This window comes from Ktedonobacter racemifer DSM 44963, assembly GCF_000178855.1.
In the GTDB taxonomy this organism is placed as follows: Bacteria; Chloroflexota; Ktedonobacteria; order Ktedonobacterales; family Ktedonobacteraceae; genus Ktedonobacter; species Ktedonobacter racemifer.
The window spans coordinates 978,785-1,036,455 of sequence record NZ_ADVG01000005.1; the positions used below are offsets into that span (position 1 = coordinate 978,785).

Below are 57,671 nucleotides of genomic sequence, written 5' to 3' on the forward strand. Positions count from 1 at the left end.
CTGGGGCTCCGGCTTCAGTCTTGGGAGGCATGTCCTCATCAAAACTGAGGGTGAGCCACCAGACACCCTTGCGCTTTTGCAGGGTCGTGGAGGTATTGATCGTTTTGCCTCCCATCGCTTTTTTGTGATAAGAGGCGAGTTTGACCGGCACCCGGAGAGGGTTGCCCTTGTCCAGCGTACTTATTCTGAGCCAGTAGTCGAAGGTGGACTCTTCGGATTTTTCGATGACCACCACGTTGGCGTTGGCCTGCATGACAGGCACACGCAGCACAGGCACATCCCATTCCTGCCATTCGGGTTCTTTTCGTTTGAAGGAGGAGCGCTTGCCTTCCGCTTCCGCTTTCGCACGGGCAGCGGCGTAATCAGCCACCTCGTCCAGATAGGCCTGGTAGGCATTGGTGCGGTTGGTTCGCCACGATTTGGCAATGCCTGCCGCCTGTTGCATGGCGACGCGATGCAAGCGCTCAGACAGTTCCGTCTCGAAGATGGGATCAGTATATTTGTCTGGGCTCTCCTCTCGGGTGCCAAACAGCGTGGTGTACTGCTGACACAGCGGCAGATAGACGGCCATCAGCGCATCGAGGGCCGCCAGCTTCCCCGGATTGGCTTCAAGCAGCCGAATATGCGTCACCGCACGGGTCAGCGTGTGCTTTGTCTTCTTCTTCCGCTTTCTTTTGCGCTTCTGCTTCTCTTCAGCTGTGGCTTTGGCCTCTCTCTTGCTCATCAGAAACCGTGATCTCTCCTTTCCGCACCAGAGCCGCGATGATCACCGTGCCACCGCGTTTGGGTTCCGTCTGCAAGAGCACCCGTCGTGGTCAGCTTTTCGCTCATCCCCCATTCTCCTTCAAGGCCGCCAGAACTTGCTCCGTTTTATGTTTGGCTCGCCTGCGCCCATAGAGGCGAGCGGCAAACGAGGTGATAATCGCCACAAAGTCGCCCATCAAGTCATCTTGGGCCGTGTCGGCCGTGTTGACAACCACCAGCTCTCGTCCTTGCATGGCAAGGAGGGTCTGGATGTAGGTGACGCCGAAGCGGCTCGCGCGATCCTTATGTTCCACGACGATGCGGTGAATCCGGGGATTGGAAAGTAATGCCAAGAACTTGGGACGCTGGTCGTTAATGCCGCTGCCACATTCTTTCACCACCGAGGCCACCGACCAGCCTTGAGCGTTACACCAGGTGATGAGCCGCTCGGCCTGGGTGTCGAGATTCTTTTTGTTCTCACTTGATGACACGCGCGCATAGACGGCCACCTGCTGGTCAGCAGGATCATTCATCATTGCTTTTTCGACAGGCTCTTCGATAATCACCGTGCCCGTTGGCAGTTGATAGCCTTTGATCTGCCCCCGTTTAAAGAGCCGGTAAGCCGTATTGTAATGGATTCCAAGCTTCTTGGCATAGCTCGACAACTTCATAGATCTAGTATAGTCGATGCGCTCACAGATTGCAAGAGATGGTAACATTTTGTAGCAATTGGTGGCAAAAGAAGAAAGCTTTTCTCGATACCCCTATTAGGCCCGCCGGAGGAATTCACAACGCTAAGCCCACAAAAAGCCCGAGAGTAAGGGATATCCACAACGCTAAGCCTCTCGTCAGCCGCGTTAGAACAGTGGAGGCGTCGTTCGCAAGGGGCGCAACTGCCCATTCCGCTTTTTAGGAGCTTGCAAGTCCAGGTGATGGAGAGATCCAGCATGGCCTTGCCATTTTTCATCACAATCTCGGCAAAGTCGTTGGTGTCCCACCCGTCCAATACGTTCCGCAAGGTTGCCTGGTAGCGTTCTTCCAAGGCGTCAAGATAGGCATTGGCATCCTGGTGCTCTGATAAGGTTCAATACCAGCAACATTGGCCCTCTTTTCTCTTCTGGTTTGAGAAATTCCTCTTCCATACCAGAAAGATGGCGCGAAAAAAAATAAGTGGATAGATCGCATCGTTTGCTTGCTTGTGTGGTATACTCCTGGGTGTTGGGGAACTCATCCTCAATCCCCAACCCTAGAGGAAGGATGCGATGCCCAAATCACCGCGATATGTGCTCATCTGGTCACATGAGCAAGAGCAGTATGGACTCCAGACACCAGAACAACCTGTTCAGTGGTTTCACCCGGGAGACGAAGCCGCATTCGCGCGCTGGTTGGAAGCGCACACGTCTTTTGCCTTTGTGGGACAAGCTGGACGGCTCTCGGTGCTCAAAGAAGCCCGGCCTCGTGGAAGCGGCTATTGGTACGCCTATCAAAAACAGGGCCGACAGACCCGGAAACGCTATCTGGGCCGCTCAAACCAGGTGACGTTCGCCCGCTTAGAGCAGGAAGCGCAGATCTTGACGAACCAGCCTGAGCTTTCCTCTTTTGCTCCTGAGCCTGGCACGCCGCCATCCGAGGCGCAGGGCATGCTGCTTTCCAGTAAACTCTCTCCTCCTCGCTTGCCGCACGCTCTCGTGGAACGCACTCGCTTGCTTGCAGATCTAGCTGCCATGGGCTCTTACCCGTTCACCCTTGTCTCGGCTGCTGCTGGTAGTGGCAAGACAACGCTGCTCGCGACATGGGTAGCATTCCAGAAGGCGCAGGCAAACAGCGGAAGGGCACAAGGAGCCGACCAGGCAGTGGCCTGGCTCTCCCTTGAGGAACTGGACGATGATCAGATCCGCTTCTGGGACCTGGTCATCGCCGCTCTGCGCGAGGCCTGTCCGACGCTGGGAAAGACAGCTCTTGCGCTGCTGCACTCACCCCAGCCGCTTCCATTCTCAACCATGGTGACGGCATTCCTGCATGATCTTGAGCGAGTCACTCAGGACATCATCTTGATTCTGGATGATTACCATGTCATCTCTGATCAGGCTATCTGTGATTCCCTGCTCTTTCTCCTCGATCATGCACCTGCTTCTCTGCACCTGGTTCTGGGCAGCCGCACCGACCCAGATCTTCCTCTCGCCCGGTTCCGCGTGCGTGGGCAGGTGCTGGAGATCCGCGATCAGGATTTGCGCTTTACTGATGTCGAGGCCGCCCACTTTCTGCGCGAGGCAATGGGCTTGCCCCTTTCAGAAGATGAGGTGGCCAGGCTCTCCCTGCGCACGGAGGGCTGGATCGCCGGGCTGCAACTGGCAGCGCTCTCCCTGCGCAAGCGATCCGATTCCGCTGCTTTTGTGAAGGATTTCACAGGCACCCACCGCTATCTGCTGGACTATGTTCAGCAAGATATTCTCGCACCATTGCCTCAGTCCCTCCAGGACTTTTTGCTTCAGACATCGATCGTCTCTCGCATGAATGCGGCCCTCTGCCAGGCCATCACCACCGGGACAAATACATCTGAGAGCCAGGAGATGTTGCAAACCCTGGAACGGGCCAACCTCTTTCTCGTGCCGCTGGATGAGCATCGTCAGTGGTATCGCTACCATGATCTCTTTCGCGAGGCGCTGCTGGCGCGTTTGCATGCCAGTTCTCCACACCTGGTGCCGCCGTTGCATAGGCGCGCGGCCAGCTTTTATGAGGCTCAAGGTGAGTGGCGCGAGGCCATTACGCACGCGCTGGCTGCGGGTGACTCCTCCCTTGCCGCTTCCTTGATGGAAAAGGCATCGAGACCGTTCTGGTTTCGCGGGGAAGTCAGGACGATCCACACCTGGGTCTTCTCTTTGCCCGATGCCGATCTGAGTGCGCACTTGCCCCTGGCACTAGATGCCGCCCTGCGTTTCTTCGACGCGATGAACCTGAGCAATGAAACGCTCTATCTTGCCGTAGCTGCTCAGATAGAGCACACCTTTACCCGTGTGGAGGGGCTCCTGGAAGCAGCATCGCACTGGAAGTTCACCGAAGCTGAGCTGGCGCTGACCAGGCAACGTGTGCGCCTGTTACATACCTTGATCGAACTCAGGGAAATGCTCGCGCGCGATGATGCTGAACGCCTGCGCGATCTTATTCTGGAGCTTGAAGCACTGCCAGAAGATGAAGGGGCGAGCTGGAATATGATCCCGCTCTATCTCATCTTCTGGCTGACCACCGTGTATCAAGGATATGGTGTGGCTTTGATACCTAAACTCCGCATGGTAAAGCAACAGTTACTACAGGCAGGAGACATCCTGATGGCCACGCGCGTCTTGAGCTGGTTGTCCTTTGTCTCTTCTGCTTATGCTACCCAATTGCATCAGGGACAGCACGACGCGCTGTACGCCCTGGCCCTGGCGGAACAGATCGGCGCGCATACGCCCTGGGAAGGATATCTCTCGTATTGCCTGTTTGGAATCTGTTATGCCTGGAATAAGCTGGATGAAGCATCTCACTGGCTCCAGCAACTGCGACATTTTGCGCGAGATTGGCAACATCTGCAACTCCTGGTTGAAGGCGAGACCCTCGCGGTGCAACTTGGACTGGCACGAGGAGATGTTGTGGCCGCTCATGAGGCGTTGCACCGGCTTGAAGGGTTGCTTGAACAAGAAACGTTTGCCCATCATGCCCCCTGGGTAACGGTGTTGCGCGTCAAAATATGGCTGGCCGAGGGAAAGCTGGGCGAGGCATCAGCGTGGGCAGCGCACACCACCTTTTCCCCTGAGTCCTGGAGCCCCTTGCGCCGCTGGGAATTCCTGATACTGGTGCGGGTCTTGCTGGCCCAACAGCAGTACCAACAGGCGGTCGAGATGCTCGCACGCTTCAGCCAGTACCTTGACCAGGAAGGTTCGATTGACACCGTCCTCGAATTTCGCGCGCTCTCTGTCGTGGCTCTGCATCATGCAGGAAAGCTGGAACAGGCGGCACGTGTCGCGGCACACCTGTTCGCGATCACGGAGCCCCAGGGCCATCTGCGTGTCTATCTGGACGAAGGGATACTTATGCATCAGGCGCTCTCCGCGTTGCAGGCTTCCGCACATCCGGGGAAGGATGAAGCTCCCGCAGAGGATGAACCCGGTAGCGCAACGGTTGTCATTTCGCGCACTTACGTGTTACGCTTGCTTGCCGTTTTCGAGCAAGAGGCACTGCCAAGAAAGGGGGCTTCTCATCCCTCTTTGCCCCAGGCAACGCCTGTGTTGCCTGTGCCTGGACGTGTGGCTTCCGCCTCACCTGCGCCAGTCGAGCCGCTGACCAGGCGTGAACTGGAAGTCTTGCGCCTGCTGGCCGAAGGCGCTTCCAACCAACAGATTGCTGCGGTGCTGGTGATCCAACTTTCCACCGTGAAGAAACATGTCGGCAGCCTCCTCGCGAAGCTGGGAGCAGAAAGCCGCACCCAGGCGCTTGTCAAGGCACGTGCCTTCTCCCTGCTGTAAGCGTGTTCCTCCCCAACACCCACCTTCTTTCCCAAGAAAATGCTACCCCAGGGTAGACTTTTGGTGACTGCTTGTGCCTCATCTCTGCGCTATCCTTGTGTATGTGGAGATCATGCAAGGAGAAAAAACTGATGAACTACCAGATTCGGATTAAAGGACATCTCGATCTCTCCTGGCAAGACTGGTTGGCGGGACTTCAGATCGTGCATGAGCCATCTGGAACCACGCTGCTTTCCGGTCCCTTGCCTGATCAGGCAGCGCTCTTTGGCGTACTGCTCAAGATCCATCGCCTTGGGCTCACCCTGCTCTCACTTGAAGCACGAAATGGAGCCGCTGCGCACGAGACAGGGGGTGATCTCTGACAGAAGCAAAAAGGATGCAGAAGCGTTTCTGGTTGCGTGAGCACGGGCCACGAATGGTCCTCCCGCATACGCACGGAAAGCCGGTCACATTTCTGCGCGATGGTTCGTCAGAAGAGTGACGAGCGAAAACACCACTAGAGTCTAGTTCAAAGAGCCGACTGCGGTGCAGTCGAGAAGGACACACAACACGCTGTTTTACCACAGATGAAAGGGTAGATTATAACAATGGCTAATGAAAAAATTCTGATGTTGCAGATGGCAGTCACCGATATGGCGAAGGCCAAAGCCTTCTACGCGGAGCAATTGGGCTTTAAAGTCACCAAAGACTACGGGAAGGGCGATCGGCACTGGGTCTCGCTTGAGCTCCCAGGAGGAGGTCCCTCGCTGACGCTTTCGACCATGCATGTAAACATGAAACCGGGTACGATGAATCTCTATCTCTCGACTTCAGATATTGAAGCGGCGCACGAGCAGCTCAAAGCAAAGGGCGTCGAAGTCAACGATGTTCAGGATAACCTGTATGGCCCGGGTTCTGGCGTCAAGTGGTTTGACCTCAATGATCCCGATGGCAACCGGTGGCTGATGGTTCAGTCCTAGTCGCCACAGCTCAGTCTTCTGGCGATCATCATTCCTATGATCGCTGTGACCAACCGCTTCAACCGTCAACGCTCCCACCAGACAGGGAGCAGGTCAGAACGAATCAGACGACTGGAGACGGGCACATCGGCGCGAAGCTGGATCATTCGAGGCGTCGCGCCGATTGTCTTACATCTTGCTCAACTTACTCTGAGTTGAGCAGAAAAATCAGGAGAATGTATGAAACAGTCCTGGCAAGATTTTGCGCTCACTGAACCAGAACTCCCTGCCTTTGGGGAGGCTCGCTTAAAAAGTGGTCCAGCATATCTGGCCACCGTTCGTGCTGACGGAATGCCCCGAGTTCATCCTGTGACGCCAATTATAGGCGAGGGGCATCTTTTCTTGTTTATGGAGCCAACCTCTCCGAAAGGGCATGATGTACAGCGTGGTTCTGGCTATGCGTTGCATTGTGGGGTAAGCAGCAATGATGGTGGTGAAGGAGAGTTTAGGCTGGCAGGGCATGCTCTTTTCACTGATAATCCGGCTATGCGGGAGCTTGCTGCTACATATGGGTATCAGCCGCAGAATCCTTATATTTTATTTGAGTTGACTGTAGAAAGCGCGTTTTCAACGATATACTCCGATACTGGTGAGCCGATACGGAAAAGATGGAAGGGCTAGAAACGTCGTGGTCGAGATACGAGCAAAAAGAGAAGAAGTTTTGCCAATCCTTCTGTGTTATACTGCTCCTTGGTACAGCCAGGAGCGGAGACGCGAAGGGCCTGAACAAAGGCGTTCCGACAACGGAAGAAAGGCGAAAGCCTGGTGAAAAGATCCGGAGGGAACAGAGATCAGCATGGTTCAAGAATATATCGAGATTCGTGGCGCTCGCGAGAACAATTTGAAGGATGTCGAGCTTCGGCTGCCCAAGCGCAAAATTACCATTTTTACCGGCGTGTCTGGTTCGGGGAAGTCATCGGTGGTCTTTGATACCATTGCCAACGAAGCACAGCGGCTGTTATTTGAGAATTTTAGCATGTTCATTCGCAACTTCCTGCCGCACTACCCTCAACCAGACGCCGATGCGATTGAGAACCTGAGCATGGCGGTGATTGTTGATCAGAAACGTCTGGGTGGGGGATCGCAATCGACGGTGGGCACGGTTACTGACATCGCGTCTGTGTTGCGCCTACTCTTTTCGCGGATCGGCCAACCCTACGTGGGCTCTGCCAATGCGTTTTCCTTCAACGATCCCCAGGGCATGTGCCTGGAGTGTAATGGGCTTGGCCGCAAGGTCGGCATTACCTCGCAAGATCTGATTGATACAACAAAATCACTGAACGAGGGCGCTGTCATCGCCCCAGGACTGGCCGGCTGGGAAAGCGAGCTTTACGCGAATTCTGGCTACTTCGACAACGACAAGAAGATAGCCGATTATACACCAGAGGAACTGGACCTGCTTCTCTACAGCGAACCGCGTAAACATACAGGTCTGGCGTACAACACCTATGAGGGCCTGGCATACAAGTTCAATCGCAAGTTCGTTGCGCGGGACATTCAGACGCTCTCGCCTCGCATCCGGCAAAAGGTCGAGCCTTTATTGAAGCTCGGCCCCTGTCCGCTCTGCCGGGGTACACGGCTCAACCAGGCCGCCTTAAACTGTAAGGTCAAGGGGTACACTATTGCCGACATGGCAGCGATGGAAGTTGATGAGCTTTTAGAGGTAGTCAAGGGTATCACAGAACCGGCGGCGGCGCCAATCGTTCGCACGTTGACCGAACGGCTGCAACATCTGGTGGAGATTGGCCTGGAGTATCTCAGCCTGGAGCGCGCCACCGATACGCTGTCCGGGGGTGAGTCACAGCGCGTGAAGATAGTCAAGCATCTCAACGGGAGCCTCGTGGATGTCATGTATATCTTTGACGAGCCGAGCGTCGGACTGCACCCGCGGGATGTTCATCGCCTGAACGAACTCCTGGTGCAATTGCGCGATAAAGGTAATACAGTCATTGTAGTGGAGCATGATCCCGATGTCATAAAAGTCGCGGATTATCTTGTCGATATGGGGCCGTATGCTGGGAGCGAGGGCGGCCAGGTCGTGTATGAAGGCAACTACGCAGGCCTGCTTGCTGCCGACACGCTGACCGGCAACCATTTGCTGCGTACCAGGCCGCTCAAGGACACCTTCCGCCATGCGACCGGCAGCCTGCCGATTGTCCGCGCCACCGTCAACAATCTGAAAAACGTCAGTGTGGATATTCCCACCGGCGTCCTGACGGTCATCACCGGCGTGGCCGGCTCGGGCAAGAGTTCGCTGATCAATGAAGCCTTCCTGAGCCAGCACCGCGAGGCGGTGGTGATTGACCAGGCGTCCCTGAGCACCTCCAGCCGTTCTAATCCCGCGACCTATACTGGCATCATGGACGATGTGCGCAAGGCCTTTGCTGTGGCCAACAATGCCGATGCTGGTCTGTTCAGTTTTAACTCAAAGGGCGCCTGTCCCAACTGCCAGGGTCTCGGTGTAACCTACACCGACCTCGGCTTTCTTGAGGGTGTCAAGCTTCCCTGCGAAGTATGCGGTGGGAGACGCTTTAAGGACGAGGTGCTGGTCTACACCTTAAACGGAAAATCCATCGCTGACGTGCTGGGTATGACCATTCACCAGGCGCTGGAGTTTTTTACCATCAAAGAAGTGCTGCCCAAACTCCAGGCACTGAGCGACGTGGGCCTGGACTACCTGACCCTCGGCCAGCCCCTGAGCACCCTCTCAGGCGGCGAGTGCCAGCGTATCAAACTGGCCAGCGAACTCCATAAACGGGGTAGCATCTATATCATGGACGAGCCGACCACCGGTCTGCACCTCTCAGATATCGGTCGCCTGCTCACCATCATGAATCGGCTGGTCGATGGCGGCAATACCGTGATTGTGATCGAGCACCACCTGGATATCATTCGCAACGCCGACTGGATCATCGACATGGGACCAGAGGGTGGCAACAAGGGAGGCACAGTCATCTTCGAGGGCACACCCCGCGACCTGCTCGGCGCGACGCACTCGCTGACGAGCCAGTATCTGTAACAGATCTGGTTAGCCGATCTGGTCAGGGCGGAGGCGTAGAAGTAGAGCTGCTGCTGGTAGAAACCCGAACAGTGAAGCAAACATGGTTGAGTGGCTTTGATCTGCTCGTCCGCACCAAGGAGATCCGTCTGCTCACGAGCTTATCAGTGCTCTTCTTTTTCTCGTATGGTCCTCTCGAAGCAGCCCTGCCTCTCTACAGCGACAAGATCCTGCATGCTGGAGTCCAAGGATACGGCTTGCTCTGGACGGGCTTTGGGGTAGGAGCACTGATCGGCGCGTTGTTCACCAGTTTCGTTGCTGCCCGGTTCCGGCCAGGGTTGAGCCAACCGCTGATCGCTCTCCTGTGGGGAGGCTTCCTTTGCCCGCTGATGATCTTCCATTCGTTGCCCCTGGCGCTCCTGTGTCTCGCTCTGGGAGCGTGCTCCTGGGCTCCGTATGTGCTGATAGAAGCCTCACTGTTGCAGCGACTCATTCCGCCGACCATGCGAGGACAGATCTTCGGTGCGCGTCTTGCTCTGACGACTGCGGCGACACCACTGGGAACATTGATGGGCGGGCTCCTTCTCCAATACCTTTCACCTGCACTGGTGATTGGTCTTTCTGGCATCGCATGTATGCTGGCGGGGACAAGAGCGGAGCGCTCAGCTTTCTGACAGGAAGAGGCGATATCCCGGCGCTGGAGAAGGCACCCAAACCCCTCCTTGGCTAATAAATAAAGAAACGGAACAGAAAAGATGTCAAGTCAAAGAGATGCCCTTGCAGGAGATCGCTCCGATGAGGCTATTGGGTACAAAGCGGGGTTATGGTCCAATTTGGTATAGACTCATCTGGCTTGCAAGGCAGATTTAAGGGGATAAGTATTTTAAAACCCGTGACTATGCGATATACTGAAGGGCATTTAAAAACCCATGCTTGACCCCTTTACCGCTTGCCTACTTAAGCTCAGGCCGCTCCAAAATTGGTAGTGACTCTATTTAGGAGTGGTGTAGAGAGAAGTAGTCAAGAACGCGATCCAGGACCAGGGATGGTCGGTGAGTCCCAAGGCCATGGCAGGAGTGCGTGGCTGATAGCGTCGCGACTGCGCAGGCATTGGGAGACGTAATACGCGATGAGGGCGTATCCAATTGTGTTCAAAAAGCTGCAGGTGGACCAGGGCATCCCAGGTAGCGTCCCGTTTGGCAAAGGCATGGGTCTTGCGGGTGAGGGCATTGAGCCGATCGCGGAGCATGCCGTTGACCCGCTCAATATGGACGGTTCCGGGTTGGGTGATCACCTCGCCCAAGGCGGCACGGATCTCAACGGAGAGCAGTTTCCCATGCTCATCACGATGCTTGATGGTCTGCGTCAAACGCACGTATGGGGGCATCACCAGTGGGGGACGTCCGCGCTGCCCGGCGCGCAGCGGCTGGCGATAGGCTCGTTTGAGAATCGCGGCATAGCCCCGCCAGCCATCGCTGCACCAGTTCAACGGATGGCCCTGCGTGCGTGCTACGGTGAGGGTGACCGCTCGCTCGACGAGATCGTCGCCGATGCGTCCTGTGGCACAGGCGGCGATGAAGCGGCTGGGGCGATCTTGGACGAGGCATCCCCAGCGTTCACCGGCATCAGCTTCGTCGGGGGCTCCGTTTTTTTGCGCACGAAAGACCAAAACTCGTCGATTTCGACCGTTGAGAGGTGCAGATCCTGTGTGAAGATATTCGTCAAGGCCTCCGCATGCTCGCCTGCTCGCCGCAGCCATTGGCCAATCGTCTCGTACTTGTGGCCTGTAATCTCTTCCGCCGCCCGCAGACTTCCTCGGCGCATCACGACCAGGAGCGCTTGAGCCACCTCGGCTACTGGCGTATGCAGACCATACATCGGTGTGCCTTCCGTTTCGCCAAAGAAGCGGCCGCATCCACGACACTGATAGCGCTGTCGTCCTTTGCTACTGCCATTGCGAATGACGTGTGGCTGCGCACACGCAGGATTGGGGCATGCTGTATAGCTTTCCGTCATCGTGGCTCTGATTGCCTTTTGGTGATCAAGTAGCGCAGAGACAAGAAGCGATTGGAGAAAAGCCAGAGAGCTTTCCTCCAGCCTTCCAAGAGCGTGTCAGCCCACATGCTTCATCCAACGATGGTTCTGGAGATGGAGCGGAGACACGAGCCCGATAAGGAGGAAACTCGCCTCATCTGGGTCTTGAAAGCTGACTCACGCAACGTGTAAAACGCGGAGGCGAAGCAGATCGATGTTGGCTCGCCCGTACATTTGCCGTTTGAGCAGCTTGAGACGGGTAATCTGCCCTTCGACCTGCCCTGTACTCCAGGGCTCTGTCAGAGCCGCGAGAGCGGCGTCCGACTCGCTCTCCAAACCAAGAGCGAAACGGCGCATTTCGTCGACAGGACAAGCTTTTGCCTGGGTGAGCCAGGGAAGGAAGGCGTCACGCTCACGTTTTTTGATCATCTGAAGAAAGGCTTGTCCCAAGGCGGAGCAGTTTTCCAGGGACGGGGCAAGGCGAAATAACGTCTGCTGATAGGCGGCATCTGCTTCTGAAAGCTCTTCCGGATCACGCAGGAGGAGCCACATCGTTTGCCGAGGAGTGCGCGTGGTGGGCATCGCACGAACTGCTGGGACAAAGGAAACAGACGTGGGACTTGAAACCATTCCTGCGGGAAGCGGCCAGGTATGAAGGAATTTCCAGAGGCTGTTGTAGCTGCCGGTGAAGCCTTGCTGCTGGATCTCCTGCCACAGCCTTTTGATCATGACCTCTCCTTGTTCCCACCGTTGCTGCAGATAGGCGCGATAGGGCTCGAGGTGAGAGGGGAAGGGGCTATGACGCCGATCCACAAACTCCGGCATCCGCAGATATTTGCGCACCGTTTGCCGCTGGATCTGCAGACGGGACGCGATCTCTCGATGGGAGATCCCCGAAGCCGCCAGTTCATGCACCTGTTGGTACATCGTGAGTTGCCAGGCGCGCTGCGGGCTGGGAGATGGCGCTTTCCGCCTCGGTGGTTTGCGTTGTCTGTCCCTGGTCCGGGCGAGCGAAGCCGGAGCGGTCGGCTGATCCTGGTTCTCCCCTTGGCTCTCCTGGCCCGCCTGCCGGAGCACATCGATCTGCCGCGCCAGGGCCTTTTGCAGAACCTCTTCGAGATTTTTACACAAATGCCACCGGTCGAGCACCTGTTTGGCGTTCGGAGCTCCTTTCGTGGCTCCCTTGAGATAACTGACCCCGCGATCACGACTAATGATTTCCACTCCCGGATGATCACCGAGCCAGGAGGCAAAGACCTCCTCATCGCTTCCCAGAAGCACATCCACTGGCTGATGCCGCTCCAGGTCAACCAGCAAGGTTCCAGTCTGGCGGGCGCGAAACGACCAATCATCGACGCCCAAAACCCGAGGTGTGGGAACGGTGGCGCTTTCCTCCCGACGCAAGACCGCGAGGAGCGTGGTGGCACAGACCGGCATCGCATGCGCGCGGCATTGCCTGGCCCCGGCCCGTCCCCCCAACGCCCATCCAATTGCGCGCAAGGCGTCGCGGAGTCGAGAGGTTCGACGAGCAGAAGGCTCCATCAATTCTGGGAGCCGCTCGGTGAAGATTTTTCGCAGGCAATCGGGATTCTGGCAGAAAAAGCGATGGACGCGCACCTGGAGTTGCACGCGGAATGGCCCCCAAGGCAGATCCTGGAGAGTTCGCTGGTACGTACTATGAACACGCCTGGCTCCTTGCCCACAGACAGGACAATGCACGACGCTTTGTGTTGAGACGACCACGAGCGTCAGTTCCTCCGACGTCAGCCGCACTTGCTGGAGTTTCAGTTTCTCCGGTGCCGAGATCAAAGGCTTCAGTAACTGTTCAATCTGATCCTTGGCACTCAAAATCAAGACAGGTTTCATGCCTCCATTTTCGCATCCCTGGTCTTGTTGCGCTTTTCATCAAAAGGCAATCAGAGCCACGATGACGGAAAGCTATACACATGCTGGCAGAGATGGGGTTGCTGTCATGGTCAGTCCTCCTGACCTCTATTTTACCACTTCTCTCAAGAGTCACTACCTACTTTTTCATAGTATATCTTGCATGGATTATATTCGCAAGCAGATGTTTTCTTTAATGTCTGTATTTTCTCGTCTCTCTCGCTTTATCACACTACTTACAACATACACCTTTATTAATCTACTTGTTTTTCCCCACGCTTTTATAAACCTCATTACGAGCATCTTACAGTATCCACATACTGAGATCCTCTTTACATTTATGGATGAAGAAATAAACCACTTTCTCTCCCACCCTGAGAAAAATATACAGCAACATTTTGATGCATTCTTTGGCTCAGAAAGCTTGCAAGATATATGTTCTCGAATAATCATACATACCAGCTTTCTCAACTCTACCAGACGCAATTGCGAATGGTCGCAAAGATGACATATACGCATGCCTTTTGCCTAAAGAATGAGCGTAACATAACTGATTATTTCCTGATTTTCAGCGCAACAAATGGAATACACTCAACTCATCGCTCACCTTTGTAACCCGTGAGTAAGCCGGAACTTTCCTCCGCGATCTTGCTCTCCATGTCTTCAGAGAAGGAGAGCAAGACGGTACAACTGCTGATAGCACACAAAGCATTGGCATACATTTCATATTATTGCACAACACTAAACGCTATCGATTCGTTCGTATTGCTCAGGAAAGATGGTGCTAACCCATATTCTGAGAGAGTGGGAACTCCTGGCCATTCTGGCTGATCATCATAGATGTTTCGCCGAGTAAAAGAGTATAGTCTTCAACCTGTGGCTCGCCCAGGTGATGATAGGCCTGGAGGCAGGCCTGGATGTTACCTACCAATGGTTCGCTCTGCCCATAGATGGTGAGTTGATCTTTGTGGATGTGGATGATAGTTTCTTGCTGCGGCTGAGAGAGGAGGTAGAGAGAAACATTTCCCTCCTGCTGGTCAGGTTGGCGGTAATACCTCTTCGTCAGTGTGGGACAGAAACTTTGCAAGAGGATGGCAAACCTACTTGACCGCTCCAGGAGGGCTTCCAGGTCCCCATCAAGCTTGAGTACTTGCTTTGGCAGGGTTGATAACTGCTTCCAGCTAAATTTAGGAAAGGGGTCAACGCTATTAGGACCAGTGAGCCGCATATAGCTGGCATGAAGAGGGAGCAGGGACCCAATGCCAACCTCTCCAATCTTCTCAATGCGCACAAAGATACTTGCCAGGGGAAGGAGCACATTCGCGATCAAGATTCCTCCTTCTCGAAGTTGCTGAAGCCAGGAAGGAGGAATGGCCGTAACGCCGCAAGTCGCTAACAACCGATCATAAGGCGCATGCTCAGCATATCCCTGATACCCATCCGCAGTAAGTGCTTGCACATTAGAGATGCCTGTCTGGGTGAGTCGATCTGTTGCGCGCTGTACCAGGTCTTCAGCAATATCCACGCTGACCACCACCCCTCTCTGCTCGACCATATGCGCCATGAGGGCGGCATTGTAGCCTGTCCCGGAACCGATTTCCAGAACCCGCTGCCCAGGAGCAAGCGCAAGCGCTTCCAGTTGTGCTGCCATGATCGAGGGCTGCGAGCTGGAGCTACTCGGCATCTTGCGGGTGTCGAGTCTCGTCACCAGGGGATGGTCTTGATAGACCTCTTCGAGCGTAGGATTGAGAATCGTCTCCCAGACCAGTTCATTGCCACATTGCCGATAATACTGGTCGACAAAGGCTTCGCGAGGAATAGCCAGGAACGCGTCGCGCACGATAGGCGTGAGACGATGGCCAAGCGCAGCCTCAATGTTTGTCACCAGGTGTTCACGATGCTGAATGGATGTTTGCTGGCTCATAGGTGGCATGTTTTTCCTTCTTTCCTTGCGTCAATAATCGTGCCAGGTGGGCGTGAAGTGGAATACCTGTTGGTTCCTCCAACCAGGCAAACTGGCCTGAAGGGTTTAACTCCAGGAAATAGTATTCCCCTTGATGATCTCGTGCCAGGTCAATCGCGGAAAAGTGCAGTCCATAGAACGCGTTGAGCGCGAGCAGTTGCTGCTCAATTTCCGCAGGTAGCTGATGCAGACGATAGGTCAGACGGCTGTAATCGACGCGGAAATCAACATGGGTCTCCTCAGAATGCGCGTGGATCTCGGTGGCAAATACCTGCTCTCCCATGATGACCACGCGAATATCATACTGCTTATCTATGTACTCCTGAAAGAAATGCGTAGTGGTCGAAACGCGTTCGGCTTGCTCGATGATCTCTGGAGGCACAAGGCTGGTATGGGTTGAAAGGGGAATCCGGCCTCCGAGTAGTAATGGAACGAAAAACAACGCTAAGGAATTTGCTCTGCCTTTGAGAGAGGTATGGCGAGTAGACCCAGGATACAAGATACAGCACCTATTCAGATCCTCTGTGCTGAAGAAGCAAGTGCAGAGGATCTGAATAGGTGCTCTAAAAGTTGAACTCATAAGGCTCATTAATAGGGGTTCCGACATAATTTCCCCGATAGATTCCGCTAAGGGCGAGCTAGCTGTAAAAAAGTCCTGATGGGTTCCGCTAAGCTTGAGGTCCTGGCGCTTTCCTGCTTCCCTTCACATAGCTGAAAAACGTTGAGCGAGAGACCCCGAGAAGAGAGCAGATCTCAGCGACGGACGTGGAGACGAGGCGGAGCATGCCTCTCGGTTGATCTTCGCGGTTCAAAACACCAGGGAGCAGGTTTCTGCTCCTCCCAGTGGGAACGCATCTCCAACAGCGTGCGATGAGCACTGTCGAAATCATACCCCGGGGAATCGGGGAGCATTTCATCGCTCATTGCATATCCGCAGAAGCCTCCCTGCTCGCCCCTCTCCGATGTGGACAGCCAAAGCAGGAGCGGGTTTCAGGTACTCACTTAGCCGCGATGCTCACACAGGGCGAAGGACGCACGAGAGAGAACCTCCTCGGACTGGAGCTTGACATGAAGTTCAAACCCAAACAGCAGTTGGTTGCGCCAGTTCGTCAGTCACCCAGAACCGAGAGGTCGGGCTGGCGGAGATGTGCGGGATCGGAAATCGCGTTGATCTGGGTGATCCTGCCGTGCGTGATCGTGAACGTGGCGACGAGGAGGAGCTGTCCACGCGGGGCTACAACAAGTCCTACCGAGCCGTTTATCACAACCAGCCGTGCTCCCTGCGTACTTCCCGCGAACTGTCTGGCAACAGAGGCTGCACCACTGGCCTCTTTTAACGCGCCCGCAGGCAGGGTTGTGGGCTGCTCATGTCGGAACACCACATCCGGGTCAAGTAGCATGAGCAGCGTCTCAAAGTCACCGCCCTAATCTTGTTACGCAACTCTTGGGCATTTGGGAATTTCCCGCTCTGGTTCCATCATTTTTTTAGGGAAAGCACCTTCTCAGCGTCGCCAGATCGGGTCGCCTGGCCGGGTCAATAACCAGGCATGCCTCTATCAGGCGAATCGCTTCCGGCTCCAGGATACTCCCTGCCAGTTGCAGTTCCGGCGCAAGCTGATCAGGCCAGGGTTTTCGTCTCTCAACTAGCTTGTCATCGCTTTTTTTGAAAGGTAGCTCCCCGGTCAGCAGTTCCCAGGCAATAATCCCCCAGGAATAAATATCGCTTCGTACATCTCCTTTGAAGCTGGCTGGCGCTCCTGGCGTGCTCTGCCCTTTATCGACATATTCTAATAACTCTGGCGAGGCATACTCATCCCACATTTTATCGCGCTCTTTTCCCTTTTTAAGATGATTGAGCCTGGTCTCTCTTCCTGGTATTTTTGTACAATCAAAATTAAATAATTGCGCGATCAGCTCCGATTCACTGTATTGCACAAAAATGCTATCTGGGCGCAGATCTCGGTAAGCGCTCTTCTTAAAGCCCGGCTGCTGCGTAAGATATTGCAATGCGTTGAGCAGCCCTCCCAGGATGTGGAAACGCGCGGCCAGATCAAAAGGAATACGTTTCAATTCCTCCTCTGGAGTTTGGCGATGCGGCTCTCCTGTGAGAAGTTCGCTCAAAAAAGCCCCCGACCTGCGCGCCAGGATGACATAGAGGCTGTCATCTGTTGATTTGAATGTACGGTACTCGACAATATGCTTGTGTTGGGCAAAACGAGTCAAGACATCAGCGTGGCGTAAGACCAGTTGTTCTCGTTTGGCGCGCTGGTCTTGTGAAGCCAGCACCTGTCCATATTCTTTGATCCAGACTGGATCTTTGAACACTTCTCCCTCGCCCAGATAGATTTTACAGTCGAGAAAGGAATCGGTGTGATGTTCTCCAAGGAGAAGATACCCTTCGATGCTGTGCTGACGAGGTTTGGCCGCCGCTTTCACTTCTGAGAGAAGTACCTCGGCTACCTTTGCTTGTTGCATCGCGTTCAGATGCACCTTATTCGTGGGAGTAGCCGCGCGGAAGGCAGCGATCAGTTGCGGCAACTGCTCAATGCGGCAGGCGCCCGCTGCTCCTTCAGGCTGTGGTCGCTGCGGATCTCCCCCGGCAAATGAGATCTGGGGCCGCGTATCAAGATCTATACTCGTAAATACAAGTGCGGCGTAAATAGGCGGAGCAACGGGTAGCCAGCGCCTTTCTTTTTTCAGACGGCCCCCTAATTCCTTTGCTGCGTACCGATAGTTTGGCAGCGCATTGTGCTCTTCTTTCCATACACCATCGACGAACCGTCTCACCTTGCTATTGCTCCCCTCAACCTCTATGCGCTGCCCGCGCCAATTTTTAAAGTCAAGCAAGAAGATGGCATCTGGTAGCAGCAGTATGGCATCGATCTCGCGATCCATGGTCTGTTTGCCGATAAACGTAGCCGGGAGGATATATCCATTCTCTCGGGAGAGGAGGCGTTGGAGCTCCCTGATAGCCTGCTCTTCAGTCCTTTTTATATACTTCGAGCCAGCAGTCAGCTTTAGTTGTATCATCCGAAGAGCATCCTTCCTGTTTTTGCTTTCGCGAAAGCAGCCTTGGCCGCCTTCCCTCTTCCTAAGGCCTGTAACGCTTTGCCCTTACCTTGATAAAAATCTGCGATGTTGGGGTCAAGGTGAATGGCTCGCTCAAACTCGATCAGCGCTTTCTCGTAGCGTTTGAGGAAAAGCAGAATCTTGCCTTTCATAAAATAGGCGGGAGCAAAGCCAGGATCAAAGTGAATGTGCTGCTCAAAGGCTTTGAGTGCTTCCCTATGACGCCCCAGCTCATGGAGGAGCAAGCCGTAAGAACTATAGTCTGAATAATAAGGATTCAGGCGAATGGCCTGCTCAAGCACTTCAAGCGCTGCTTTCTTGAGGCTAAGTCCAACCAGAACCCGACTTTTCACCTCATAGGCCTCTGCATGATTGGGATCAAGACCAATGGCCTGCTCAATCACTTCGAGCGCCTCATTATATTGCTTACGCTTGAACAAGTCTTTCCCCCGCGCAACAAGTTTTTCAATACGATCGGGATCAGGATGCATGGCCTCCTCTTGCCGCTTGAGCGCTTCCAGGACTTTATCTGGTACCATCTCTATCTGGCTGGCAAGGGGAATGCCGCGCCTCCGCTCTGGTTGCGTTCCACTGCTCCTGGCAGATTGTATCCCCTCTTCCAGAAGAAGCGCACGGATATCCTCAGGATCAAGGCGAAGAGCCTGCTCGACCGCTGCCAGTGCTTCCTCATAGCGCCCGAGCGTATAGAGAAACTGGCCCTGATCAAGACGTAAGGCTATAGTGTCGGGATTAAGGTGAAGAGTCTGCTCGGCCACCACCAGTGCTTCCTCATAGTGCTCCAGGGAATAGAGAATCTGGCCTTGAGCAAGATGTGAGGCTATATTGTCGGGATCAAGGCGAAGAGCCTGCTCGACCGCCACCAATGCTTCCTCATAGCGCTCAAGGGCATACAGAGCCCCTCCTTGCGACAGATAGAGATCTGCAGAGCCAAGACCAAGCTGCAGCATCTGCTCGTAGACGTCTAACGCTTCCTCGTCCCTCTCAAGCATCCTCAAAACAGCGCCCAGATTGTGGTATATACGGGCATCAGGGGGATCAAGCTGCACACCGTCTTGAAACGTCGCCAGCGCTTCCTCATAGCGCTCCAGTTCAAGCAGAAGGAGACCTTTGTTGAGATAGGCTTCAGCAATCGTAGGATCAAGGCGCAGAGCCTCTTCAAACTCTGCCAGTGCTTCCTCATAACACTTCAGTTCAAACAATATCCTGCCTTTATTCTGGTGCGCAATTGCGTAGCGGGGATGAAGGAGAATAGCCAGTTGAAATTCTGTCAGCGCCTCCTTATAGCGCTTGAGGAAAAAGAGGGCAGTGCCTCTATCATTATGGTGGTAAGCGTTCGTGGGATCAAGGCGAATGGCTTCATCGAGCACAGCTAGTATTTCCTCACACCGTTTTCCTTCTTCCAGCGCTTCACCTTGAGCAACGAACGCACCTACTTGAGCGGGAACGGTCTTCTGCTCAAGCTCCGCCGGCGCTTCTTTACCGGGACTGAGGACAAGCTCTATCTTCTTTTTTAACGCGTACGCGCGCGAATCATTAGGATTAAGACGAATAGCCTGCTCAACCGCTTCGAGCGCTTCCTCTGGACGATTGAGCGACACCAAAACTTCTCCTCGCGCAACGTAAGCGAACGCGTCGTCGGGTCGAAGACGCATGTATTGTTCTATTGCGTTCAGTGCTTCCCCATAGCGTTTAAGGGTAATGAGCATACCACCTTGACTAAAATATGCATCGGCATTCTTCGGATCAAGGTGAATAGCCTGCTCAAGCGCAGCTACTGCTTCCTCAAGGCGGCCGAGCCTTTGCAGAGGCCCGGCTTGCGCAAGATAGACCTGAGTCAGGCCAGGATCAAGACATAGAGCCTGTTCCAACGCATCCGCTGCTTCTTCAAACCGATCAAGCATGTAGAGAAGAGACCCTTGCTTAACATACATCTCAGCACGATTGGGATCACGAGCCAGGACCTGTTCATACATTGCCAGAGCCTCTGCATAGCGACCAAGTTCAGACAAGATATCGCCTCGCTGAGCATAGGCATCCACAGGCTCTGGATCAAGCTGGATACTCTGCTCAAAGACAACCAGCGCCTCTTCATAGCGCTTGAGGGCCATGAGCATGTTGCCCTTATGGTAATATTTACGGGCATCGTAGGGATCAAGCCAGAGAGCCTGTTCGAACATCGCCAGCGCTTCCTCTGGACGATCGAGGGCGATCAATGTCTTCCCTTTGTTAAAGTAAGCCTCTGGGCTCTCTGGATCAAGGCGAATATGCTCTTCAAATGCGGCCACCGCTTCCTCGTAGCGACCGAGCTGGAACAGCACACTGCCCTTGTTGCTATATATCCGGGCGCCATTGGGATCAAGACGTATCACCTCTTCATATGTTGCCAGCGCCTCTTCGTATTTTCCCAGCTCGTTGAGGGAGTTCGCCCGATTCGTCAGGGTGTGGAATCTGGGAATTGCCCGATGGCTTTTCTCAGTACGAGGGTAGGGACGGCCTAACTGGTGCTGATAAATTGCTTTCAGCTCATTTGCGACTTGCAGCATGCTGGCCGGACGATCTTCTGGTCGGGGCTGGAAACATTGTCTGAGTACCTGCTCGATTTCAGGTGGCATCAAGGGAATGATCCCCTCCTGGGGCTTGTACTTGTCCAGCGCATCCAATGCCATTATTCCAGTCCTCCAAGTCACGTCCCCGACAAACATCTCTAAGACCGATACGGCCCAGCTCCAGATGTCTGTCCTGCGACCCAGCGCCTCCTCTTCATACTGCTCCGGGGAGCAATAGAGTATCGAGTAACCTCCTGAAGTGACCGGGATGCTATGCTCCGCGCTCCTGTCCGTGCGCTTGCCAGCCAGCGCTCGTGCTCTGGAGAGCCCAAAGTCAGTCACTTTGGCAATGCCATCCCCTGTCATCATCACGTTGGCTGGCTTGATATCCTGGTGGACCAATCCCTGCTCATGAGCGGCGTGGATGCCCCAGGCCATCATAATGGCGACATCAAGTATTCGTGTCAGAGCATCCGTCTGCCCGCCCTTGTAGAGTTTACGCCGCTGAATCCACTCCTTGAGACTGCCTCCCTCAACATATTCGGCAAAGATACGCGGGATGTGACCGAGTGTGAGGATATACAAACAGAGAACAATGTTGGGATGTGGCTCCAGATGAACCCATGTTTCAGCCTCGCGTACAACGTTCTCTATGGCTTCCTCACTGGAGAACATATCTGACATGGGGCTCTTTACCGCTAGATCAACGTTTCTCAAACGATCATGTACTTTATACACGACCCCCATACCTCCCTTACCCAACAGCCTGGTCACTTCGTACTCCTGAAGGATAAGATCACCGATCTGCCATGTTTCGGGCACGTTATCGAAGGGGGTCTTTCTATTCCAGGTAACGTGTACCCCCTCCTGGGGCAGGTCCTCTGATTGGTCTCTCTGACTCATAGGCAACCTCTCATGACTGATACAGCCTGCTTGGTTCACTTTAGCATATGAAATCCATTATTTCAATATATTCGCCGTATTCCCTTGAAAATCCCTCTTCGGACATCAAAAATGAGGGAAGATTTCGGCACGTTACCACCATCCTACGCATTTTCATGCCAAGCAACGCGTACAAAGTGTTGAGTTTCGCTCTGTGGAAAAACTTATAGTGGATGACATCGACTCGCGCCGATTTACAGCGACATCATCCCAGGCTCCCAGGAAGGGCACAGGCCCCCACTTTCGAGGCATTTAGGTAACAAATGCTTTAGATTTGAAAGTTGAACTCTGACGATTGGTTACTTTGTACCATATAACTGCTGTTATATCCTACATTTACGCTTGTGGCACGAAATGCTATGTTGTCAGTTTACTCTATAGGCCGATTCGTACCACTCATCGTTGTTACGTTAGCGCGGCCATGCGAGCACAATTTTGCTAATTATATGGTACGCCGTACTTTTTCGTCAATGAAGGCTAGAGGAGACAATCAAGGCTAGAAGCCGCTTCAAGCGTATGAGCGACCAAGATATGGAGCCCCAATTTGGCCAGGAATGAGGTCAAGGTACAGTTATTCTCTCTCTGCATTCACCACATACTTATAAAAGGTGTCTTTGCTCTTAAATCCCGTCAATTTCATAATATCAGGCACGGTCATCTCTTTTTTCGCATACAACTCTTTGGCACGCTGCACTTTCTTTGGGTCCATGCTCTGGATTGCCTTTGGCCTGCCTCCAATGCGCCCTCGCGCACGAGCTGCTTCCAAGCCCGCCTGTGTCCTTTGTCGGATGATATCCCGTTCCATTTCTGCTAGTGCCCCGAAGAGATGGAAGGTGAACTTCCCTCCTGGTGTGGAAGTATCGATGCTTTCTGTGAGGCTCAAGAAATTGATCCTGCGTGCCTGCAAGTCCATGACCGTTTCAATAAGATGCTTGAGCGATCTGCCGAGGCGGTCAAGTCGCCAGACCACAATCGTGTCCCCGGGACGGGCAAACTTCACCATCTCTAAAAATTGAGGTCTCTCATCTTTTGCTCCACTCATCACATCGCGGAAGGTTTTTTCACACTGTGCGCTGGCTAAAGCGTCTTCTTGCAAGTCCGTCGTTTGTTCTCCTTTTGATATGCGCATATATCCTATTTTCATCAGTCCTCCTTCATTCTCTCTGATTGTGGTTATCGTACGAGAACTCATCATGAAATGCAAGTATTTTGACGTTGATTTCCGGAATGGTTTTACCGACGGTTCTTGAAGGCGAAAAGAAGGAAATCTGTGGTGATCTGTGGGAGGAGGTGAAGCGTACGGAAAATGAACGTTTTCCGTACGCTTCACCTCCTCCCTTTGGGCCATTGCCCTTCCAGAAAAGACGAGCGCTGGTTGAGCAGACATTGGTCCTGTTTGTGTGCGTTTGCTTGTGATGCTCTCTCCTACTCAGCTATTTTAAACACACGTATCTACAGCCTGCGCCCGTAAAGCATAGGAGAGGAGGCATGAGCGATGCCTGTTGAGTATTTAACCGAGGAACAAGAGCAGCGCTATGGTCGCTATGTTGGTGAACCATCCCCCGAGCAACTCGCCCGCTATTTTCATCTGGACGATGAAGATCGTGCCCTCATTGCCCAACGTCGTGGAGAGCATAACCGCTTGGGGTTCGCGCTCCAGATCGGCACGCGAGATTTCTTGGAACGTTTCTCGGTGATCCAGTCAATATTCCCATCCGGGTGATTACCTACATGGCTTCCCAACTGAGTATTGCTGATGCGCAATGTGTCGTTCGTTACGCCGAACGGGTCCAGACCCAGCAGGATCACGCTCAAGAAATCCGGCTATACTCTGGCTATACAGAGTTTTCGGACCCCCGTGGAGGATTTGCCTTGATGCGTTTCCTCTATGCACGCATCTGGATCGGGACTGAGCGACCCAGTGTTCTCTTTGACTTGGCAACCGCATGGTTACTGGAGAAAAAAGTGCTCTTGCCAGGCGTAACGACGCTCACCCGTCTCATCTCTACTATCCGCGAACGGGTTGCAGAGCGCTTATGGCAACAGCTTAGTGCAACCGTCTCGCCTGAACAACGCACAGATCTAGAGGGATTACTTGCCCGTGCTGGTGTGTCCCGCGTCACCAATCTCGAACGGCTGCGCCGTGCGCCTTCTCGTGCCAGTGCCCCTGTTCTGGTTGCCGCGCTTGCTCGTCTTACAGAAGCACGTCAGTTGGACGTCGGGCAAGAGGATCTGGTGAATATCCCAGCGTCTCGCATCAAAGCCCTGGCACAATACGCCGTGACCACCAATGCTCAGAGCATTGCCAGGCTGACCGAGCAGCGTCGTACCGCCACATTGGTTTCCTTTGCTCGCCACCTGGTGGTCACGGCACAAGATGATTCCCTGGATGTTTTCGATATGCTCATTCGAGATCTGCTCGCACGCTCTACCAGCTCTGGGAAGAAAGAACGCCTACGGACACTTCGCGATCTCGATGCTGCCGCATTAGCGCTTGCAGAGATGAGCGAGAAAGTCATCACTCCAGAGTGGACGGATATCCAGGTACGAACGTTTCTCACCGAAAAACAGACCAAGATCACAGAAGCAGTCGAGACCATTTATGCTCTGGCCCGTCCTGCCGATGACAACTACTATCAGGAAATTGTCGCCCGGTATTCCTCGGTCCGTCGCTTTTTTCCAGCACTTCTGCGTACGATCTCCTTTACCAGTAACGAGGCAGGCAAACCGGTTCTCAGTGCACTCACCTTTCTTAAAGACCTGGAAGAGCGTAAACAGCCGTCCATGCAGGGCGCTCCAATGGAGGTCGTGCCAGCTTCTTGGAAACGCCATGTTGCGCCAACAGGTCAGCCTATTGATCGTCGCTACTACACCTTATGCGTCCTGGAGCGGCTCCATGAGGCTCTTCGACGCCACGATGTCTTCGTAGATGAGAGCATACGTTGGGGTGATCCACGTGCGAAACTCCTCACGGGAGATGCCTGGGAACGGGTTCGACCGACCATCTGTCAGTCATTAGGAAGATCAGTGACTCCGGAGAAAGAGCTAGACGAGTTAGCTGAACGGTTAGATACAGCATATCGCAACACTGCTGCCCGATTTCCTCAAGAAGGCGTGCGCATCGAGAAGGTCAAAAACCGAACAGGACAGGAACATGATACGCTCGTCCTCACGGGATTGGACAAAGTAGAGGAGCCAGAGAGTTTGCAACAGTTGCGTCCCCGTGTCGCTCGTCGCTTACCAACGGTTGATTTGCCTGAACTGCTGCTGGAAATGCAAGAGCGCACGGGCTTTGGGCCAGAATTTACCCATATCAGTGAAGGCCGCTCTCGTCTCGACGACTTGGCAACAAGTATTTGTGCTATCCTCATTGCAGAAGCCTGTAATGTGGGCTTGACTCCCATGATCCGCAAAGGTGTTCCGGCCCTTGAGCGTGATCGGTTGCTCTACGTGCAACAAAATTACATTCGACCCGATACCCTCTCGCGTGCCAACGCCCGGTTGGTGGATTATCAAGCCTCGATTCCTCTCGCACAGGTCTGGGGTGGTGGAGAAGTCGCTAGTGCGGATGGATTGCGTTTTACCGTTCCGCTGCGAACCTTGAATGCCGGCCCCAACCCAAAATACTTTGGCACAGGGCGCGGGATCACGCTGGTGAACTACACGAGCGATCAGTTTAGTGGCTTTAAAAATATTGTTGTGACGGGGACGATGCGCGATTCATTCGTGGTTCTGGAAGGATTGCTGAATCAAGAAACCGGACTTCGGCCCAAGGAACTCATGACCGATACGGCATCGTACTCCGACGTCATTTTTGGTTTATTCCACCTGCTTGGGTATCAATTCAGTCCTCGCCTCGCTGATGTTGGCGAATCGCGCTTCTGGCGCATGGACACTTCGGCGGACTACGGTGTTCTCAATGGATTGGCACGGCAGACGATCAATCGAGACTTGATCACCCAAAACTGGGATGATCTGTTACGCGTGGCCGGTTCTCTCAAGCTCCAAAAGGTCAATGTGACCGAACTCTTGCGAGCATTGCAAGGAGGCGGACGCCCTTCCACCTTAGCTAGAGCCATTGGGGAACTGGGACGCATTGCTAAAACACTTTACTTGCTCTCCTATATTGATGACCCGGCCTACAGACGACGCATCTTGATCCAGTTGAATAAAGGCGAAAGCCGCCATAGTCTGGCACGAGCAACCTATTTCGGGCAAAAAGGGGAGGTCCGACAACGCTACCGAGAAGGACAGGAAGAGCAATTGGGTGCGCTCGGGCTGGTCGTGAATGCCATCGTCCTCTGGAATACGTTGTACATGAATCGAGCCTTGGAAGATATGCGAAGTCGAGGCATGACCATCGAGCCCGCGGATGTTGAACGCCTCTCTCCACTTGGCTATGAGCATATCAACCTGCTCGGACGCTATACCTTTTCTCTCTCCGATGAGATCCGCCAGGGAGCGTTTCATCCCTTACGGGAATTGGAAGAAACGGAACCAGAGCAAGAGGGGATGGACGAGAGCGCTCAAAATGTGGTCCGCGCATAGCCTTCTGTTCCTCATATTCTGTCCCTTCTTGGCCGACATAACCCTGAGAGGGCACTCCGCTCTTCGGATCTTTTCTTCACAATGATGCTTCCAAATTTGCCCTTCCATGAAGAAAGAGATGGGATATCCCTCAATGGGAGGGCAAATTCCTTAGCGTTGTTTTTCGTTCCATTACTACTCGGAGGCCAATCCCAGCACTGTCTTCATAGGCTGGATATCCCATCAGCTTATAGATAATATGCTCCTGGTGCTCTTTATAGAAAGATTGCAGATCCTCTGGCACATTGGTCACCAGGGAATGAGGGACTGAGAGGCCAAGGGCACGCGCCACTTCAAGCTGACGAATCTTATAGGAGGAGGCGCTCACAGCATCGGGATGATTGACCCATAAGGCTGGGAGCGCACGCAGGGTTCCCCATACGCCAGCCTTCCCTTCCCGCTCAATAAAGGTCTTCTCCAGAGCAAGCAGATCTGTGCGCTCCTTTGGCACCTCGATAGGAGAGGGGCGGCGATTCCACACGCTGGTAATCTCACCGAGGCAGAGGATAGTGCCATCGGGAAAGCGAAGCGTACTGCTCTGCAACGCTCCAGGGGTAATCGTTACCTGCACCTGGGCCAGAATATCACATGGATCGAAGCGGTACCACGGGTGACCGAGCCGATCAAGCTCGGCCACCACGCGCCGCACATGGGAATCACCATCTCGTGAGAGAATGAGAATCATGTGCCTGCCTTTCTTATGCTAGTCATCGTCGTAGACGGGATCAAGCTTGCTTGTGCCGTCGTTGGAGGTCTCCTCATTGGAGTTGGTCGAATTTTTGTCGCTGACAGCACCGTTTGCCAGAGGAGTAATTCCCACAAACTGCATGCCCAGAGAACTCCGTCGCTGCGCGCGAATGGTGGCGACATCAGAAGAATGATACTCTTTCCCCGAGGGGACAAGAATCGTTACTGGGTTCATCGTCGAAAGGTCCTTTCTTTTCGAATAAGTCAACATGTCGGGATGGGGCGCAACCATTGGAGGCCCTATGCTGGAACAGCCGCACTCTCAGCATCAGGCAGATTCCAGATAGCTGGGCTAGGCGCTTCACCGAAGAAGCGGTGATAGGCGAGCCAGAAGCGTGCTTGCGTTGGTGCTGAGAGATAAATTGCTTTCTCGGGCGGCTTGGGTGGTTGTGGCGGAGGAACAGGAAGCGGGTTTGTATCTGGACCCGTTTCACATTCATAAGCCGTGGTGCAAACTGGCACATGGTCAATAAAGCGCCCAAGATACTCCTGACAGAAGAGGCTATACAGCCGGGTGTGCAACACATGAGCGTGCCACAATTTGTCCACGGCAACGCTATGCATCCCCAATCGCTGCTCTGCCGCGAGGAGCGCCAGGAAACGTTGGTATTCAGGCAGGATAGCTTGCGCCTCTTCTTCCGAGAGACCATATTCCTTGACAGCAACAGCGACAATGTCACTCCAATACGGCCACGCCTCGATCTGGCTCAAGATGGCTGGCTTACGGGTACAAGGGACAGGGACATGGGAACTAGTGGTCATGGGTTGATTCCTCCTTGTGGGAAGCTAATAACACACGATCAAGAAGGGACTGTATATGTTCAGGCTCCCAACTCGGCAGGCCGAGCACAGGAAACGGAACATCGTGGATTGAGAGTTCATCCAGGGGTGTGCCAAAGGCGACAAGCGTCAAGCGGGAAGGGTATTCGTCAAGAACAGGCCACTTTTCAAGAGCGCGGGGCCAGGCGCTTATGAGCTTGCTTGCATTGTCATCAATGAGCACAACAGGTTCATTGGTGGCTTTTGTATTGGAGTACGATGCCATGTATTTGACATAAAAATTTTTGCACGAGACAATTTCTAGCCCCAGAGGGAAATCATGTTGCGCTAGCCAGGCGCGAGTGGTGTCCTGCATCTCAAAGCCACGCGAGGTGTAGTATGCAACCTTTCCATACCGCATGAGCGTCTGTACACCAGCAGCAGCGCCAGGAAGAGGGTGGAGCAGGGCCAGAACCTCTAGCGCTTCTTTCGCTTGCATAAAGGCAGCTTGAAAACGCTCTTCATTTTCAGGTGAAGCAAAGCGGTAGGCTTCAACCTCAGGGAGCTTGCAGAACGCCCAATAACTCTCTACTGCCATCAGGACCTCTTGTGAAATGGAGAGATTGAGTAACGTATTGATAAAGATGGCATACGCGTTTTGATCTATAGCAATGGTTCGATCAATATCGAGCGCAAATAACATAAATATGTACCTCATACTTTTATCTGTGTGAAGAAGAGGCTTACCAGCTCGCTCAACATCTTGAGCGCTGCAGTAATTGTCGCCAACTCGCCCTCGTTCAGCTCAATGAGTTCATTCCCGATGGCCATTCCCGGACGAATCAATCGCCCAATTCTTCGTCGTATATTCAGTATATGCGTGAAGTGCTGTTTCTCCTGTCCGTCATCGGCACTGGACGAAGAAGGTACGTCTGGTAACTTATCAGGATGTTGTCGAGAGAGACCAATTCATAAGGGGCGAGTGACACGCTTGGTGTCTTCCTATCCTGCCCGGCTTGCTCACATGTTTCAGTCATGTCCTTCCTCGTTGTGTGTTGTGACGATACGTTGTAAGGGGGCCATGCAAGGGACGTTCTGGTTTCTCACCTTGCGCAGTTCCACGCTGTTCTTGTTGACAATGAGCACTTTGCGCTCACCATCGAGCGTCAAGGCTAGTTCATAGAGCGCCGGGACTGCCTTCGTCGCGGGAATGGCCTTCAGGAGTTCTACAGGCACGATTTCAGCCGACGACAGGAAGAGCGTTTTCCCATCAATGGTATGAAAGGTCATTGAACGATGAAACGCGAGCTGATATTTTCCTGGTTGACGCTGCATCATGACCCTCCTGCCTCTCAGCTCATCATCTTTTGGCCATAAGCGAGATAAAAATGGAAGTACGTATGATGGTTTTCCCATTCCCGAGGAAGCGCCTTCAGCATTGTCTCGAACTCCTGCTCGGAGAGCTTGAGTGTGGAACAATAGAACGATTTGAGATTGGCAAAAATCGCGTGCAAGTCCTTTGCCAGAAGCTCACCGCCGCGACCAGCCCAGGCCCCAAGAGGGACTTTAATGGTGTAATCTTTGATATCCTGGAGACCAGCTTGGCCAAGCAGTTCAGGCAGTTTTGTCATCAGAGATGCGTCAAAGCCGGTTCGCCGTTCCGCTTTGTGCCACCACTCCATGTACTTTTTTGTCGCAGGCCCCATATTCTCGAAGGTGTCAGCCGCATCAATCAGTTCGACATACCCACCTGGATGTGTGACACGTGTCAGCTCACTCACAACAAAAGGCCAGATGCGAGCAGGGAGAGCTGCAACCATCAAACGCTGATGGGTGAAATCGAAATCATTGTCGGAGAACGGAAGACCTTTGAGCACATCACCCTGGATAAACAGGCAATTGGACGGTATTTCAAGAACATGTGAAAGCGGCGTTTGGGCTTCAATATCGAAGCCGACGACCTGAGCGCCGGGAAATGTCTGCGCCATTTCGCGCCCCCAGATGCCGGTGCCTGAACCAACATCTAAAATGCGTTTGGGATATTCGAGTGGCGCGGCATAATTACTATTGTTGAGCATGGTTTTCAGAAAGTAGTGCTGGAAAGTTAATCTATCGTATTCGGGCATATCTTTGGGAAACAGATATGGCACATCGACGCGGAAGCGCCTCTCTCCAATGATGGTCGCTGTTGGCGTTGTATTGAGAGGAGGAGCCTCAAAGGCGGGAATGGTTCCACGCTGTTTCCGTTTCAAAAGAGAGAAGAGGGGCATGATGGATTCCTTTCCTGATGTGCTTCCATTTTTGAACGTTGGACGTGGACGCGACGATCATAGAAGCGTTCGCACCCGTCCCAGTATGCAAGGCGAGCACAATGTTTGACAGCTTCTTGCATTTGCTCTCTGGTAGGATGCGTTATCTTGTGAAACTCAAGATATGCATTGACATAGAGCAGGAAGGTAGAATGCTCCATCCAGAGAAACCACCCCTCCACTCCGCCTTCCCACCGATCACGTGCCTGGTTATAGACCAACATGTGTCCTTGTTGGAGATTGGCCTCTTGAAGCGAAGGCATCACTTCTGTTGTGAGAGTAGAAATCTGCCTATGTGCTACCATGCTTTCTCCTCTACAACTGGTCTAATGCCTGCGCGACAAGTTGGATAGCCTCATCTTCGCCGACGATCTGTTGCAATTCCTGGTGTAGTATCCCTATCCGCTCTGTTTGAGTCGTGCGCATACGATGCTGTGCAACCATAGCGTATCTATGTAAGCCGTTATGCGCTGCTTGATATTGCATTTGAATTTGGTCCAGAAGGTGAGCTACTTCACTCTGATTGGTTATATGCATCTATCTCACTCTCCCTTATTAGCTTGTTTTGTAACAGTGTTTCATACAGGTCTGTAAGAAACCGCTTATCCGTCATTCGTTTCTCAAAAGTAAGATTAGCATCTTTTTGTACGCAATATGTTTCTTCTTTGCTCCCATGAACTAAAAAGTTCACTTCTTTTATATCAAGGTGATATTTGAGCAGAATTCTCGTTTTAATAAGTGATAGAAAGGCATGCATGTGGCATGCACAGAAGACGCAGAGAGGATGTGAGCAGAGTGGAGAAAACATTCTGGGGGGCAAAAGGTGAATATGGCCCATTTACGCCGCAGGAAGATGGCTGGCCCCACGCTGGAGAGGTGATACGGCACTATCGACGTACATTAAAGATGAGTGCAGAAGAACTGGCGAAGCAATACGGCGAAGCCACAAATTCACAGGTCACAGCAAGGTGGATACTTAAGATGGAGCAGCAAAACAAAGTTCCAACTGACTTCTCACGGCGTAGGATACTCATAAAAATTCTCAATATTCCTCCTCTTCTTCTCGGCCTTGCGTCGTTGGAGTCGATAGCCTATCATGCCTTAACCCAGACTCAGGCCCCTTCGACGTTAGCCTATCTTTCTTTGGATATGGAATGGTATAGCAAAGAAGCTCGTATTTTCTGGCAATTGCACTATGCACAAACTGCCCAGGATGCCCTCCCTGGTCTGCTTACCTACATTGGCAACCTTGTTCCCATTCAACAAACCGCTCATGGAAGCCTTGCACGCCATCTATGCGAACTGTTAAATAGCTATTACCGATTAGCAGCCACCATCCAGCGTGATCGTGGAGACTTCAAGCAGGCATATGCATTTGCCAATGAAAGCGTGCGTTTGGCGAAAGAAATGGGCGATGACCTATATGCCTTGCAGGTTATTGCAGCATCTCAGTATACACGAGGAGTTGTCAATCTCGCATGGGGAGCATTTGGCAACCAGGTAAAACAGGGGAAAATTGTCCTTCAAAAAGAAAAACTAGAAGCCGCTTTTACGGACTTTGAGCGAGCGCTCAAATATGCCAGCCCTCAGTTGAAAGGGATTATTTACTCAGAAATGGCGCGCGCGAAAGGGCTTCTGTCAACCTCTCCAACAGATGTCTCGATTGCATTGAAACTCATAGAGCAAGCAGAGAACTTTATAGACGTGGATAGCAGCGATGATTTCCATACACAAATCCTCTTGAACGGGGATATGAAAGGGCTAGACAAGAGGCGACTGATCCTCGGCAGAGCCAAAACATTTCTGGCGATTAGGCGGCCAGCAAAGGCGTTAGACGAACTGCTTGATCTTGAAATGCTTACAGAGGGAGCAAGTCACACCAGGAGAAGGGCCTGGACACATATCCTGTATGCGCAAGCTGCCTTTTACCTGGAAGATTATGCGACAGCGACAAACGAAGCTATTAATGCTTTCAATGCTTGCAAGGAAGTTCATTCCACCTCTCATCTTGCTCGTGTGAATGAACTGTACTCGGTGTTAATAGCGAGTCCTTACAAAGACAATTTTGCGGTTAAACGCTTAGGGCGGCTTCTCAGCACTATCTATCTCCAAAAAGGGTAGAGGCGAGCGGACCTTGACCAGTTGAGATATCTGCTCGCCTGTAACTCTCTATATTTCTTTATGCATGCATGCTTTGAGCAAGAAGATGTAATGGCTTTATTTGCGCGACATCCCGTAGGGAGACGATAATCTCTTGCACGCCCGCCTCTTCATAGGCAGCAAAACGTTGCCTAATGGTTTCAGGGCTTCCCAATAAGCCACGCAAACGAATGTGATCGAGAGTGACTTTGCCTGGAACACTTTGAAAACTGGTGATAGCTTCAGCGTCAGTCTCCCCAAGACAACCATTGACGTAAATGGTGCGACGAATGTCGTTGTAGTCGCGCCCAATATCTTCACAATGTCGTTTGATAAGAGCAAATTTACGCTTCATTTCCTCCGGGTCTGGATGGGTAAAGTTGCAAGCGTTTCCATAACGTGCCACAAGCTTCAGTGTCACCTGTTCACCTTTTCCACCAATAAGCAACGGAATATGCGGCTGCTGTACTCCTTTTGGCTGATTAATAGCGCCGCGTACGTGATACTGTTTTCCTTCAAAGAATGCCTCATTCTCTGTCCACATCGCCTTGATGATCTGGAGCGCTTCTTTGAGTTGGCGTAAACGCGTGGGGGTATCGGGAAACGAATATCCATATGCCAGATATTCTGGCTCGTGCCAGCCTGCGCCAAGACCTACCTCAAGTCTGCCGTGGCTGAGCACGTCAACCGTGCTTGCCATTTTGGCGAGCAGAGCGGGATGACGAAAACTATTACAGGTGACCAGTTGACCAATGCGTATACGCCTGGTATCGCGAGCAAGCGCTGCTGTGCTCGTCCAGGCCTCGAAGATGGCCCTGTCAGTTGGGTGAGAAGTTGATTGAAGATGCTCAAAGAGCCATACCGAGGTAAAGCCTGATGCTTCAGCCTCCTGAGCAACATGCGTCATCTGTTCATATGCTTCTACGGGATCTATCTGGCTTCTTTCCCATTCCTGGGGAAGCATAATGCCTATCTTCATTGTTCTACACACTCCTTACCGCAAATAAAGCGCAATACTACTCAGTATATCATTTAAGACATGCTTCAAATACGGCTGTTGCTCACATGATAATTTTTACGATCAATCGGGAGGTTTTATGATAGCATGGCGTGTGGTGTTTCTATGTATTCCAGGGGAGATGTATTTTTTAAAGGAGTATCTGCTCCAGTTCAAATCATTTGATGCCAGGTCAAAATATGAGCGCTAAGCCAGCGCAGGCCCTCTCCTATGACTTCATCGTCCTGGGAGCGAAGCAACCGGCAGAGAAATTGACTGTGCTCTTGCTGGACATAAAAGAGTTCTTCAACACCGTGGTGCCATATCCCTCTGATTCCGATAGATCTGCTGGAATCAGAGACGAAAAAGGCGATTATTTCTCTTCGAGAGGCTCTCACCTGAGCCAGAACGGTCAATGAGAGGAGTGGCGTGCCAGAACGCTTCCTCAACGTATATGGGAACGAAGCTTCCGTTGCTTGAGGCAGGAGGTGTTGCTCAATGTAGGCACGCAGAGCTTGAGCAAGCAGCCGATAATCTTCATGAGCCTCACTCGTTTGCTGATCAATAGCATGCATGGTACCTTGTCCTCAAAATTTTTGTATGCAAGATATTCTATCACTTCACACACATTATCAGGTGTTTTCAGAAAAAAACTGAGAAAGCAGCGGGACACAGTAGTATACTGTACAATATCTCAGAAATGCATATATGTAGATGTAGATGTAGATGTAGATGTAGATGTAGATGTAGATGTAGATGTAGATTCGCGGATCTTTCTATGCCGGTTGATGTGTCACGGTTGAAACGCGTGGGGGACTATTCGTACTGATTGCTCCCGTTCCTCCCCTTCCCCCACGCGAGACTCCTGACGTTGTGGAAGCTTCATCGGCGGTGAATATGACGCAACCAGCAGAGGGAATCGAAGACGTTTCCGGCACGCCTGCACCGGAAAGTTCGGCAGTTTCGCCGCCGCCAATCAAAAAGACCTGCGCGCAAGAAGGCCGAGGCGGCTTCTGGTGGCGCCGCAGATAAGACAAGTGTCGTCCAGGCCGAATCAGGAGAGACATCGCCCATCACTCCATCCAAACGAAGCCGCAAGAAGAAAACCGAAAACCTGGCCGGTTCTCCTGCTGAAACAGAGATCAACGTCTCATCCGAATCCATCGGTTCCGCATCATAGACTTCGACTGATGCTTCCGCAGGCAGTGTGCCAGCGAAACCCAGACGAACCAGGCGCGTCGGGGAACCCAAACCGAAACGCTATCCAGTCAGGGAGCAAGAGGCAGGCGCGTAGCGTCTCTCTGCGCAGGCTGGTACATGCGGTGTGACGGTTCGGAGAAGGAGACCATTCGCTCTCAGGGTTTCTCAAAAGTCACCAGGCTTACTCTCAGACCAGCGACCGCAGGTCACCTTTGGGTTTTAATGATGAGTTTTGAGAAACCCTGTAAAAGCGATCAGGGCAGTGAAAATGGAGCCAGTCTCATATTTTTGCCTGCATGTTGTACAGATTCGCATAGGCACTATTCAGCGCGATAAGCTCCTCGTGTGTCCCCTGTTCGCTGATCCCGCTCTCGGATAATACCACGATCCTTTGAGCATTGCGGATAGTTGACAAACGATGAGCGATGACAAGCGTTGTGCGATTGTCGGCTAACTTCTCCAATGAGTCTTGCACAGCCTTCTCGCTCTCATTATCCAGCGCGCTCGTCGCTTCATCAAAAATGATCATGGGGGGATTTTTGAGGAAGACGCGCGCGACGCTCAAGCGCTGCTTCTGCCCGCCTGAGAGTTTGACACCACGTTGACCGATATCCGTATCATAGCCGTCCGGTAACGCCATGATAAAATCATGCGCGTGCGCCTTTTTGGCTGCCTCAATGATTTCTTGTTCACTGGCATCGAGCTTACCGTAACGGATATTCTCCGCGATGGTCCCGGCAAACAAATAGACATCCTGCTGGACAATGCCAATATTTCTGCGCAATGAGTGCAAGGTCACATCGCGGATATCATGTCCATCCAGCAGAATCTTTCCCACGCTGACATCATAGAAACGAGGAATCAACGAGCAGAGCGTGGTTTTGCCAATGCCAGAAGGCCCGACCAAGGCTATATATTCTCCAGCACATATCCTCAATGAGAGGTTCTTCACAACATCCTTCTGGTTTTCTTTGTATCTGAAGCTGACATCCTGAAACTCGATATCTCCTCGAACGCGCGTGAGCTCACGCGCGTTTGGTGTGTCTTGCAAATCGGGTTCTATCTCCAGAATCTCCATAAAGCGCTGGAAGCCGGTGATGCCCTCCTGATAGAGTTCGCCGAAGTTGATCAGCTTTTTAATGGGATCAACGAGAATGCCGACGCAGAGCAAATAGGTCAGCATATCCGCCAGATCCAGGGCAGCGTGAACAATCGCAATGCCGCCCAGAACTATGACAACAATGGTCATAAGCTGGGCAAACGCTCCCAACCCGCCGAAAAAGTACGCCTCACTTCTATAGCCATCGCTGCGGCTGGCGAGAAAACGACGATTGGCGTAGGCAAATTTGCGCTTTTCGGCCTCTTCATTGGTAAAGGATTTGACCACCCTGATACCCGCGAGCGTATCCTCAACTTGCGCATTGATATCCCCGATGCGATCCTTGCTGCTGCGTAACGCTTTATTCATCTTCTTATTGAAGTACAACGCGTACATGGTCATCAGAGGCAAGAAAAGAAAAAGCAGCAGCGTCAGCTCAAGATTGATCTTCGCGAGAATGATAAATGCGCCAGTGACTGTCAAGAAGGTCACGACGATATCCTCAGGGCCATGATGATAGAGTTCGCTCAGCCAGAAGGTATCATCGGTAAGCCTGGTCATGAGCTGGCCCACTTTTTGTTCGTCATAAAAGCCAAACGAGAGCTTTTGATAATGCTCGAAGAGTTCAGTGCGCATATCACTCTGCATCCTGGCTCCCATCATATGCCCCTGACAGTCAATGAACATCGTACACAGGGTCTGGATTACAACCAGCGTCAGCATGAACGCGCCCAGCAAAGCAATGTCGCGTAGCTCATGCGGATCATTGCCTTCCAGGATGTTTTTGGTGATGTATTGCGCGCAAAGCGGAAGGAACAGTGTGATTGCGGAGACGATGAGCGCGCAGGCTATATCTGCGAAAAACAGGCCCATGTACGGTTTGTAATACGACAAAAACTTTTTGCCGCGTGTATGAGCTGGCCTGGCCGCGTCGGATTGGGAGCCAGCTTTGGATACGGATAAACTCTTCATCGAGGCCGACGGTTTTTTCGTGATCGAATTGGTTGATTGCAAAGAGATGCTCCTCATGGTGGTATGCAAGTAAGCGCAAAAGGCATAAGGAAGCCTGCTCCAGCCCAAAACAGACGAGCGGAGGCAGGGTGAGGATGCGCGACAGGAATACCAGCACGAGAAGGGATAACGTGGAAGGCCAGACCGGGAGACGCGGAGATATGGCGCGTGGAGATTGCAAAGAGGATGCGGTTTTTGTGAACGAGAATGGTCTAGAGCAAAATACTAGCTTAATATCTACGCTCTCAGAACATCCCCAATGGATCTCCATCCCTTCACGCCAGGCATCGATGTTGCGCGGTATGCGCTTCTAAGCATCACTGCACCTCCTTTCTGAACTGGCAACATGCAGAAACACGTCAAAGACAATCAAGTATCAGGAGTGATAATAGCATATGGAACATGTCCGGTCAACTATGAGAAGCGATAAATCCAGAGTTTCTTAAAAGGCTTGGTTCGTCTCCATAACGGCTTTTAGCCTCTTTGCGTACCAGCCAGGCGGCCAGATGCTCGTTAACCGCTTGGCCCTGCGCTACGAGCCTCTGACGCAGACACACTCTGTGAAGGATATCCTGGCTGAGAAAGACGCCGAGTTACGACAAAAGCAGCGCGAGATCGATCGGCTCTATGGGAAACTGGCCGCTGCAAGCCCGCTCACCGATGCGGAATTGCGACAAACTCTCGCAAAAGCGTTACAGCGGTTAGCGCAAGAGGAAAGGCAAGGCCTTTGATCAGAGAGCAAGGAGCGTTGTATTCTGATGAGAGAGCAGGTGAAGAAACTTGATCAAAACATGGTTTGAGTAATGCTTGCAACAAAATCCTTTATTCAGAGAAAAGAGGTACGATGAAGATGCATGAAGCGAGCCAGTGGCGCTATGACTTTGCCCAAAGGCTCGCTCCGCAGTATGCAACACACCCCAATGTGGAGGCCGCCTTTGTCGGAGGGTCTGTTTCTCGCAACCAAGCTGATCGGTTCTCTGATATTGAACTCGGTATTTTTTGGAATGAGCCCCCCTCGGATGCGGAACGTCGTCGCCTTCTCGAAGCTACAGGAGGGCAAGTGAGAACCTTGCGCCCCTACGATTCAAGAAAACAGGTCTGGGAGGATACCTGTCTCATGTGAGAGGTATGAAACTGGATGTGTGCCATATGACGGTCTCCTCGATAGAGCAGATACTCCGAGATGTGGTAGACCATGCGGACCCTGATATTCTCAAACAATACCTGATTTCTGTCATTCTTCATGCCCTCCCTCTCTTTGGGAAGGCACAACTTACGAGCTGGCGCGACCATGCCCTTCCTTATCCTGACGCACTGCGCGCCGCTGTCATCCGTGAGTGGCTCCTTTTCACACCTGCTTGGCAACGTTCAGTCTTGGCCGAGCGGGGCGATCTGCTAGTACTCTATGACTCCTATTGCTTTGCCCAAAAGAGAATCCTCACGCTTCTGCTCGCAGTCAACCGGATCTATCATCCTGGCTTCAAGTGGCTGGATGCCCTTGTTGAACAACTTCCTTTTGCGCCTTTTCATCTGGCTGGGCGCTTGAAGCAGGTGTTTCAGATGCCAGCTCCTGTTGGAACTCAATTGCTCCATATGCTCATTGAGGAAACCTTTGCTCTCATTGAGAGGCACGTTCCAGAGCTGATCGGTGAAACAACTCATGCCCGAACACTTTTCCAGCAAGAGGGACCATGCTGGCAGCAAGCCCCTGAAAACCTTCTCGACAATCGAGTGGGTTAGGAATTTTATTGCAACGGTTACTATCGGTATGTGCAAACTATGTCGTGATCAAGTTTCCAGGTAAAAACGACGTTTCACGAGAAGAGGAAAGGACCCTTACTTATTTATGTCTTCGACGTTGCCCGTTCAAGAAGGCTTTATCCCATTTCGAGGATATCGTACCTGGTATCGCATTGTTGGTGACCTTTCTGTGAACAAGAAAGGGATGTTTCCACTGGTAACGCTTCATGGTGGCCCAGGGGCGACCCATTATGGACTTCTCCCACTTGAGAAAATCACTGAAACTGGGCGTGCCGTCATATTCTATGATCAGCTCGGGTGTGGAAATTCTGACCGCCCAGATGATTCTTCTATCTGGTCAGTGAAGCTCTTTCTGGATGAACTTATCGCGATACGTCGTGAATTAGGGCTAGATCAGATACATCTCTTTGGGCATTCCTGGGGGGGAATGCTCGCCATGGAATATGTGCTCACTCAACCAAGTGGAGTATTAAGTCTCGTTCTTGCCAGCTCGCTTGCTAGCGGGGCACTCATTGACGCGGAGCGAAAACGAGTATATGAACAACTTCCTTTTGAGGTACGTGAGATCTTATTGACCCAGCGATGGAGTGAGGAACCAGAATATCAGCAGGCACGCAAGTATTTTGATACGCATCATGTTATCCGTCATGAACCCTGGCCTGATTTTCTTGACCAAGCCAACAAAAGAATGAATGTAAAAGTCAATATCAGCATGTGGAGCCAAGGAGAATTACGAACCTGGGATATTCGTCCTCGTTTACGTGAAATCCATGTATCAACCTTAGTTACTTCTGGCGTCTATGATGGAATGTCTCCCACGCAAGATGATATCCTTTTTCAAGGAATTCCTCAGGCAAAGCATATGGTCTTTCAGGACAGTGCTCACTTTGCACATGCGGAGGAGACAGACACCTATATCGCTGTGCTGAATGAGTTTCTCACGCAAGTCGAACAGTCATATCAGTAAGAATGAGCGGAAAGGATGATGTGAACGTTCTTTTTGTGAAAAAGAACGTTCACCCAGCCCCCCATGACGCCCTAACGATTTTCTCTCCAAAGAACATTTTCGCGTCCAATGTCTTCACAATATTGTTTGATAAGAGCAAATTTACGCTTCATTTCCTCCCGGTCTGGATGGGTAAAGTTGCAAGCATCCCCATAATGTGCCACAAGTTTCAGCGTCACCTGTTCACCTTTTCCGCCAATAAGCAACGGAATATGCGGCTGCTGAACTCCTTTTGGCTGATTGATAGCACCACGTACTTGATATTCTTTCCCTTCAAAGAATGCCTTATCCTCTGTCCACATCGCCTTGATGATCTGGAGCGCTTCTTTAAGTTGAAGTAAACGCGTGGCTGTATCGGGAAACGAATATCCCACGGGATGCGCAACGAGTTAGAACGTGGGAAGATCCGCAAGCAATTTGCTTCCTGGAGCCCCTCTTCCGCCATTGAATGCAGTCCTTGTCAGCTCAGCAACAGATGGGATACGATACGCATATCAAAGAGCCTTTCTCAGAACCAGGAACCCGTCGCTTGCCATTGGCCGAGCTTCCTGTGGTTTTCAGAACAAAGAGAACAGGTGAAAACGAGCCGTATCGCGGCACAACAGGTGAGATATGCAACTGTATCTGATTCGGCATTGCGAATTTGTGGGACAAGTTGAGGACCGGTATGCAGGCATCGCGGACTTTCCTCTGACGCAGACAGGGAGAGAGCAAGCATCTGCGCTGGGAAAACACCTCCAATCGGTCCAACTCCAGGTACTCTTTACCAGTCCCTTAGCGCGTGCCCATGAAACCGCGAGACTCATGGCACAAGAACTGACCCCCATTCCTCCAGTCGTGGTGGTTGAGGCCCTGCAAGAGCAGAATGCGTACGGTATCCTGAGCGGGGTCAAGCGATCGGAAGCCATCCAGTTGTTCGGCCATCTGATGAAAGAGATTCCCCCTCATCCTGGACGTTCTCCTGAACCACTGCCAGGTGCTGAACCATTTGAGACGTTTTTGCTGCGTGTGCATCAAGCATTCCATCATATTGTGGAGATGGCCCAGCGCCAGCACGTTGAACGGGTGGCGATTGTCACCCACGGAGGGGTTCTTCTGACCCTCTTTGAACACGTGCTTCGCGTCCCCGATGAGATTCATCATCACGTTGGAGCAGTGAACGTGGTCGAGTATCAACCTGCCCAGGCCACTCTCTCTGCTTTTTTCTGCGCTGAACACCCATAGGTTCACCTTGTTCGCCGCATCAAGCCCCGATGTGGCTTTCCAGACCCAGCGAAGCCGCAAAAGCGGTTGGGACCCCAAACAATCTAAGCGTGATGGTGCAAGCTGTGCTAGGCCGGCCATTACAAGCGAGCCGCTGGACCCACGAGAGTCGAGCATGCGCTCGTTCGGCACGGGAAAGGGGCGCAGACGGGACTGTGAGGTGGACACGGGCAGGTGGCTCAAGCTCTACCTGGATGTGCTGTTGACGCAGCAGTTGGATGCATGCCCGTCGGTGGACGCGACGACTCCAATCTTTCCAGAGCAAGGGGGCAGAACCAACGACGAGTGGATGCAGGAGTATACTGACCTGTCGCGGCTTTGCTGTCGCACTCCCATTCCACTGGCACTGCTCGCGCAGCGGACAAGGACGACAGCTCCCAATACTGGCTCCATACACCACGCGCAAGCTTCCATCAGCTTCTCGACGCTGCTCATGGGCAACAAGCGACTGCCCTGCTGGACACCGGAGCGTTCCGTCGAGCTGGAGAGGAAAATCGGCTCCGGTAAAACGACCTGTTTTGAAGGAGGTGGCAGTGGTCGGTGAGCTGTATCCAGAGGTAGGAGCGGATGAGGTCGGACGCGTGGCAGCCTGGGCGTTCTGCTCTGGGAGAGCAGGAGTAAATTCGGTAATGCGCAGCGGCGTTGGTTCCACTTGATGCCCCAGTTCGAGTCTCAGGTTCCAGACCCATTGGGCCACCGTCTGCCAGGCTTCCTGCCCCCAGGCCGAATGGCTGCACCACCGGTCGGGGGTCTTGCTCTCTATCTTCGTCTGAGAGTACGGGCTCGAAAGCCCCACGATGCAGATACAACTCAACAACGTCAGAAGCCGTGAACGCGTGCTGTGGGAGATTCGTGAAGAAGAGTTCGTAGACGACTCTGCCCGCGTAACTCCCATCGGACTCTTCTTTTTGCCCGCCGGATGGGTGGCCACGATCACACGGCAGGGGATACCCTCGGATCCCACCGGGATCTGGGGGCAATCGTAGAGACTGCGCTCCATCTGACTTTCGGGACGCTGCTGGAATTGGTCGGGAGGCAGGTGCAGACGCGCCTGAATCAGCGGATGATCGAGCAGGTGATAGTCTTTGCCACGGGTCACAAACGAGAAACCAGCCACATCGGAGAGCACAACCCCATTGCCATATTGTCCATCGAGCCGGAGCAGCGTGCGTTCTTGTGAAAGCTGACCTGGATCTCCTTGTTGAGAATGGTTGTGATCTTTCTCTTCAAGGAGCCACATTTCTACGCCGATGGGCTACTGGTAAATAAGGTGAAGGTATTGAAAACGATCATTGAAAACATAGCGAATCCTTGATAATCACTGAGGATTACGGTATGATATGAGCATGAAACTCAGTGACTACGCCAAACAACAAGGGGTACGCTATGAGACGGCCTGGCGCTGGTTCCGCGACGGAAAAATCCAGGGCAGGCGTGTCGGAGCGCACACCATTCTGATCGATGAACCGGCCAGGACCGCCAGCCCGGTACAAGCCACAACCGTCGTCTATACCCGTGTTTCCTCAGCCGAGAACAAGGCCAATCTGGACAGTCAGGCGGAGCGGTTGGTGGCCTACTGTGCAGCTCGTGGCTACCAGGTGAGCAAGGTGGTCAAGGAAATTGGTTCGGGGGTCAACGACAATCGCCCCAAGTTCCTGGCATTGCTGGCCGATCCCAATGTGGGGCGCATTGTCATTGAACACCAAGACCGAGGGACGCGCTTTGGCTTTCGCTATATTGAGACGCTCCTCACCGCGTACGGGCGGGAAATCGAGGTGGTCAATCACGCGGAGAATGGCACCGAGGATTTGCTCTCCGATCTGACCAGCATCATGTACAGCTTTTGTGCCAGACTCTACGGGCAACGTCGGGCGAAGCGCAAGACCGAGCGGATTATCCAGGAATTGGAGGCGCAGGATGCAACTGGTTGAGAAGCACATCATTGCGCAGACCGATCCGCGCTTTGCCTGTGTGGATGCCGCCTGTTTTGCCTCGAAGAATCTCTACAATGCCGCCCTCTATGAGGTGCGTCAAACCTTTTTTGCGACCAGCACCAGCCTCTGCTATCCCGCGCTGGATAAACGCATGCAAGGGCATGAGGCGTACCGTGCGTTGCCTGCCAAAGTGGCGCAACACGTCCTCAAGCAGGTCTGCACCGCCTGGTCAAGTTTCTGGGCGGGCAGGCTTGCGTATCGAGAGACCCCGGCGAAGTTTGTGGGGCGCCCTCAGCTCCCGAAGTATTTGCCAAAGGCGAAAGGGCGGAATCTGCTCGTCTACACGATGCAAGCCGTGAGCCGGGGCAAACGAACCCTGGATCGAGGTATCATCCAGCCCTCGCAACTGGGTATTCAGGTGAAAACGAAGCAAAACCCTCAAACGCTCGCGCAGGTGCGTGTGGTTCCCAAAACCGGCTATGTGGTGGTAGAAGTCATCTATGAACGCGAACCCACCGTCACGGCAGTTGATCCCGATCTGCTCGCTGGACTTGATCCTGGCATGGACAATCTGGCCACGCTAACGCGCAAACAAACCGGGCTTTGTTCCAGTCATTGTTAATGGGCGTGGCATCAAGTCCTGTAACCAGTATTATAATAAACAACGAGCAGTCCTCCAGCAATCCCTGGGACGTCCTGGCCGAAGTCGGCGCATCGAGCAACTGACGACGCGACGGAACCGGCGCATCGAGCATGATCTGCACACGGCCAACCGCTTCCTGATCGATCTGTTGGTCGCCGAAGGGATTGGCACGCTTATCATCGGCAAGAATCCGCTGCAAAAGCAAGAGATTCGCCTGGGAAAACACATGAATCAACATTTCGTGCAGATCCCGCACGCTCGCTTCATTCAGATGCTTCAGTATAAAGCGGAACTGGTCGGCATTCGCGTGATCCTCACCGAAGAGTCGTATACAAGCAAAGCCAGTTTGCTTGATCTCGATCCCCTGCCCGTGTATCGCAAAGGCGAACAGGGAGACTACCAGTTTAGCGGCAAACGGGTCACACGGGGACTGTATCGAGCCGCCGATGGGCGAGTGATCCATGCCGATGTCAATGGCGCGGGAAATATTCTCCGAAAAGTAGCTCCTGGAGCTTTCGAGCGGAAGGGAGTAGAGGATGGGGAAAGCAGGGTCCATCTGCTGGTAGTCCATCCCGTGAGGAAGTCATTCCCTCACAAACCCGTTCACGTGAAAATCCTGGCCCCTGTCAGGATTCGCTAGTCGCGACGGAACTATAGCAGGTTTTAGGGCCAAGAGTGAGTATTTGGCGCGAAGAGTAAGCAGCACAGCTATTAACTGCTTGAGAGACTGCTCCACATCTAGCTTCATTTATCAATGCCTTGTAAATTGGCACGAGGCCTCGCGAGTCTGGGAAAGAGGACCGTTGGTCCCACGGTCAAGAACGCCCCCACTGTCGCAACGCCCACCACCGTTCCGATAGCGAAGTCTGCGCCAGTCATGAGATGAGAGCCGAGGCCATATCTGATCAAGAGATAGAAGACGATCACATAGAGCAGACTCGTGAGCAAGCCCGGCGAGTAGGTGTTGCGTCGAATGGTCCAATACACGTGGACGGTAGCCACGTGGGTGACGAATCCAGCCACCCAGATGAGTGGCAGGATGACCCAATGACCACCAAGACTGTCAAAGAGCAGGTTGCTGATCGCAATCGCAGCAATGGCCCCCGCGTTAAACCAAAAGAACATCCGCCAAGTGTAGGTCGGCCAGAAATTGTCTACAATCCACTGCACAAACCCGCCGTTGAGAAGTGTCTCGTCAAGAATATGAACGATGTATGACGCGAGCAATGCCCAGAAGAGCAGGCTGAGGAACAACATGATTTCCTCCCACAGATCCGGCGTGACCATCAGAAGTCAACGCCTACGGGAAGTACCGTTCCGCGATGCAGAACGCAATTTACAACTTCTAGAGGAAGTATACTAGGTGGGGAGCGGTTTTTCCAGGCCGATGCATCACCAGGGTTGTGTTGCAAGAATGGTGAAGAAAACCAAATGAGCAGAGAGGTCTCTCTTTGTTCTATTTAAGCAACCACTTCAAAGAGCCTGGCAACCAAGGCCATCTGCCCTCTTACATCCCCTTTTGCCACGTCACGCAGTTGTCCTTTTCGTAGCATGCTCATCACCTCAAATCCCTGTAACATTCGCCATGCTGTCTCGAACGAGAAAAAGCCCATCCCAGATTTCGTCAACCGTTTGATGCGCGCGATGATCTTGTTCAATCAGATTGTTGAGATACTTCACTTGGCGCAACTCACAGCTTTGGGGGATGAAGCCGGCTTCTTTCAATGCAGCGAATGCCTTGGGATAGGCAGCGTTTTTGTCGACGTTGATGACCCGTGGCGAACCCGTATGAGAGGCGGCGAGGGTTTTGAGAAAGAAGTGCCTAGCTGCTTGCCCATCTCTGGTCGGACTGAGCACAAAGTCGAGCGTCTTCCCCTGTGAATCGACCGCTCGATACAGGTAGACCCATTCTTTTTTCACTTTGATGTCTGTCTCATCAACACGCCAAGAATCCGTTGTGGACGTTAAATGGGGACGGCACCGCCGTTCAAGCTCAGGGGCATACCGCTAAACCCAGCGGTAGATCGTGGTATGGTCCACCTGCAAACCACGTTCCAGCATCATTTCTTCGAGATCACGGTAGCTGAGCGGATAGCGCAGGTACCATCTGACGCACAAGAGAATGATGTCGGCCTGGAAATGATGCCATTTGAACGGGTGTTGCTCTGTCATAGGGGTCCTCTTCTCCTCTTTCTCTCCCCACTCTAACAGATCAGCTTTATTCTTGCAACACAACCCTTTTTTCTGCTCTTCTCCTCAGAGTTGCTCTTCATATCTAGTTGATTGAGGATGTCCCAACGGTATCGAGGGATGAGTCATGATTGCGGCTAGAAAATGATCAGGTGGGTTTGCGTGGTAATGGTTGGCGCGAGCGTTCGCAAAATGCTGGGGGCAACATTGATGCAGCCATGGCTTCCAACGCTTGCCTCTGGATCTCCGCCGGAGTCATTGTGAGGAAATTGGGTCATAGGACCATAATCCTTGCGCCATTGTGAGCTATGGATCAGATACCCATTGTCCCAAAACTGGACCGCATCCCGTACCACGACTGGCGTGTAGTAATCAGGCGAACTGGGAGCATCATACGAGGTGAGCGTCAGGTTCTCATAATGTGTCGACATGTGGAAGTGGCCCACCGGGGTAGGACGATAGACTCGCCCCGTTGTGAGCAGGAGGGACTGCTTCAACGTCCCATTGTGATAAATGCGCATGGATTGCTCTGTCAGCGAAACCACTAAGACATCTGCATTCTGCAAACCGTAGTAAGCAAGTAAGCTTTGATCGACCTGATGTGGTTGATTATAGGATGTTGTATCCTCATAATTGGCCTCCAGCATTGCGTGCAGGAAGTAATCATCTTTAATATCTTGCATAACCTGGGGCGAATTGGCCCGGATCTCATCATTGAGATAAGCGCTCTCGCCATAGAAGTACCCATTATGTCCATCCATCGAGAGATAGCTTGAGTTGAGATAGTAGTCTTTCTTGTCGAAGGGGTCGTGATAGAGGTGAGCCTTGCCCCAATCCTGAGCCTCCGTTTTAAACTGGTTGAGCATGGGCTGTGGTTGATTGTCAGCCAGATCCTGTTGCATTGAAGCCAGATCGGAGCCAATCTGAATGAGAAAGGCTATATAGTCGCGCCTTGTTAAGAGCGCCGCCAGTTGCGTGCGGTAATGTTGCAATTGAGCTTGATAGTGGGCCACATCTTTGCCCGTTCGCTGGATATGCCCAAGCGCGGATTCAAATGCATGGATTTTCTCCTGTCCCATCGCCCTCATCTGGTCATTCACTTCGGACGGACGTTGCACAACTTGGAAGATGGATGATGTGGATGAATGCCCTATAGGAGTTGCCTGCGTTTGGCTTCCCCCCAGGAGCGATGCGAGGGGAGAAAACTGGACGAGACTGATAAAGATGCCCAAACAAACAAGGAACACGAGCAGGAAAAGGCCCACCCTTACGAGGAGATGAGATCGGATGTGGGGCGCTTTCGTGAGAGAGGATGTGGGGCGTTGAAGAGTTGTCTCTTGAAGATGCGGTCCCTCCATCCACGGTGGGACCTGTTCTCTTAGAGAGGAGGATCGCGGAGCGTTCCGGCTTTGCTCCTTTATCAGTGGCTGTCGAAATTGATACATCAGTTGAATTCCTTTCCTTTGCGATGTCTATAAGCTTCGAGTGATGTAAAAAGATACAGTATGTCATGTACTCAACCAGACAACAGTTTGAGCTTTTACAAATCGAATTGAGCTTTTATGGATGTCCTTTTATGGGTGTCTGGCGTACAGGGGTAGGAGCGAGGGGAAGCGATATCCCCCTCGTCTGTTTACCCGGCCTGGCTTCTCCCGTGTTTCTCGCTGAGATTCCGAGGATCTGCCATCCTCTTGAAGGGGGGATATGCAAAAACCCCCTGATTGCCTTGATTGAGCCAACAATTATTTCGCTAAGGCCAACCGGAGCACCAACAAGCATCACAATTATACAGGGTATAAAAAGCAGTCCAAGCAGGTTCAGGAAGCCTGGGAGAGAAGGATTATTGCAAACACCGTTGTCCAGATTGGTATCAATAGAAACGTCAGACTTCCCAGAAAAAGATGCATGACGCTCTTTCTGACCAGATAACGTTGAGATATACCAATGTGTCTATCCTTCTCCCTACCATATATCCTGCTAGATTATCCCTGGTTGTTTAGTGCGGTAATGACATCGGGTAGAAGATTCACCGCATTGGGACTGCCCAGACCGGTGACGGCATCCCAACCTGGGACTGCATTATACCCTTTCACCTTGACACCGCCAGCAAGAACACTGTTGTTCCCAATGGTGATATCGTGGAAATCCTGGGTGTACCGCGCGGAACCTGCTATCTGATAGAGTGCCGTATTCAGAAAACCCAGGGGATGACCCGCCATCTGATCGGCGATCGCGCCGAGAGCTGCCCACATTGGCGCGCTGGCACTGGTACCAGCATCCGTCTTCCAGGAGCCGTTCTCATACAGAGCCAGCCCGGTGGTCTGGTCCGCATTGCCAGAAACGTCGGGGACGCCGCGCCGGTTCTGTGAGAGCGTCTGGACGCTGGCTGGCAAGGCTTTCTGATAGGCCGGGGCTGGAAACAACGAACTGAAGCCGCCACCGCTTGGGTTCCAGGCAACCTCCGCAAACGTCGTCCCATGGCGCTTTAACGTCGTGCCTCCGACACCGGTGACCCAGGGATCATCAGCCGGAAAGTTGGTGGTGACCGTGCGCGAGACACTCTGACCAGTCGCATCGTGAGCGGTTGCGCCGTTATCGCCAGACGCAGCGAAAATAGTCAGGCCATCCCGGGTTGTTGCCTGCTTATAAAGTGTATCCCATTTCTGAATTTCCGCCTGTCCCGCCGCATCCTTGAGCGCTATATCCGAGGCTCCCCAGCTTTGAGAGACAATATTGCCCAGCTTGTGGTCAATGGTGTACTGTAACAACTGGCGAAATTTGGGCAATCCAGCGGTCCCTCGTCCGGTTTGATCCACTGAACTGATCAGGACCACAATATTCGCCCCGGGGGCCAGCGCGTGGATCGTTTCTACATCCAGCGTTGTTTCGTCTGCCCAGTTGTTTGGACCAGTGGGTGCAGGTTCATTCAAGGGACTGATCTGTTGAATAGTGATCGGTGGCAGGCCGAATTGCGTATCAAACGCATCGATATCCTTCTGCAACGTCGGGCTCCCAAAGGAAACAATATCGACAACGGTTTGTCCCTTGCCGGTGAACCCTTTCTCGATCAAAGGGGTCAGTCCGTAGGCGGTGCGCATACTCTGAGGGGTCTGGCAATTCACCAGAGAAGCAAGACTCGGCGGACAGGTATCGTTCAGAGAGGTGTCCGTAGGAAATGGTGCTGGTGTGAACGTCGCCGCTGGAGTGGGCAGTGTTTTGGTTGTCGTGGGCGTAGCAGTACCGCTGGCTATCCCGTTCCCTGAGGATACACAGGCGGTGAGAAGCAGGCACAACAGAGCGAGTGCCAGTAGACGGCGTAGTGGAAGGTACATTGGCCTTGATAACTCCTTCTATTTGCTGGAGAGTGTCAGAGATCTCTACGGTAGTAGTAGAGGCTCCTAACATATGGCTGCATTCCAAACCTTCTCAGGTTTTGACGGTTTGTCAAATCTGAGAAGTGCGCATTTTCATTCCTACCGTTCAGCACAAAACATCATCATTGTGGAATACCCTTTGTGCTTATTCCTCCACTTCACAACTGAGCTCTTGCGCCTAGCCTTCAGCGTAGTGAAGTGGAAAGATACTCCCGCCAGGAGAGGATCCCAGACCTCCTTTTCCTAATGCATCTCTTGATTTTGCGTTAGGCACTCCTGCTCTGGCCATTTCTTGGCTATCATCCCTTCTTTCTCTATACTCGTACTCGTTCCATATGTCGACAACCTCAGCGTGCAGCAAGCATGCTCAGGCTCGATCAGTTCCCGGTGCAAGTTGCGCAAGGCTTGCTCGCTATCATCATTCGCGACAACGAAGAGGAGACCTAATACCGACGATCCCTGGGCAATGAGAGGGATACACTCCCGATCCAGTGCAGCGACCGCACGTACAGAACTCATTGGGTCGGTAATAAAACCTGAGCCAATACAGGCACAGACCGCCACGTCATGGTGACACCGTACCTCCCAGCAGTACGTCTCGCGTGCTAACAGCGCCAGAATCGCGTCTACTTCCTGCTCATCGATGACAAACGATATGTGCCGTTCCGATGAGGTACAGATCACTATCGGATCCACAGCCGCTCGCGTGATCAATGCTAAGACTTCTTCCACATACTCCGATGTATTCAACGGGTCAATGTTTTCTAGTGTCATCAGTGCCATGTGATGCCGTATCACCAGAGCACGTGCACCACTCATCCCAGGCGCGACCGAACCAACGACGGTACCGGGCAGGTGTGGCTGAAAGGTATTCCGTACACGTACCGGAATGTTGCTCTGGAGAAGCGGTTGCAGGGTATGAGGATGCAGCACTTTGGCGCCCATCCAGGAGAGGTGAGTAGCCTCCTCGTAACTCAGAGAAGCTAACAAACTCGCGTTGGCAATGAGGCGTGGGTCCGCTGTCAAGATCCCATCGACATCGGTATAGATCGCCACTTCTTCGCAATCAAGCGCGGCTCCAAGCACCGCCGCCGAGTAATCCGAGCCGTTACGCCCCAGCGTCGTCACCTCACCTGTTACGGTGCGACCGATAAATCCAGCGACCACAGGGACAGCCCCTCGGCGCACGACCGGCCAGAGAAGCTTATACGTCTGCTCTCGCGTCTCCTGAGCGAGCGGCTCCGTTCCCACAATGCTCCCCAGGGGTTGGACCCCGACGCTCTGGGGATGTGCGGTGATAATCACTTCTTGCCGTATCGCTTCGGCGGCTACTCCCAGATCAGTTAGTGCGGCGGCGACAAGCAGTACCGAGAGTCGCTCCCCATAGCTCACGACCGCGGCAGTGTGTAAAGCTACGTCCTGACCCTCTTCAGTGGAGCTTTGGAGCGCTTTCACATCACGTTCTAGTGCCTCTAGCGTCTCCATCAGTTCTCTCAAGAGAACTGTGTACTGTTCTTCTTCCCGCACCACCTCGGCAACCACGCGCACATACTGCTGTTTGAGCTGCTCGATCTCAACTGCACACGCTTCGAACTTCCCTGCACAGGCATAGTGGTTCAGGCGCACTAACTGATCAGTAACACCAGCCATAGCGGAGACAACCACCACCGGAAAGGGAGCGGTAGGGGTTTTCAGGGCCTCGCGAGCGGCCTGGGCAATAATAGCCGCAACCTGGCAGATCCGGGCGCCACTTCCCACCGAGGTTCCGCCAAATTTCATCACAGAGGTAGCTTGCTTTGTCAGAGGAGTTCGTTCATACTCACCCTGGACAATGTGTCGATGCTGTTGAAAAAGCTCACTCATGATTTTCCCTCTGCCCTACGTGTGCTTCCGTGGCATACTTGCGTATGGCGAGCTGGAAGGTTTCTTCGTCAATATTGCCGCCTGATATCACTGCGGAGACCCTCTGGCCTGGCGATGTCTGCACATGTCGAATGGCTGCGGCTACCGCCGCGGCACCCGCGCCCTCCGCGCGAATACCGTTATATCTATAAAGGAGGAAGAGGGCATGTTGAAGCTCTTCTTCGGAGGCAAGCTCAATGGAGAGGTCTGGATATGTCTGGGCCTTCGCCAGGGGAAGGACACCTGCCTGGTGTACCAACATCCCTTCGGCGAAACTGCGCGCTGGGGGGAGCAGGACGCGCTCATTCGTCTCCAGCGCGATCTTCATAGAGGGGACACATTCCAATTCAACCCCAACGATAGATTGATCCGGGTCCTGATAGCACTCCAGGCAGCCTGCTAGCAAACCACCTCCTCCGACAGGAAGGAAGAGTACGTCAAGTTTGCCCTTCGCTTGTTGGCGGATCTCGCGGAAGAGGCTCGAATGGCCATGGACCACCGAGGGATCATCAAGGCTAGAGATATACGGAGCGCCCGTTTTAGCGGAGAAGCGCAGTGCTTCCTGCACACATTCGTCATAAGCACCGTCCACCTTCTTGACAACCGCGCCCAATGCTTCAAGCACCTGAGCTTTTACGGTCGAGATATGCGCTGGCACAAAGACCCGTACGTGAAGCTGGAGCCGCTGCGCGGCCAGAGATACTCCCATGCCATGGTTGCCAGTGGAGGCGGTGACGACCGTTGTCCCAGGCGCCTCTTCAAGCAGGCGATGATATGCGCCGCGAAACTTAAAGGATTTGCCAACCTGTTTGGTCTCGTCTTTGAGCCACAGCTCACTCTGCGGCGCAAGAGGGCCTTGATAGCGGACTAATGGGGTGCGAATAACGTGCTCATAATAGTGGAGTGGAAACAAGAAATATCCTCTTCAATCTAGAAATTGATATACATGATGGTCAGGTTGTAACTGCTGCTTAGGACGCCTTGCCATTAGGTGGCGCTGAGGAGTCGCTTGTCTTGTGTATCCTGCTTTTGTAGAAATTCGTCTCGCAAAATGCTATAGACGCGAACATGCTGATAGCGCCCGAAGCGTAGGATGGCCTCACGCAGGGTGCCTTCTAGTTTGAAGCCAGCTTTCTCGTCGGCACGCCAGCCACCTATATTCTCCTCCATATCTTGCGTCTGGATACGATTGAGGTTTAACTCCATAAAACCATAGTGGACCATCAATGTTGTGGCCTCGGTACCATATCCCTTCCCCTGCATGGAAGGATCGATTTTTACATAGAATTCCGCGCTCTGATTGAGGATATTGATGTCTTTAAGCCCCACAATGCCGATCAGGGCATGGTTCTCCTTGAGGGCCACCCCTAGCAAAATATGCTGAAAGCTGCGGTAGAATTGGTCCAGGCGTTCTTTCATGCGTGTATCACTAGTAGGGTACACGTTGAAATAGCTGCGCATCTTCTCTTCGTTATGCCACTGAGCGACGTGATGATAATCCTGGTTCGGCTCCAATGGGCGCAGGTAGAGCCGCTGACCAACAAGAAAGGGATTTTGCATATCTGTCGGTGTATCATTCATTATAGTGTTTTACCTTTCATGTATAATACCCAATTCTTTAAGATAGATCAAAAGGAAGAAAAATGAGGAGCCCCATGCCTACCAGAGGGTCTATGCGGCCCTGGCTCTCACCTATAGAATCAGTCTTTCACCGGATTTGCAGTGAGATTAGCGACGAGAACGCAGGCTCCGGCGGATCTCATGTCGCTCTACTGCCAGCTCAATGAGCCGATCCAATAATTCTGGGTAGGATAGCCCGCTGGCTGCCCAGAGTTTGGGATAGAGGCTCATGTCAGTAAAACCGGGTAAAGTGTTGACCTCGTTGATATAGAACTGCCCGCCTGTTTTGTCTTGAAAGAAGTCGACACGCGATAGGCCGCTTAAGTCCAGGGCTTGATACGCCCTCAGGGCCATCTCTCGTAGCTCCCGCGCGGTCTCCGCGGGAAGCGTTGAGGGAATAACAAACTGTATGGTGTGGTTAACGTATTTATCTTCATAGTCGCTAAACTCGTCGCCAGGCAGGATCTCCCCAACCTGCGAGACCAGGGGATACTCGTTGCCTAGGATAGCGCAGGAAAACTCTCGACACTCCAGGCCCTGTTCAATGATCACTTTGCGATCATAGGTAAAGGCCTCGCTGATGGCCCTTGCCATCTCCTGGCGGTTCCGGGCATTGCTCACGCCAACGCTTGAACCCAGGTTGGCGGGTTTGACGAAACAGGGATAGGACAGGCGCTGCTCAACCTCGTTCAGAAGACCTTCCGGGTCGCGTTTCCACTGGAAATGCCTGTAGACGAGGGAATCGACGACTGGCAGTCCGGCGGCCTGGAAGAGCACCTTCATGATCTCCTTGTCCATACCCACCGCCGAACCGAGGACGCCACAGCCGACATAGGGAATATTAGCCATCTCGAAGAGTCCCTGGATGGTACCATCTTCGCCATAAGGACCATGGAGCACCGGGAAGAGTAGATCAAGTCTCCCATCGGCCGGAAGAGGCTGTTTGTTCTGGAGAGCAAAAAACTGCCTACTCTGCGTATCAGTTGCCAGGGAGACAACGGGTGCTGAGGCGAGCGCCGCTGCCAGCTCTGGATCACTGCTAGCCTGGAGCAGCTGACCTGGCTCTACATTCCAGAGCCAGGCTCCATCTTTCATGATGACTATCGGGATAATGTCATATTTCTCAGTATCGAGATACCGCACAACTGATACTGCTGAAGCCAGGGAGACTTCATGTTCGCATGAGCGCCCACCGTAAATGACGCCGATCCGCTTCTTGTGTGTCATGGTTCTGTGTATCTCCTTCTATCTAGAACATGGAAAGCATGGTTTCCATGCGCATTTGCCGCGAGCCTTTGATCAAGAGAAGGTCATCAGGAGTGACCTTCTCTTTGAGCAAGGAGGCAATAGCACGCTTGCCTTCCTCGACATCCGTGCTCTTTGTAGTGTCAACCGAAAAATGATAGATTGCCTTTCTGGGCATCCCTGCCTGCAGCGCGCCCTCCATGTAGTAGCGCGCGTTGTCCCCGAGCACCACTAGGTAATCAACCTTTCCAGCGAGCCCCAGGCCAGATGCCAGGTGCTCATCGCGGGTGTGCTCCCCTTGCTCAAACAATTCGCCTAACACAACCCAACGCTTCCCCTGAGGCGCAATAGTGGTCGCCTGCATGGCCTGAGCCATGGCAATGATGGAGTGTCGAATGGCGTTATAGGTATCGTCAATCAATGTACTGCCATTGGGGCCTGCTCCACCCTTGACCACGCCGCGCCCTTGCACGGGTGAAAGGGCTTCCAGGGACTCGCGAATGCTCTCAAGCGGAATGTTCGCGGCAGAGCCAACGGCCGCCGCCGCGAGGGCAGTGGTGATGCCATGCGTGCCGGGGAGGCGTAGCTGCACTGGCACGTCCTCATCTTCGATGCGCAGCGTAAAACGGGAACCGAGGAGTCCCCGTTCTTCGACATGCAGAGCGCGTACCGCTGCCCCATCGCCCTGCCCGTAATAGATCACCCGCGCTCGCGTCTTCTCCTTCATGGCTCGAACCACGGGATCATCATAATTGAGGAACGCGATGCCTTCTGGCGAGAGCACCTGGACCAGTTCGCTCTTGGCGATGGCGACATTGGCCAGGGAGCCAAAGTGCTTGAGATGAGCAGCCCCCACCGTCGTAATCACTGACCAGTCGGGACACGCGATGGTCTCACAGAGACCTCGCAGTTCGCCAACCCATTCGGCTCCCATCTCTAACACTGCATACCTGTGCTCGGCTTCTAGGCGCAGAAGCGTCAGCGGATAACCAAGCTCATTATTGTAAGAAGCGTAGGTTTTGAGGGTCGGCGCAACCCGACCAAGGACAGCGGCAATAGCTTCCTTGGTCGTCGTTTTCCCGCTACTCCCTGTAATGCCAATCTTGAGCGTTTCTGGCTGGCGCTGGACACGCACACGGGCAGTTGCCTGTAAGGCCTTAACCACATCTGGCACGACCAGTTGGAGAAAACCAGCAGGCACATCCTCAGAGAGCGTGGTGCAGAGTGCTCCGGCTCCCCCTGCACGTGCGATGGCGGGGATGAAGCGGTGTCCATCGACCCGTGCTCCTGTGATGGCAACAAAAAGATCATCTCGTTCGTACTGCCTACTGTCATGTTGTGCGCACTGAAAGAGCAGGTGCCCTGGATCTGCCAGCGAACCATGCATGGACAAGAGCTCCTGACTGCCAGCAATAACATCCTGTAGTGTAAACATCTAGACATGCTCCTGACACTTGGTAAAAATCAACATCTGAATCAATTACCCTTTTCTCTTCACTCATCCTCTCTATAGAAGTTTGTATGCACTCACAAATTGTGACTTGTATGGTGAATATGAGTAGCATATTCCACTATTGTCTCAGCGATACCTCATCAAGCCTCCGCCTCTGGAGACCCCTACCTTCAGGTATGGGGAGGAAAGAGGCGTTCCTTTCTTGGGTGGATAGGGTTGGGAATACTTCCAACTTCCGCTTTTGTTGCGTTGAAGAAGAATGGATATGTAGATGCTACGAACAGGTCAGCACAAAGGCACTCCTCTGCACAGCACGAGAAACGGTTTGTGATGCACGGATACCTGCATCGGTCGAACTGTTCAGCATGCCAGGATCGGCATGGGGCCAAAGCTCTACTCGTTAGCTCAACCTGCGAGTATCCCTTCCTGGTGGGGCGATTCTCTCCGGAGGGTGGCGGTTGGTTGAACCGCTTGTCACCCGTCCTAACGGCCTTCAGGCTCGTCCTGCTGGTCAATGCGTCCACCCTTGGTCCCCTGGGTAGAGGGAGGTGAGGTGCAAGCCCCTGGGTTTACCCATGGGGTCTGGTGACATAAGTCGCAAAGGGTGAATATTCTCGCTTTGCCCGTGCGCTATTCACGCGTACAGCACCGCCTTCCGTGTAGAGGTCCCTAACAGCGTCGTTGCCGCCAACAGGCAAAGCCCCACAATATCCCTAAGGCGGCCAGGGCGGTGCCCACTAAGGCCAACAAGCTTTCTAAGCCCTGGAGCGGAGATACCACCATCAGCCCGCTACCAGCGATAATATCAACGCCAAAGAAGCCATTGGCCATATAGATGCCTACTGGGGTGAGAATGGTACGGCTAATAGTAGGCACGCCATAGCCTGGACGCAAGAGATTCCCCCAGAACCAGTAGCAGATAAACAGGAAACGATAGAAGGGCGTCCCAAAGAAAACTGGTCCAGCCAGCGAGAACGCGCTGACAAACAGCATGCCTGGGAGCATAATGACGGCAAAGCAAAGTATGCCATACAAAACAGCATGAATATCGCGCGCGATCCAGAATACATACGCCACACCGACACCATAGCAGAGCAAAACAGGCACAAGCGTGGCGGCTACATTCCCCAGATATGTTCCCAGGATACGCGCACCTATAGACACAGGGAAGGCTTGTACCAGTTCTTCCACCAGTGCGCTGCGGGTCCGTACCCAACGATCCGCCATCAGTATCCCTACACCTAGTGGTAAGAACAGGTTGGCATTGCCAGCAAGCAAGGCGCTGCTATATAAGAGCATTCTCTCAAACTCACCATGTCTAAAAAAGCTTTTATACCAACTGGTATCTAGAGAATTTGGCAGCCACATTCTGCTCAGGCTGAATTGAAACGCGATAAGCAGCACAGGCACAATCCAGACAGCGATACGCCGGATCTGCATACGAAATTCATAGCGCATGATGCCAACAAAACTCGCAACGTTGCTCACCACCAGTCAGAATCTCCTTCACTCAAGAATAAATGGCATGTTCCTGCCTATGCCCACCTGGATACTTTCGGCTGGCGTGGAATGGCGAGAAGAGCCACAACCAGGCAAAGTACGGTCAGCAAACCTATTGAGGCATTTGTTTGCCACCAGGAAGAGAGCACAACATCAACCCCCGGAAACGTATTGAGAGCGGTTGCCTTCATCTGGAGTGATTGACTTGCCTCCAACAAGAGCGTGACACAGGCCGCCCCCCAGGCCCCAATCAACGACGAGAGTGCCAGTGCCAGAGAAGCAAGCAAACACATGGGGCCTAACCATATATGCAAGATAGTGAGAACGTTCACGTGATGGGTGAGAGCCAGTAACGCGGACATCCCCAGGGCCAGTACAATATTGTATCCGACCACTAACAGAAAGCGGCAGAACACGATCAGCCGCATAGAAGCAGGCGTCGAGCTTATTAACTCGAAACCTGCGTCGAACTTCATCCCATAGAGAAAGGGAACGTCGCATGCCGCCGCCGCCGTCGTAAACACGGCGAGGACGGAAACAGCCAACTGAAGCTGAGCTTCAGAATGTGCTTTAAAGAAAAGGAAAATGCTCACACTCAATACGACCAGGAGCGGAGCAATCCAGACGCCAATGTGAATCAAGCGGATCTGCATCCACAACAGTTGCCAGACCTTCCAGAATGCGCCACGCCATGACCGACGAGTTGGATGTGGTACCAACGAAGCAACCGCATCGAGCGCCTGTACAGCAGCTGTTCGGACCATACTATCCTGGTCGTGAGCTGCGGCAGACAATGTTTCAAGTGGAAGAGCAATGCCCTGCTCGCTTAACGTCCCGAATGCCAAAGCAGCAGCCTCGCGAACAATCCAGGAACGATCCTGTAAAGCGAGAGAGAATGTGTCTACGGGAACATCGTCTCCCAGAGAAGCAAGGGCATGGACCGCTGCTGCACGTACTGCCTCATCTTCATCACGAAGGGCGGCGCATAATGGTTCAATACAGGCTGGGGCCTGGACGTGCCCCAGCATCCGAACAACTGCTTCGCGAACACGCCAATCGTCGTCGTGTGCACCTATTTCAACCAGCCGTTCTAGTGGAACACCACTTCTCGCCATGCTGAACACACGAAGCGTCGCCATACGTATGGATGGGTGAGGGTCCTCTAGCAGAGCAAATAAGCGTTCATGATATTCCTGCACAGCCGATGGAGGGAGCCTATTCAAGGCCTGGA

51 protein-coding genes and 2 pseudogenes (2 of these 53 running past the window's edge) are annotated in these 57,671 nt (G+C 52.9%); 17 read left to right on the forward strand and 36 right to left on the reverse strand.

Annotated elements, in window-relative coordinates:
• Positions 1 to 724: the beginning of an RNA-guided endonuclease TnpB family protein gene (locus tag KRAC_RS58315; RefSeq protein ID WP_007923109.1), read on the reverse strand. It extends 740 nt beyond the left edge of the window; 724 of the gene's 1,464 nt are visible here — the first part of the coding sequence; the start codon lies at positions 722 to 724; the stop codon falls past the left edge of the window.
• A gap of 103 nt (positions 725 to 827) precedes the next feature.
• Entirely contained in the window at positions 828 to 1,415 is a 588-nt protein-coding gene (locus KRAC_RS58320; protein WP_040448862.1) for an IS607 family transposase, read from the reverse strand.
• Between the two features lie 591 nt (positions 1,416 to 2,006).
• Here KRAC_RS58320 and KRAC_RS58325 point away from each other — a divergent pair.
• From KRAC_RS58325 to KRAC_RS58350, 6 genes are all read left to right on the forward strand, one after another.
• Positions 2,007 to 5,246 carry a winged helix-turn-helix domain-containing protein gene (locus tag KRAC_RS58325; RefSeq protein ID WP_007923110.1) on the forward strand — a complete coding sequence of 1,080 codons (3,240 nt, stop codon included), beginning with the start codon at positions 2,007 to 2,009 and terminating at the stop codon, positions 5,244 to 5,246.
• Positions 5,247 to 5,377: 131 nt separating this feature from the next.
• Positions 5,378 to 5,608 (forward strand): hypothetical protein, encoded by a 231-nt coding sequence (locus KRAC_RS58330; RefSeq protein ID WP_052569433.1) that lies wholly within the window; start codon positions 5,378 to 5,380, stop codon positions 5,606 to 5,608.
• 225 nt (positions 5,609 to 5,833) lie between these two features.
• The gene (locus tag KRAC_RS58335; protein WP_007923112.1) at positions 5,834 to 6,205 is read left to right on the forward strand and encodes a VOC family protein; all 372 of its coding nucleotides are present in this window, start codon (positions 5,834 to 5,836) and stop codon (positions 6,203 to 6,205) included.
• A 219-nt stretch (positions 6,206 to 6,424) separates the two neighbouring features.
• The gene (locus tag KRAC_RS64755) at positions 6,425 to 6,865 is read left to right on the forward strand and encodes a pyridoxamine 5'-phosphate oxidase family protein (protein WP_007923113.1); all 441 of its coding nucleotides are present in this window, start codon (positions 6,425 to 6,427) and stop codon (positions 6,863 to 6,865) included.
• Positions 6,866 to 7,040: 175 nt separating this feature from the next.
• The gene (locus KRAC_RS58345) at positions 7,041 to 9,263 is read left to right on the forward strand and encodes an ATP-binding cassette domain-containing protein (RefSeq protein ID WP_007923114.1); all 2,223 of its coding nucleotides are present in this window, start codon (positions 7,041 to 7,043) and stop codon (positions 9,261 to 9,263) included.
• 71 nt (positions 9,264 to 9,334) lie between these two features.
• Complete coding sequence (locus KRAC_RS58350) at positions 9,335 to 9,916, forward strand: MFS transporter (protein WP_007923115.1); 582 nt, start codon at positions 9,335 to 9,337, stop codon at positions 9,914 to 9,916.
• A 317-nt stretch (positions 9,917 to 10,233) separates the two neighbouring features.
• On the opposite strand, the gene KRAC_RS68685 is transcribed toward KRAC_RS58350, so the two are convergent.
• The 9 genes from KRAC_RS68685 to KRAC_RS78955 all read right to left on the reverse strand — a co-directional run bounded on the left by KRAC_RS68685 (position 10,234) and on the right by KRAC_RS78955 (position 23,088).
• Positions 10,234 to 10,731, reverse strand: coding sequence for a hypothetical protein (locus tag KRAC_RS68685; protein WP_083815284.1), 498 nt, complete (start codon positions 10,729 to 10,731; stop codon positions 10,234 to 10,236).
• Between the two features lie 20 nt (positions 10,732 to 10,751).
• Positions 10,752 to 11,258: an IS1/IS1595 family N-terminal zinc-binding domain-containing protein gene (locus KRAC_RS68690; RefSeq protein ID WP_083815285.1), complete on the reverse strand. Its 507-nt coding sequence runs from the start codon at positions 11,256 to 11,258 to the stop codon at positions 10,752 to 10,754.
• Positions 11,259 to 11,453: 195 nt separating this feature from the next.
• Positions 11,454 to 13,142: an ISL3 family transposase gene (locus tag KRAC_RS58365; protein ID WP_007923119.1), complete on the reverse strand. Its 1,689-nt coding sequence runs from the start codon at positions 13,140 to 13,142 to the stop codon at positions 11,454 to 11,456.
• A gap of 802 nt (positions 13,143 to 13,944) precedes the next feature.
• On the reverse strand, positions 13,945 to 15,093 hold the full coding sequence (locus KRAC_RS64760; protein WP_007923123.1) for a protein-L-isoaspartate O-methyltransferase family protein: 1,149 nt from the start codon (positions 15,091 to 15,093) through the stop codon (positions 13,945 to 13,947).
• A complete protein-coding gene (locus KRAC_RS58375) occupies positions 15,053 to 15,565 on the reverse strand; it encodes an MvdC/MvdD family ATP grasp protein (RefSeq protein WP_052569435.1) in 513 nt (170 codons plus the stop codon). Before KRAC_RS58375 ends, KRAC_RS64760 begins: the two co-directional genes overlap by 41 nt.
• A 667-nt stretch (positions 15,566 to 16,232) precedes the next feature.
• Positions 16,233 to 16,523, reverse strand: coding sequence for a sigma-70 family RNA polymerase sigma factor family protein (locus KRAC_RS58380; RefSeq protein WP_052569436.1), 291 nt, complete (start codon positions 16,521 to 16,523; stop codon positions 16,233 to 16,235).
• Positions 16,524 to 16,608: 85 nt separating this feature from the next.
• Positions 16,609 to 18,153 (reverse strand): NERD domain-containing protein kinase family protein, encoded by a 1,545-nt coding sequence (locus KRAC_RS58385; protein WP_007923125.1) that lies wholly within the window; start codon positions 18,151 to 18,153, stop codon positions 16,609 to 16,611.
• Entirely contained in the window at positions 18,150 to 21,662 is a 3,513-nt protein-coding gene (locus tag KRAC_RS58390; protein WP_007923126.1) for a tetratricopeptide repeat protein, read from the reverse strand. Before KRAC_RS58390 ends, KRAC_RS58385 begins: the two co-directional genes overlap by 4 nt.
• 610 nt (positions 21,663 to 22,272) lie before the next feature.
• Complete coding sequence (locus KRAC_RS78955; protein ID WP_274532245.1) at positions 22,273 to 23,088, reverse strand: recombinase family protein; 816 nt, start codon at positions 23,086 to 23,088, stop codon at positions 22,273 to 22,275.
• Between the two features lie 108 nt (positions 23,089 to 23,196).
• Between KRAC_RS78955 and KRAC_RS58405 the strand changes: the two are divergent.
• Positions 23,197 to 26,249, forward strand: a pseudogene (locus tag KRAC_RS58405) (Tn3 family transposase).
• A gap of 130 nt (positions 26,250 to 26,379) precedes the next feature.
• Here the strand turns inward: KRAC_RS58405 and KRAC_RS58410 are convergent.
• From KRAC_RS58410 to KRAC_RS58445, 8 genes are all read right to left on the reverse strand, one after another.
• The gene (locus KRAC_RS58410; RefSeq protein ID WP_007923128.1) at positions 26,380 to 26,973 is read right to left on the reverse strand and encodes an MvdC/MvdD family ATP grasp protein; all 594 of its coding nucleotides are present in this window, start codon (positions 26,971 to 26,973) and stop codon (positions 26,380 to 26,382) included.
• A gap of 18 nt (positions 26,974 to 26,991) precedes the next feature.
• On the reverse strand, positions 26,992 to 27,210 hold the full coding sequence (locus tag KRAC_RS58415) for a hypothetical protein (protein WP_007923129.1): 219 nt from the start codon (positions 27,208 to 27,210) through the stop codon (positions 26,992 to 26,994).
• Positions 27,211 to 27,275: 65 nt separating this feature from the next.
• Positions 27,276 to 27,797: a glycine-rich domain-containing protein gene (locus tag KRAC_RS58420; protein ID WP_007923130.1), complete on the reverse strand. Its 522-nt coding sequence runs from the start codon at positions 27,795 to 27,797 to the stop codon at positions 27,276 to 27,278.
• A complete protein-coding gene (locus KRAC_RS58425; protein ID WP_007923132.1) occupies positions 27,787 to 28,497 on the reverse strand; it encodes a hypothetical protein in 711 nt (236 codons plus the stop codon). The genes KRAC_RS58420 and KRAC_RS58425 overlap by 11 nt, the downstream gene beginning before the upstream one ends.
• 326 nt (positions 28,498 to 28,823) lie before the next feature.
• Positions 28,824 to 29,132, reverse strand: coding sequence for a hypothetical protein (locus tag KRAC_RS58430; protein WP_211221563.1), 309 nt, complete (start codon positions 29,130 to 29,132; stop codon positions 28,824 to 28,826).
• 14 nt (positions 29,133 to 29,146) lie between these two features.
• A complete protein-coding gene (locus KRAC_RS58435) occupies positions 29,147 to 30,064 on the reverse strand; it encodes a class I SAM-dependent methyltransferase (RefSeq protein WP_007923137.1) in 918 nt (305 codons plus the stop codon).
• Complete coding sequence (locus tag KRAC_RS58440; protein ID WP_007923138.1) at positions 30,043 to 30,408, reverse strand: hypothetical protein; 366 nt, start codon at positions 30,406 to 30,408, stop codon at positions 30,043 to 30,045. Before KRAC_RS58440 ends, KRAC_RS58435 begins: the two co-directional genes overlap by 22 nt.
• A gap of 10 nt (positions 30,409 to 30,418) precedes the next feature.
• Positions 30,419 to 30,640 (reverse strand): hypothetical protein, encoded by a 222-nt coding sequence (locus tag KRAC_RS58445; RefSeq protein ID WP_007923141.1) that lies wholly within the window; start codon positions 30,638 to 30,640, stop codon positions 30,419 to 30,421.
• A 258-nt stretch (positions 30,641 to 30,898) separates the two neighbouring features.
• Between KRAC_RS58445 and KRAC_RS58450 the strand changes: the two genes are divergently transcribed.
• Complete coding sequence (locus KRAC_RS58450; protein WP_007923145.1) at positions 30,899 to 32,224, forward strand: helix-turn-helix domain-containing protein; 1,326 nt, start codon at positions 30,899 to 30,901, stop codon at positions 32,222 to 32,224.
• Between the two features lie 58 nt (positions 32,225 to 32,282).
• Here the strand turns inward: KRAC_RS58450 and KRAC_RS58455 are convergent, their stop codons facing one another.
• From KRAC_RS58455 to KRAC_RS58465, 4 genes are all read right to left on the reverse strand, one after another.
• Complete coding sequence (locus KRAC_RS58455) at positions 32,283 to 33,221, reverse strand: LLM class F420-dependent oxidoreductase (RefSeq protein WP_007923148.1); 939 nt, start codon at positions 33,219 to 33,221, stop codon at positions 32,283 to 32,285.
• Positions 33,222 to 33,412: 191 nt separating this feature from the next.
• On the reverse strand, positions 33,413 to 33,814 hold the full coding sequence (locus KRAC_RS58460) for a hypothetical protein (protein WP_007923150.1): 402 nt from the start codon (positions 33,812 to 33,814) through the stop codon (positions 33,413 to 33,415).
• 307 nt (positions 33,815 to 34,121) lie between these two features.
• Positions 34,122 to 34,490 carry a hypothetical protein gene (locus KRAC_RS74295; RefSeq protein WP_169461084.1) on the reverse strand — a complete coding sequence of 123 codons (369 nt, stop codon included), beginning with the start codon at positions 34,488 to 34,490 and terminating at the stop codon, positions 34,122 to 34,124.
• A 229-nt stretch (positions 34,491 to 34,719) separates the two neighbouring features.
• Positions 34,720 to 36,510 carry an ABC transporter ATP-binding protein gene (locus tag KRAC_RS58465; protein WP_007923151.1) on the reverse strand — a complete coding sequence of 597 codons (1,791 nt, stop codon included), beginning with the start codon at positions 36,508 to 36,510 and terminating at the stop codon, positions 34,720 to 34,722.
• A gap of 170 nt (positions 36,511 to 36,680) precedes the next feature.
• Between KRAC_RS58465 and KRAC_RS74300 the strand changes: the two genes are divergently transcribed.
• From KRAC_RS74300 to KRAC_RS58490, 5 genes are all read left to right on the forward strand, one after another.
• Positions 36,681 to 36,863 carry a hypothetical protein gene (locus tag KRAC_RS74300; RefSeq protein WP_040448607.1) on the forward strand — a complete coding sequence of 61 codons (183 nt, stop codon included), beginning with the start codon at positions 36,681 to 36,683 and terminating at the stop codon, positions 36,861 to 36,863.
• 192 nt (positions 36,864 to 37,055) lie between these two features.
• The gene (locus KRAC_RS58475) at positions 37,056 to 37,280 is read left to right on the forward strand and encodes a hypothetical protein (RefSeq protein ID WP_007923153.1); all 225 of its coding nucleotides are present in this window, start codon (positions 37,056 to 37,058) and stop codon (positions 37,278 to 37,280) included.
• Between the two features lie 113 nt (positions 37,281 to 37,393).
• Positions 37,394 to 37,672, forward strand: coding sequence for a nucleotidyltransferase domain-containing protein (locus tag KRAC_RS58480; protein ID WP_040448608.1), 279 nt, complete (start codon positions 37,394 to 37,396; stop codon positions 37,670 to 37,672).
• A 5-nt stretch (positions 37,673 to 37,677) separates the two neighbouring features.
• Positions 37,678 to 38,289, forward strand: coding sequence for a DUF4037 domain-containing protein (locus KRAC_RS58485; protein ID WP_040448609.1), 612 nt, complete (start codon positions 37,678 to 37,680; stop codon positions 38,287 to 38,289).
• Positions 38,290 to 38,395: 106 nt separating this feature from the next.
• Complete coding sequence (locus KRAC_RS58490; RefSeq protein ID WP_007923154.1) at positions 38,396 to 39,277, forward strand: proline iminopeptidase-family hydrolase; 882 nt, start codon at positions 38,396 to 38,398, stop codon at positions 39,275 to 39,277.
• Between the two features lie 71 nt (positions 39,278 to 39,348).
• Here the strand turns inward: KRAC_RS58490 and KRAC_RS68695 are convergent, their stop codons facing one another.
• Positions 39,349 to 39,690: an LLM class flavin-dependent oxidoreductase gene (locus KRAC_RS68695; RefSeq protein WP_075164685.1), complete on the reverse strand. Its 342-nt coding sequence runs from the start codon at positions 39,688 to 39,690 to the stop codon at positions 39,349 to 39,351.
• Positions 39,691 to 39,928: 238 nt separating this feature from the next.
• Here KRAC_RS68695 and KRAC_RS58500 point away from each other — a divergent pair, with 238 nt between their 5' ends.
• The gene (locus tag KRAC_RS58500) at positions 39,929 to 40,540 is read left to right on the forward strand and encodes a histidine phosphatase family protein (protein ID WP_007923156.1); all 612 of its coding nucleotides are present in this window, start codon (positions 39,929 to 39,931) and stop codon (positions 40,538 to 40,540) included.
• A gap of 19 nt (positions 40,541 to 40,559) precedes the next feature.
• On the opposite strand, the gene KRAC_RS58505 is transcribed toward KRAC_RS58500, so the two are convergent.
• Positions 40,560 to 41,819 (reverse strand): hypothetical protein, encoded by a 1,260-nt coding sequence (locus tag KRAC_RS58505; protein ID WP_007923158.1) that lies wholly within the window; start codon positions 41,817 to 41,819, stop codon positions 40,560 to 40,562.
• Positions 41,820 to 41,919: 100 nt separating this feature from the next.
• Here KRAC_RS58505 and KRAC_RS58510 point away from each other — a divergent pair, with 100 nt between their 5' ends.
• Genes KRAC_RS58510 through KRAC_RS77950 form a run of 3 tightly spaced genes read left to right on the forward strand, consistent with a single transcriptional unit; the run spans position 41,920 to position 43,796 of the window.
• A complete protein-coding gene (locus KRAC_RS58510; protein ID WP_007923159.1) occupies positions 41,920 to 42,510 on the forward strand; it encodes an IS607 family transposase in 591 nt (196 codons plus the stop codon).
• Positions 42,497 to 43,135 (forward strand): hypothetical protein, encoded by a 639-nt coding sequence (locus tag KRAC_RS77945; RefSeq protein ID WP_244422650.1) that lies wholly within the window; start codon positions 42,497 to 42,499, stop codon positions 43,133 to 43,135. Before KRAC_RS58510 ends, KRAC_RS77945 begins: the two co-directional genes overlap by 14 nt.
• A 10-nt stretch (positions 43,136 to 43,145) precedes the next feature.
• Positions 43,146 to 43,796, forward strand: coding sequence for an IS200/IS605 family accessory protein TnpB-related protein (locus tag KRAC_RS77950; protein WP_244422664.1), 651 nt, complete (start codon positions 43,146 to 43,148; stop codon positions 43,794 to 43,796).
• Between the two features lie 104 nt (positions 43,797 to 43,900).
• Here KRAC_RS77950 and KRAC_RS58520 read toward each other — a convergent pair whose 3' ends face one another.
• The 11 genes and pseudogenes from KRAC_RS58520 to KRAC_RS64765 all read right to left on the reverse strand — a co-directional run.
• Positions 43,901 to 44,413 carry an HXXEE domain-containing protein gene (locus tag KRAC_RS58520; RefSeq protein WP_007923162.1) on the reverse strand — a complete coding sequence of 171 codons (513 nt, stop codon included), beginning with the start codon at positions 44,411 to 44,413 and terminating at the stop codon, positions 43,901 to 43,903.
• Positions 44,414 to 44,616: 203 nt separating this feature from the next.
• Positions 44,617 to 45,328: pseudogene (locus KRAC_RS58525) on the reverse strand (IS6 family transposase).
• A gap of 155 nt (positions 45,329 to 45,483) precedes the next feature.
• Positions 45,484 to 46,425 carry a L,D-transpeptidase gene (locus KRAC_RS58530; protein ID WP_244422651.1) on the reverse strand — a complete coding sequence of 314 codons (942 nt, stop codon included), beginning with the start codon at positions 46,423 to 46,425 and terminating at the stop codon, positions 45,484 to 45,486.
• A gap of 903 nt (positions 46,426 to 47,328) precedes the next feature.
• The gene (locus KRAC_RS58535) at positions 47,329 to 48,678 is read right to left on the reverse strand and encodes a S53 family peptidase (protein ID WP_007923165.1); all 1,350 of its coding nucleotides are present in this window, start codon (positions 48,676 to 48,678) and stop codon (positions 47,329 to 47,331) included.
• A 285-nt stretch (positions 48,679 to 48,963) separates the two neighbouring features.
• Positions 48,964 to 50,583, reverse strand: a complete 1,620-nt coding sequence (locus KRAC_RS58540; RefSeq protein ID WP_007923168.1) for an aspartate kinase — start codon at positions 50,581 to 50,583, stop codon at positions 48,964 to 48,966.
• Entirely contained in the window at positions 50,576 to 51,535 is a 960-nt protein-coding gene (locus tag KRAC_RS58545) for a pyridoxal-phosphate dependent enzyme (RefSeq protein ID WP_007923171.1), read from the reverse strand. The genes KRAC_RS58540 and KRAC_RS58545 overlap by 8 nt, the downstream gene beginning before the upstream one ends.
• 74 nt (positions 51,536 to 51,609) lie before the next feature.
• Entirely contained in the window at positions 51,610 to 52,203 is a 594-nt protein-coding gene (locus KRAC_RS58550) for a GNAT family N-acetyltransferase (protein WP_007923172.1), read from the reverse strand.
• A 147-nt stretch (positions 52,204 to 52,350) separates the two neighbouring features.
• Positions 52,351 to 53,469 (reverse strand): D-alanine--D-alanine ligase family protein, encoded by a 1,119-nt coding sequence (locus KRAC_RS58555; protein ID WP_007923173.1) that lies wholly within the window; start codon positions 53,467 to 53,469, stop codon positions 52,351 to 52,353.
• A 22-nt stretch (positions 53,470 to 53,491) separates the two neighbouring features.
• A complete protein-coding gene (locus tag KRAC_RS58560) occupies positions 53,492 to 54,922 on the reverse strand; it encodes a UDP-N-acetylmuramoyl-tripeptide--D-alanyl-D-alanine ligase (protein ID WP_007923174.1) in 1,431 nt (476 codons plus the stop codon).
• Between the two features lie 687 nt (positions 54,923 to 55,609).
• Positions 55,610 to 56,431, reverse strand: a complete 822-nt coding sequence (locus KRAC_RS58565; protein ID WP_007923175.1) for a hypothetical protein — start codon at positions 56,429 to 56,431, stop codon at positions 55,610 to 55,612.
• 44 nt (positions 56,432 to 56,475) lie between these two features.
• Positions 56,476 to 57,671 carry the 3' portion of a HEAT repeat domain-containing protein gene (locus KRAC_RS64765; RefSeq protein ID WP_007923176.1) on the reverse strand. Its footprint extends 175 nt past the window's final position, so only the last 1,196 of its 1,371 coding nucleotides appear in the window; its start codon lies beyond the right edge, outside the window; the stop codon is at positions 56,476 to 56,478.

Excerpts from the sequence above, each read along its gene's own strand:
- KRAC_RS58485 (WP_040448609.1), top strand. The coding sequence starts at position 37,678 with ATGAAACTGGATGTGTGCCATATGACGGTCTCCTCGATAGAGCAGATA.
- KRAC_RS68690 (WP_083815285.1), bottom strand. The coding sequence starts at position 11,258 with ATGACGGAAAGCTATACAGCATGCCCCAATCCTGCGTGTGCGCAGCCA.
- KRAC_RS58420 (WP_007923130.1), bottom strand. The coding sequence starts at position 27,797 with ATGACCACTAGTTCCCATGTCCCTGTCCCTTGTACCCGTAAGCCAGCC.
- KRAC_RS58365 (WP_007923119.1), bottom strand. The coding sequence starts at position 13,142 with ATGAAACCTGTCTTGATTTTGAGTGCCAAGGATCAGATTGAACAGTTA.
- KRAC_RS58505 (WP_007923158.1), bottom strand. The coding sequence starts at position 41,819 with ATGTGGCTCCTTGAAGAGAAAGATCACAACCATTCTCAACAAGGAGAT.
- KRAC_RS58500 (WP_007923156.1), top strand. The coding sequence starts at position 39,929 with ATGCAACTGTATCTGATTCGGCATTGCGAATTTGTGGGACAAGTTGAG.
- KRAC_RS58480 (WP_040448608.1), top strand. The coding sequence starts at position 37,394 with ATGAAGATGCATGAAGCGAGCCAGTGGCGCTATGACTTTGCCCAAAGG.
- KRAC_RS58430 (WP_211221563.1), bottom strand. The coding sequence starts at position 29,132 with ATGATGCAGCGTCAACCAGGAAAATATCAGCTCGCGTTTCATCGTTCA.
- KRAC_RS58320 (WP_040448862.1), bottom strand. The coding sequence starts at position 1,415 with ATGAAGTTGTCGAGCTATGCCAAGAAGCTTGGAATCCATTACAATACG.
- KRAC_RS77945 (WP_244422650.1), top strand. The coding sequence starts at position 42,497 with ATGCAACTGGTTGAGAAGCACATCATTGCGCAGACCGATCCGCGCTTT.
- KRAC_RS58455 (WP_007923148.1), bottom strand. The coding sequence starts at position 33,221 with ATGAAGATAGGCATTATGCTTCCCCAGGAATGGGAAAGAAGCCAGATA.
- KRAC_RS58535 (WP_007923165.1), bottom strand. The coding sequence starts at position 48,678 with ATGTACCTTCCACTACGCCGTCTACTGGCACTCGCTCTGTTGTGCCTG.
- KRAC_RS58550 (WP_007923172.1), bottom strand. The coding sequence starts at position 52,203 with ATGAATGATACACCGACAGATATGCAAAATCCCTTTCTTGTTGGTCAG.
- KRAC_RS58385 (WP_007923125.1), bottom strand. The coding sequence starts at position 18,153 with ATGATACAACTAAAGCTGACTGCTGGCTCGAAGTATATAAAAAGGACT.
- KRAC_RS58555 (WP_007923173.1), bottom strand. The coding sequence starts at position 53,469 with ATGACACACAAGAAGCGGATCGGCGTCATTTACGGTGGGCGCTCATGC.
- KRAC_RS58335 (WP_007923112.1), top strand. The coding sequence starts at position 5,834 with ATGGCTAATGAAAAAATTCTGATGTTGCAGATGGCAGTCACCGATATG.
- KRAC_RS58465 (WP_007923151.1), bottom strand. The coding sequence starts at position 36,510 with ATGAAGAGTTTATCCGTATCCAAAGCTGGCTCCCAATCCGACGCGGCC.
- KRAC_RS58390 (WP_007923126.1), bottom strand. The coding sequence starts at position 21,662 with ATGAGTCAGAGAGACCAATCAGAGGACCTGCCCCAGGAGGGGGTACAC.
- KRAC_RS58530 (WP_244422651.1), bottom strand. The coding sequence starts at position 46,425 with ATGGGACAGGAGAAAATCCATGCATTTGAATCCGCGCTTGGGCATATC.
- KRAC_RS58560 (WP_007923174.1), bottom strand. The coding sequence starts at position 54,922 with ATGTTTACACTACAGGATGTTATTGCTGGCAGTCAGGAGCTCTTGTCC.
- KRAC_RS64760 (WP_007923123.1), bottom strand. The coding sequence starts at position 15,093 with ATGCCACCTATGAGCCAGCAAACATCCATTCAGCATCGTGAACACCTG.
- KRAC_RS58325 (WP_007923110.1), top strand. The coding sequence starts at position 2,007 with ATGCCCAAATCACCGCGATATGTGCTCATCTGGTCACATGAGCAAGAG.
- KRAC_RS58330 (WP_052569433.1), top strand. The coding sequence starts at position 5,378 with ATGAACTACCAGATTCGGATTAAAGGACATCTCGATCTCTCCTGGCAA.
- KRAC_RS58490 (WP_007923154.1), top strand. The coding sequence starts at position 38,396 with ATGTCTTCGACGTTGCCCGTTCAAGAAGGCTTTATCCCATTTCGAGGA.
- KRAC_RS58440 (WP_007923138.1), bottom strand. The coding sequence starts at position 30,408 with ATGGTAGCACATAGGCAGATTTCTACTCTCACAACAGAAGTGATGCCT.
- KRAC_RS58520 (WP_007923162.1), bottom strand. The coding sequence starts at position 44,413 with ATGTTGTTCCTCAGCCTGCTCTTCTGGGCATTGCTCGCGTCATACATC.
- KRAC_RS58415 (WP_007923129.1), bottom strand. The coding sequence starts at position 27,210 with ATGAACCCAGTAACGATTCTTGTCCCCTCGGGGAAAGAGTATCATTCT.
- KRAC_RS58510 (WP_007923159.1), top strand. The coding sequence starts at position 41,920 with ATGAGCATGAAACTCAGTGACTACGCCAAACAACAAGGGGTACGCTAT.
- KRAC_RS58345 (WP_007923114.1), top strand. The coding sequence starts at position 7,041 with ATGGTTCAAGAATATATCGAGATTCGTGGCGCTCGCGAGAACAATTTG.
- KRAC_RS58475 (WP_007923153.1), top strand. The coding sequence starts at position 37,056 with ATGCTCGTTAACCGCTTGGCCCTGCGCTACGAGCCTCTGACGCAGACA.
- KRAC_RS64755 (WP_007923113.1), top strand. The coding sequence starts at position 6,425 with ATGAAACAGTCCTGGCAAGATTTTGCGCTCACTGAACCAGAACTCCCT.
- KRAC_RS58540 (WP_007923168.1), bottom strand. The coding sequence starts at position 50,583 with ATGAGTGAGCTTTTTCAACAGCATCGACACATTGTCCAGGGTGAGTAT.
- KRAC_RS58425 (WP_007923132.1), bottom strand. The coding sequence starts at position 28,497 with ATGTTATTTGCGCTCGATATTGATCGAACCATTGCTATAGATCAAAAC.
- KRAC_RS58460 (WP_007923150.1), bottom strand. The coding sequence starts at position 33,814 with ATGCATGCTATTGATCAGCAAACGAGTGAGGCTCATGAAGATTATCGG.
- KRAC_RS58435 (WP_007923137.1), bottom strand. The coding sequence starts at position 30,064 with ATGCCCCTCTTCTCTCTTTTGAAACGGAAACAGCGTGGAACCATTCCC.
- KRAC_RS58410 (WP_007923128.1), bottom strand. The coding sequence starts at position 26,973 with ATGATTCTCATTCTCTCACGAGATGGTGATTCCCATGTGCGGCGCGTG.
- KRAC_RS58445 (WP_007923141.1), bottom strand. The coding sequence starts at position 30,640 with ATGCATATAACCAATCAGAGTGAAGTAGCTCACCTTCTGGACCAAATT.
- KRAC_RS58380 (WP_052569436.1), bottom strand. The coding sequence starts at position 16,523 with ATGCTACTTGACCCGGATGTGGTGTTCCGACATGAGCAGCCCACAACC.
- KRAC_RS78955 (WP_274532245.1), bottom strand. The coding sequence starts at position 23,088 with ATGTCTGCTCAACCAGCGCTCGTCTTTTCTGGAAGGGCAATGGCCCAA.